Annotated in this window: 54 protein-coding genes and 1 pseudogene (2 of these 55 running past the window's edge); 27 read left to right on the top strand and 28 right to left on the bottom strand. The window is 39.8% G+C overall.

Annotated features, from left to right (window positions below; all coding sequences use genetic code 11):
* A protein-coding gene (gene argF / locus FTV27_RS10850) for an ornithine carbamoyltransferase (protein ID WP_180078465.1) crosses the window boundary here: on the top strand, window positions 1–909 show its 3' portion. The gene continues 12 nt to the left of window position 1, outside the view; 909 of the gene's 921 nt are visible here — the last part of the coding sequence; its start codon lies beyond the left edge, outside the window; its stop codon occupies window positions 907–909.
* 90 nt (window positions 910–999) lie between these two features.
* Complete coding sequence (locus FTV27_RS10845) at window positions 1,000–1,476, top strand: hypothetical protein (protein WP_180078463.1); 477 nt, start codon at window positions 1,000–1,002, stop codon at window positions 1,474–1,476.
* Between the two features lie 47 nt (window positions 1,477–1,523).
* On the opposite strand, the gene FTV27_RS10840 is transcribed toward FTV27_RS10845, so the two are convergent.
* The 5 genes from FTV27_RS10840 to argC all read right to left on the bottom strand — a co-directional run bounded on the left by FTV27_RS10840 (window position 1,524) and on the right by argC (window position 6,551).
* Window positions 1,524–1,877, bottom strand: coding sequence for a YnfA family protein (locus tag FTV27_RS10840; protein WP_111883867.1), 354 nt, complete (start codon window positions 1,875–1,877; stop codon window positions 1,524–1,526).
* Window positions 1,878–1,954: 77 nt separating this feature from the next.
* Complete coding sequence (gene clpA / locus FTV27_RS10835) at window positions 1,955–4,231, bottom strand: ATP-dependent Clp protease ATP-binding subunit ClpA (protein WP_078193466.1); 2,277 nt, start codon at window positions 4,229–4,231, stop codon at window positions 1,955–1,957.
* Window positions 4,232–4,243: 12 nt separating this feature from the next.
* Window positions 4,244–4,657, bottom strand: coding sequence for an ATP-dependent Clp protease adapter ClpS (gene clpS / locus FTV27_RS10830; protein ID WP_078188641.1), 414 nt, complete (start codon window positions 4,655–4,657; stop codon window positions 4,244–4,246).
* Window positions 4,658–4,675: 18 nt separating this feature from the next.
* Window positions 4,676–5,425, bottom strand: coding sequence for a hypothetical protein (locus FTV27_RS10825; protein WP_111883706.1), 750 nt, complete (start codon window positions 5,423–5,425; stop codon window positions 4,676–4,678).
* Between the two features lie 79 nt (window positions 5,426–5,504).
* Entirely contained in the window at window positions 5,505–6,551 is a 1,047-nt protein-coding gene (gene argC, locus FTV27_RS10820; protein ID WP_180034830.1) for an N-acetyl-gamma-glutamyl-phosphate reductase, read from the bottom strand.
* Window positions 6,552–6,771: 220 nt separating this feature from the next.
* Here argC and FTV27_RS10815 point away from each other — a divergent pair, with 220 nt between their 5' ends.
* Both FTV27_RS10815 and FTV27_RS10810 read left to right on the top strand, forming a co-directional pair.
* Window positions 6,772–7,344 (top strand): hypothetical protein, encoded by a 573-nt coding sequence (locus tag FTV27_RS10815; protein WP_257230014.1) that lies wholly within the window; start codon window positions 6,772–6,774, stop codon window positions 7,342–7,344.
* Complete coding sequence (locus tag FTV27_RS10810; protein WP_180078312.1) at window positions 7,341–7,691, top strand: hypothetical protein; 351 nt, start codon at window positions 7,341–7,343, stop codon at window positions 7,689–7,691. Before FTV27_RS10815 ends, FTV27_RS10810 begins: the two co-directional genes overlap by 4 nt.
* 8 nt (window positions 7,692–7,699) lie before the next feature.
* Here FTV27_RS10810 and FTV27_RS10805 read toward each other — a convergent pair whose 3' ends face one another.
* Window positions 7,700–8,374, bottom strand: a complete 675-nt coding sequence (locus FTV27_RS10805) for a SprT family zinc-dependent metalloprotease (protein WP_180078461.1) — start codon at window positions 8,372–8,374, stop codon at window positions 7,700–7,702.
* Window positions 8,375–8,500: 126 nt separating this feature from the next.
* Window positions 8,501–9,172, bottom strand: coding sequence for a ribose-5-phosphate isomerase RpiA (gene rpiA, locus FTV27_RS10800; protein WP_078188646.1), 672 nt, complete (start codon window positions 9,170–9,172; stop codon window positions 8,501–8,503).
* Between the two features lie 107 nt (window positions 9,173–9,279).
* Here rpiA and ilvA point away from each other — a divergent pair, with 107 nt between their 5' ends.
* From ilvA to FTV27_RS10780, 4 genes are all read left to right on the top strand, one after another.
* The gene (gene ilvA / locus FTV27_RS10795) at window positions 9,280–10,818 is read left to right on the top strand and encodes a threonine ammonia-lyase, biosynthetic (RefSeq protein ID WP_180078459.1); all 1,539 of its coding nucleotides are present in this window, start codon (window positions 9,280–9,282) and stop codon (window positions 10,816–10,818) included.
* A 194-nt stretch (window positions 10,819–11,012) separates the two neighbouring features.
* Window positions 11,013–11,480 carry a hypothetical protein gene (locus FTV27_RS10790; RefSeq protein WP_180064127.1) on the top strand — a complete coding sequence of 156 codons (468 nt, stop codon included), beginning with the start codon at window positions 11,013–11,015 and terminating at the stop codon, window positions 11,478–11,480.
* A 104-nt stretch (window positions 11,481–11,584) separates the two neighbouring features.
* On the top strand, window positions 11,585–12,244 hold the full coding sequence (locus FTV27_RS10785) for a TrkA family potassium uptake protein (protein ID WP_078188649.1): 660 nt from the start codon (window positions 11,585–11,587) through the stop codon (window positions 12,242–12,244).
* Window positions 12,245–12,296: 52 nt separating this feature from the next.
* Window positions 12,297–13,634 carry a TrkH family potassium uptake protein gene (locus tag FTV27_RS10780; RefSeq protein ID WP_168378596.1) on the top strand — a complete coding sequence of 446 codons (1,338 nt, stop codon included), beginning with the start codon at window positions 12,297–12,299 and terminating at the stop codon, window positions 13,632–13,634.
* Window positions 13,635–13,698: 64 nt separating this feature from the next.
* Here the strand turns inward: FTV27_RS10780 and FTV27_RS10775 are convergent, their stop codons facing one another.
* From FTV27_RS10775 to FTV27_RS10760, 4 genes are all read right to left on the bottom strand, one after another.
* Entirely contained in the window at window positions 13,699–14,856 is a 1,158-nt protein-coding gene (locus FTV27_RS10775) for a phospholipase A (RefSeq protein WP_180078457.1), read from the bottom strand.
* Window positions 14,857–14,874: 18 nt separating this feature from the next.
* A complete protein-coding gene (locus FTV27_RS10770; protein ID WP_180078456.1) occupies window positions 14,875–17,814 on the bottom strand; it encodes an insulinase family protein in 2,940 nt (979 codons plus the stop codon).
* A gap of 141 nt (window positions 17,815–17,955) precedes the next feature.
* Entirely contained in the window at window positions 17,956–18,723 is a 768-nt protein-coding gene (locus tag FTV27_RS10765; RefSeq protein WP_180078454.1) for a hypothetical protein, read from the bottom strand.
* A 173-nt stretch (window positions 18,724–18,896) separates the two neighbouring features.
* Complete coding sequence (locus FTV27_RS10760) at window positions 18,897–19,346, bottom strand: GNAT family N-acetyltransferase (RefSeq protein ID WP_078188654.1); 450 nt, start codon at window positions 19,344–19,346, stop codon at window positions 18,897–18,899.
* 276 nt (window positions 19,347–19,622) lie between these two features.
* Here FTV27_RS10760 and FTV27_RS10755 point away from each other — a divergent pair, with 276 nt between their 5' ends.
* The 3 genes from FTV27_RS10755 to FTV27_RS10745 are packed head-to-tail and all read left to right on the top strand — an operon-like array spanning window position 19,623 to window position 21,578.
* Window positions 19,623–20,627, top strand: coding sequence for an adenosine kinase (locus FTV27_RS10755; protein WP_180078452.1), 1,005 nt, complete (start codon window positions 19,623–19,625; stop codon window positions 20,625–20,627).
* Window positions 20,627–20,953, top strand: coding sequence for a Rieske (2Fe-2S) protein (locus tag FTV27_RS10750; protein WP_078188656.1), 327 nt, complete (start codon window positions 20,627–20,629; stop codon window positions 20,951–20,953). The genes FTV27_RS10755 and FTV27_RS10750 overlap by 1 nt, the downstream gene beginning before the upstream one ends.
* A gap of 16 nt (window positions 20,954–20,969) precedes the next feature.
* Window positions 20,970–21,578: an OB-fold-containig protein gene (locus tag FTV27_RS10745; RefSeq protein ID WP_180078450.1), complete on the top strand. Its 609-nt coding sequence runs from the start codon at window positions 20,970–20,972 to the stop codon at window positions 21,576–21,578.
* Window positions 21,579–21,676: 98 nt separating this feature from the next.
* On the opposite strand, the gene FTV27_RS10740 is transcribed toward FTV27_RS10745, so the two are convergent.
* The gene (locus FTV27_RS10740) at window positions 21,677–22,303 is read right to left on the bottom strand and encodes a YidB family protein (RefSeq protein WP_180078448.1); all 627 of its coding nucleotides are present in this window, start codon (window positions 22,301–22,303) and stop codon (window positions 21,677–21,679) included.
* A gap of 111 nt (window positions 22,304–22,414) precedes the next feature.
* The gene (locus FTV27_RS10735; protein WP_078188659.1) at window positions 22,415–22,885 is read right to left on the bottom strand and encodes a DUF6231 family protein; all 471 of its coding nucleotides are present in this window, start codon (window positions 22,883–22,885) and stop codon (window positions 22,415–22,417) included.
* A 34-nt stretch (window positions 22,886–22,919) separates the two neighbouring features.
* Between FTV27_RS10735 and FTV27_RS10730 the strand changes: the two genes are divergently transcribed.
* On the top strand, window positions 22,920–23,789 hold the full coding sequence (locus FTV27_RS10730) for a DUF2797 domain-containing protein (protein ID WP_180023994.1): 870 nt from the start codon (window positions 22,920–22,922) through the stop codon (window positions 23,787–23,789).
* Between the two features lie 78 nt (window positions 23,790–23,867).
* On the opposite strand, the gene FTV27_RS10725 is transcribed toward FTV27_RS10730, so the two are convergent.
* From FTV27_RS10725 to FTV27_RS10710, 4 genes are all read right to left on the bottom strand, one after another.
* Window positions 23,868–24,794, bottom strand: a complete 927-nt coding sequence (locus tag FTV27_RS10725; protein ID WP_180078481.1) for an alpha/beta fold hydrolase — start codon at window positions 24,792–24,794, stop codon at window positions 23,868–23,870.
* 255 nt (window positions 24,795–25,049) lie between these two features.
* The gene (locus tag FTV27_RS10720) at window positions 25,050–26,915 is read right to left on the bottom strand and encodes a SurA N-terminal domain-containing protein (RefSeq protein WP_180078446.1); all 1,866 of its coding nucleotides are present in this window, start codon (window positions 26,913–26,915) and stop codon (window positions 25,050–25,052) included.
* Window positions 26,916–27,047: 132 nt separating this feature from the next.
* Window positions 27,048–27,320, bottom strand: coding sequence for an HU family DNA-binding protein (locus tag FTV27_RS10715; protein ID WP_078188662.1), 273 nt, complete (start codon window positions 27,318–27,320; stop codon window positions 27,048–27,050).
* 166 nt (window positions 27,321–27,486) lie between these two features.
* Window positions 27,487–27,957, bottom strand: coding sequence for a phasin family protein (locus tag FTV27_RS10710; protein WP_111883718.1), 471 nt, complete (start codon window positions 27,955–27,957; stop codon window positions 27,487–27,489).
* Between the two features lie 205 nt (window positions 27,958–28,162).
* Between FTV27_RS10710 and FTV27_RS10705 the strand changes: the two genes are divergently transcribed.
* From FTV27_RS10705 to fdx, 8 genes are all read left to right on the top strand, one after another.
* Entirely contained in the window at window positions 28,163–28,810 is a 648-nt protein-coding gene (locus FTV27_RS10705) for a hypothetical protein (protein WP_078188664.1), read from the top strand.
* Between the two features lie 112 nt (window positions 28,811–28,922).
* Window positions 28,923–29,396: an Rrf2 family transcriptional regulator gene (locus FTV27_RS10700; RefSeq protein ID WP_078188665.1), complete on the top strand. Its 474-nt coding sequence runs from the start codon at window positions 28,923–28,925 to the stop codon at window positions 29,394–29,396.
* Between the two features lies 1 nt (window position 29,397).
* The gene (locus FTV27_RS10695) at window positions 29,398–30,615 is read left to right on the top strand and encodes an IscS subfamily cysteine desulfurase (protein WP_078193480.1); all 1,218 of its coding nucleotides are present in this window, start codon (window positions 29,398–29,400) and stop codon (window positions 30,613–30,615) included.
* Between the two features lie 104 nt (window positions 30,616–30,719).
* Window positions 30,720–31,106, top strand: coding sequence for a Fe-S cluster assembly scaffold IscU (gene iscU, locus FTV27_RS10690; protein WP_078188667.1), 387 nt, complete (start codon window positions 30,720–30,722; stop codon window positions 31,104–31,106).
* 37 nt (window positions 31,107–31,143) lie between these two features.
* Complete coding sequence (gene iscA, locus FTV27_RS10685) at window positions 31,144–31,464, top strand: iron-sulfur cluster assembly protein IscA (RefSeq protein ID WP_078188668.1); 321 nt, start codon at window positions 31,144–31,146, stop codon at window positions 31,462–31,464.
* 103 nt (window positions 31,465–31,567) lie between these two features.
* Entirely contained in the window at window positions 31,568–32,083 is a 516-nt protein-coding gene (gene hscB / locus FTV27_RS10680) for a Fe-S protein assembly co-chaperone HscB (RefSeq protein ID WP_180034816.1), read from the top strand.
* A 39-nt stretch (window positions 32,084–32,122) separates the two neighbouring features.
* On the top strand, window positions 32,123–33,982 hold the full coding sequence (hscA, locus tag FTV27_RS10675) for a Fe-S protein assembly chaperone HscA (RefSeq protein WP_180078444.1): 1,860 nt from the start codon (window positions 32,123–32,125) through the stop codon (window positions 33,980–33,982).
* 16 nt (window positions 33,983–33,998) lie between these two features.
* Window positions 33,999–34,337 carry an ISC system 2Fe-2S type ferredoxin gene (gene fdx, locus FTV27_RS10670; protein ID WP_078193483.1) on the top strand — a complete coding sequence of 113 codons (339 nt, stop codon included), beginning with the start codon at window positions 33,999–34,001 and terminating at the stop codon, window positions 34,335–34,337.
* A gap of 173 nt (window positions 34,338–34,510) precedes the next feature.
* On the opposite strand, the gene FTV27_RS10665 is transcribed toward fdx, so the two are convergent.
* The 5 genes from FTV27_RS10665 to aspA all read right to left on the bottom strand — a co-directional run bounded on the left by FTV27_RS10665 (window position 34,511) and on the right by aspA (window position 42,483).
* Window positions 34,511–35,977: an adenylate/guanylate cyclase domain-containing protein gene (locus FTV27_RS10665; RefSeq protein WP_180078442.1), complete on the bottom strand. Its 1,467-nt coding sequence runs from the start codon at window positions 35,975–35,977 to the stop codon at window positions 34,511–34,513.
* A gap of 61 nt (window positions 35,978–36,038) precedes the next feature.
* Window positions 36,039–36,473 (bottom strand): HIT domain-containing protein, encoded by a 435-nt coding sequence (locus FTV27_RS10660; protein WP_067762788.1) that lies wholly within the window; start codon window positions 36,471–36,473, stop codon window positions 36,039–36,041.
* A 222-nt stretch (window positions 36,474–36,695) separates the two neighbouring features.
* Window positions 36,696–40,163, bottom strand: a complete 3,468-nt coding sequence (gene mfd, locus FTV27_RS10655; RefSeq protein ID WP_180078479.1) for a transcription-repair coupling factor — start codon at window positions 40,161–40,163, stop codon at window positions 36,696–36,698.
* A 179-nt stretch (window positions 40,164–40,342) separates the two neighbouring features.
* Entirely contained in the window at window positions 40,343–40,699 is a 357-nt protein-coding gene (locus FTV27_RS10650) for a hypothetical protein (RefSeq protein WP_078193486.1), read from the bottom strand.
* A gap of 335 nt (window positions 40,700–41,034) precedes the next feature.
* Entirely contained in the window at window positions 41,035–42,483 is a 1,449-nt protein-coding gene (gene aspA / locus FTV27_RS10645) for an aspartate ammonia-lyase (RefSeq protein ID WP_373687150.1), read from the bottom strand.
* Window positions 42,484–42,906: 423 nt separating this feature from the next.
* Here aspA and putP point away from each other — a divergent pair, with 423 nt between their 5' ends.
* Window positions 42,907–44,409 (top strand): sodium/proline symporter PutP, encoded by a 1,503-nt coding sequence (gene putP / locus FTV27_RS10640; RefSeq protein ID WP_180078440.1) that lies wholly within the window; start codon window positions 42,907–42,909, stop codon window positions 44,407–44,409.
* A gap of 61 nt (window positions 44,410–44,470) precedes the next feature.
* Here putP and FTV27_RS10635 read toward each other — a convergent pair whose 3' ends face one another.
* Window positions 44,471–44,965, bottom strand: coding sequence for an Lrp/AsnC ligand binding domain-containing protein (locus tag FTV27_RS10635; protein ID WP_180078438.1), 495 nt, complete (start codon window positions 44,963–44,965; stop codon window positions 44,471–44,473).
* Window positions 44,966–45,098: 133 nt separating this feature from the next.
* Between FTV27_RS10635 and putA the strand changes: the two genes are divergently transcribed.
* From putA to FTV27_RS10615, 4 genes are all read left to right on the top strand, one after another.
* Window positions 45,099–48,830 (top strand): trifunctional transcriptional regulator/proline dehydrogenase/L-glutamate gamma-semialdehyde dehydrogenase, encoded by a 3,732-nt coding sequence (gene putA / locus FTV27_RS10630; RefSeq protein ID WP_180078436.1) that lies wholly within the window; start codon window positions 45,099–45,101, stop codon window positions 48,828–48,830.
* Window positions 48,831–49,059: 229 nt separating this feature from the next.
* Entirely contained in the window at window positions 49,060–50,142 is a 1,083-nt protein-coding gene (trmA, locus tag FTV27_RS10625; protein WP_180078434.1) for a tRNA (uridine(54)-C5)-methyltransferase TrmA, read from the top strand.
* Between the two features lie 252 nt (window positions 50,143–50,394).
* Window positions 50,395–50,619, top strand: coding sequence for a hypothetical protein (locus FTV27_RS10620; protein ID WP_180078432.1), 225 nt, complete (start codon window positions 50,395–50,397; stop codon window positions 50,617–50,619).
* 263 nt (window positions 50,620–50,882) lie between these two features.
* Window positions 50,883–51,131, top strand: coding sequence for a hypothetical protein (locus FTV27_RS10615; RefSeq protein WP_180010125.1), 249 nt, complete (start codon window positions 50,883–50,885; stop codon window positions 51,129–51,131).
* 56 nt (window positions 51,132–51,187) lie between these two features.
* Here FTV27_RS10615 and FTV27_RS10610 read toward each other — a convergent pair whose 3' ends face one another.
* Window positions 51,188–51,964: a phosphodiester glycosidase family protein gene (locus FTV27_RS10610; protein WP_257230013.1), complete on the bottom strand. Its 777-nt coding sequence runs from the start codon at window positions 51,962–51,964 to the stop codon at window positions 51,188–51,190.
* Between the two features lie 135 nt (window positions 51,965–52,099).
* Between FTV27_RS10610 and FTV27_RS10605 the strand changes: the two genes are divergently transcribed.
* Window positions 52,100–52,636, top strand: a complete 537-nt coding sequence (locus tag FTV27_RS10605; RefSeq protein ID WP_078193494.1) for a lecithin retinol acyltransferase family protein — start codon at window positions 52,100–52,102, stop codon at window positions 52,634–52,636.
* 113 nt (window positions 52,637–52,749) lie between these two features.
* On the opposite strand, the gene FTV27_RS10600 is transcribed toward FTV27_RS10605, so the two are convergent.
* Complete coding sequence (locus tag FTV27_RS10600) at window positions 52,750–53,217, bottom strand: SRPBCC domain-containing protein (RefSeq protein WP_373687149.1); 468 nt, start codon at window positions 53,215–53,217, stop codon at window positions 52,750–52,752.
* 80 nt (window positions 53,218–53,297) lie between these two features.
* A pseudogene (locus FTV27_RS10595) lies at window positions 53,298–54,364 on the bottom strand (aldo/keto reductase).
* A gap of 96 nt (window positions 54,365–54,460) precedes the next feature.
* Between FTV27_RS10595 and FTV27_RS10590 the strand changes: the two are divergent.
* A complete protein-coding gene (locus tag FTV27_RS10590; RefSeq protein WP_180078428.1) occupies window positions 54,461–55,384 on the top strand; it encodes a LysR family transcriptional regulator in 924 nt (307 codons plus the stop codon).
* A 9-nt stretch (window positions 55,385–55,393) separates the two neighbouring features.
* Here the strand turns inward: FTV27_RS10590 and FTV27_RS10585 are convergent, their stop codons facing one another.
* Together FTV27_RS10585 and FTV27_RS10580 are read right to left on the bottom strand one after the other, a co-directional pair.
* Window positions 55,394–56,305, bottom strand: coding sequence for a bestrophin family protein (locus FTV27_RS10585; protein ID WP_180078426.1), 912 nt, complete (start codon window positions 56,303–56,305; stop codon window positions 55,394–55,396).
* 135 nt (window positions 56,306–56,440) lie between these two features.
* Window positions 56,441–57,671: the 3' portion of a glutamine--tRNA ligase/YqeY domain fusion protein gene (locus FTV27_RS10580; protein WP_078193499.1), read on the bottom strand. Its footprint extends 497 nt past the window's final position; 1,231 of the gene's 1,728 nt are visible here — the last part of the coding sequence; its start codon lies beyond the right edge, outside the window; its stop codon occupies window positions 56,441–56,443.

Raw genomic sequence — 57,671 nt, 5'->3', positions numbered from 1 at the left:
CACTTTCTAACTTTACGCGATTTATCGACTTTAGAACTTAATCAAATTGTACAGCGCGGTATCGAACTCAAGCGCAAACAGCATAACAATGAAGTTTTCCAACCTTTCGTTGGTAAAGTCATGGGCATGATTTTTGAGAAATCGAGCACCCGTACACGTGTATCGTTTGAAGCAGGAATGAGCCAATTTGGTGGTAGTGCAATTTTCCTTTCATCTCGCGACTCTCAATTAGGGCGTGGCGAGCCAGTAGAAGATTCTGCACGCGTGATTTCAAGCATGCTTGATATTGTAATGATTCGTACTTTTGGTCATGACATTGTTGAACGTTTTGCTTCTTATTCAAAAGTTCCTGTCATCAATGCATTAACAGATGATCACCACCCTTGCCAATTACTTGCCGATGTTCAAACATTTGTTGAACACCGTGGTTCTATTGAAGGTAAAACGGTTGCTTGGATTGGTGATGGCAACAATATGTGTAACTCATATATTGAAGCTGCTCATATGTGGAGCTTTAAATTAAAAATCGCTGCACCTAAGGGCTATGAACCTAAAGCAGAATTTTTATCTGAATTTGCACACTGTGTGGAACTTGTTGATTCTGCCGAAGATGCTGCAGTTAATGCAGATTTAATCGTGACAGATGTTTGGGCAAGTATGGGCCAAGAAGAAGAGCAAAAAATTCGTGAAAAAGCGTTTGCAGATTATCAAGTGAATGAACGCCTGATGGATCTTGCTCACGCTGACTGCTTATTTATGCACTGTTTGCCTGCGCATCGTGGTGAAGAAATTTCTGAAAATATGCTTGACCACAAAAATGCTGTGGTTTGGGATGAAGCTGAAAATCGCTTACATGCACAAAAAGCACTTGTTGAATTCTTAATTAACGAAAATCTTAAAAAAGACTAAGGTTTTACTTAGATAAAAAAGCACCTTCGGGTGCTTTTTTTGTTTTTGCATGCTTTAATAAAACCATAACTTTTATAAGTGATTAAGATTATGCGTTTAAGAAATATTTGCTTATTGGCTCTTGGATTGAGCTTATCTACTTTTAGCTTTGCTGGTGAACCAAGTGAATTAGATCAATACTTGGTGAAAAATCAGATTTTAGATAGCAATTTTAAAATTAAAAATAAAACAGGTTTAAACGAAATACTGGCTGCCATTAGTGATGAATATTCACGCACTCTTCCCTATCAAGTTGATCAGAATATGTTGATGGAAAAAATGGAAGTTTCAGCAGATAAAATAGAAATTGATGGTATTATCACCACCCCTGATTTTGCGCAATTTGAACAATCAGTCGGTGAACATAAGGTGAAGCAACTCATCAAGCATAATTCACTCCAAAACTGTGAATTACTATTCGAGCATCAATTTCAACGTGTTAATCCATATAAAATTGAAATGGATCTAAGCTCGGGTAGCAATCAATACGAAATTATCATTAAAAATACAGAGTGCAAATTTAAATAAATATCTAATTTCTTACAGCTCTTGGTTTAACTTTTGCATTGTTTAACTTAACGAATTAAACCTTGAGGCTGTAATACAATCACAGCTGCGCCCACCAACACAATGACGCCACCTAGCATATCCCAACGTGTTAGAACTACGTGATCGACAAAACGCAACCACAGCAATGCAGAGAAAATGTAGATTCCGCCATAGGCTGCATAGATACGACCCGAAGCTGCTGGATGCAACGTCAATAACCAAACAAATGCAGCCAATGCAAGCGCTGTTGGAATCCATAACCACTGCGATTTTTGCTGATTTAAAATCAAATATGGGAAGTAACAGCCTAAAATTTCCATCAGTGCTGTCAGTGCAAATAAACCAAATGTGGTCAGCACTTTTGTTAATGGTATGTCCATCATTGAGAAACCCAAATCTAGCGTCGAATAAATATAAAAAACCCGTGCAAGCACGGGTTTTTCGTTAATTAAATTACTTAAGCAGGTTCAGCTGTTTGGTCTTCAAACACTTCGAGTTTCAAGCCCACAGCTTTGCCATTTTCTTTCTTCACTGAAACACCAACATTACCGCCATGTTCCGCAAGCTCGCCAAACAAAATCATTTCAGCAAGCGGTTTCTTCAAATGCTCTTGAATTAAACGCTGCATTGGACGAGCGCCCATCAAGCGATCATATCCTTGCTCGGCCATCCATTCGCGTGCATCTTGATCAACTTCAAGAACCACTTTCTTATCATCTAACTGTGCCTGAAGCTCTGTTAAGAACTTATCAACCACACTTTCAATAACGGTTGTTGGCAATGCTTTAAATTGAATGACACCATCTAAACGGTTACGGAACTCTGGAGAGAAGGCTTTTTTCATCGCGTCTTGGTTGTCATTACTGTTATCTTGATCCATGAAACCAATGCTCACACGTGAAATTGATTCCGCACCAATATTGGTAGTCAGCACTAACACGACGTTACGGAAGTCAGACTTACGACCATTGTTATCCGTTAATGAACCATGATCCATAATTTGTAATAACAAATTAAAGACATCTGGATGCGCTTTCTCAATTTCGTCTAGTAAAAGTACGCAATGCGGATTTTTATGAATCGCGTCGGTCAACAAACCACCTTGATCAAAACCTACATAACCCGGAGGCGCACCAATTAAACGAGATACTGCATGACGTTCCATGTATTCAGACATATCGAAACGCACAAGTTCAACGCCTAACAATTTTGCCAATTGCTTAGTGACTTCAGTTTTACCCACACCTGTAGGACCAGCAAAGACAAAATTACCCACTGGCTTATCTGGTGCTTTAAGACCTGCACGAGATAATTTAATCGCCGATGCAAGCGCTTCAATCGCCTCATCCTGACCGAACACCACACGTTTCAGATCACGCTCAAGATTTTCAAGAACGCTCTTGTCATCTTTAGAGACAGTTTTCGGTGGAATACGCGCAATTTTCGAAACGATATCTTCAATGTTTTCAACTGAAATGACTGTATCATCTTGCTCAGCTTTTAAACGACGCTGTGCACCCGCCTCATCAATCACATCAATGGCTTTATCAGGCAAGAAACGATCATTGATAAATTTCGCAGATAGTTCTACCGCAGAAACCAACGCTTGATCTTCGTATTTCACATGATGGAATTCTTCAAATTTGCCTTTTAAGCCACGCAGAATATCAATCGTTTCTGAAATAGATGGTTCATTGACATCAATTTTTTGGAAACGACGAGATAATGCATGATCTTTTTCAAAAACTTGACGGTATTCTTGGAAAGTCGTTGAACCGATACAACGTAAAGTACCATTCGCCAAAGCTGGCTTGATGAGGTTCGATGCATCCATCGTGCTACCCATACTTGAGCCTGCACCGATGATCATGTGAATTTCATCAATAAATAAAATAGCTTCGGGCTTTTTCTTCAAGGCATTTAGCAGTTGTTTTAAACGCTTTTCAAAATCACCACGGTATTTAGTTCCTGCAACTAAAGCACCAATGTCTAAACTAAACACTTCTGCATTTTCAAGCGGTTTAGGTGCTTTACCATTTACAATGAGCCAAGCCAATCCTTCAGCAATCGAAGTTTTACCTACACCCGGATCACCCACCAAAAGTGGGTTGTTTTTACGGCGACGGCATAGAATTTGAGCTGTACGTTCAATCTCTTTTTCACGACCAATCAGTGGATCTGTTTTGCCTTTTTGAGCTTCAACATTGAGATTGGTCGTATAAAGCTCTAATGGGCCAGAATTTGAAGACGTAGTGCTTTCACCATCGAGCTCTTCGATTTCCTCTTCGGCTTGGACTTCATCTTTACGTGTGCCATGTGACAAATACTGCGTTAATGTCAAACGGTTGATTTGATGGCGTTTAAGTAAATACACCGCAAATGAATCACGCTCTGAATACATCGCAACTAAAATGTCTGCACCTTCTACAGTGCGGTCATTTCCACTCGATTGCACATGGAAAATTGCACGCTGCAAAATACGATCAAAACTTTCTGTAGGATGTGGTGCTTGATCGCTATTTTCGCCAAGCTTTGGGGTATGTTGTTCTACGTATTCTTCAAGTTCTTTGCGAAGCACAATAATGTCTGCGCCACATGCTTTCAATGCATTAACAGCGGAATCATTATCCAGTAAAGCCAATAATAAATGTTCTACCGTCAAAAATTCATGTCTCTTTTGACGAGCCATGCTGACAGCCAAACGTAGTGATACTTCTAATTGACGACTGAGCATGTAATCCCCTTATTAATCTTTTGGCTCAATCTGACAAAGTAATGGATGACTTTGCGACCGAGCGTAATTATTGACCTGATTTGCTTTAGTCTCTGCGATGTCTCGCGGATAAACCCCTGCAACACCCTTTCCTTCATAATGTACAGTTAGCATTACTTGAGTGGCTTGGTCAAGATTCAAAGCAAAGTATTGTTGTAAAATTTCAATTACAAAGTCCATTGGGGTGTAATCATCGTTCATTAAAACGACAGCATACATAGGAGGACGCTTTAACTCAGGTGGCGCAGTCAATACTTGAATGTCTGAATCACCATCATCCTGCGTACCTTGGCTGAGAGTCGGGTTTAGATGCCAGTCCACTAAACCAGATTGGTAAAATGAATTTTTAATGTCAGATAAACACGTTTGACGCTTATTGGTTCGCATAGGATTTAGGTTTCACACTTAGTTTGCACTTGCTTCAGTTTGAGGAATTTCTGAAAGGAAGGCAGATTGATTTTCAACAGGCTGACCTTTCGACCAGCTAAAACGGCGAATAACGGGTTTAGAACCGCTTAAACGCACTTCAATAAAGTCTGGACTAAAGCCTTTTGGCATGGTCCAACGTCCAGTGAGTCGCTCACTTTCGCTAAAGTTAAAGTTTTTGTCTTCTAAAGGCACTACAAGTACTTCTGTACCCTTAATTAGACGCAGCTCAACACTTCCAGATACATTACTTTTTGACGGACTTACTTGAACGAGATCAAGTTGGTATTCATACGCATTTTCAGGTAATGGTTTAATCGCTAAATGTTGTACTGCAAGCGGCATACCACCACGTTGGCGCAATACTTCACGATACAAAACACCCAAATTACCTGTTAACTCTTGATCATCACGTGCTTTTTTAACAGCCAAATATAAATCATTTGAATTACTTACAGCGACATCACGCTCTTGGATTGCCGCATTCAAACTTTTATTCAGGCCTGCTAATTCAGTTTTTTGCTTTTGCACTACATCAACAAGTTGCTCTGCATCTGCATCATATCCGACCACAGTTAAGCCCTGACGATGACCGATACTATATCCGAGAAAACCGCTGCTCAATGCAAGTACAACTGCACCAATCGCCAGTGGCATATTCGTCTTCATAAAAGGCGTTTTTTCACTGTTTTCAGGTTCTGACTTGAAATTAGATTCTGTATTCGACATCGTCATCTCTTATTTTTAGTTCACTCAAGGCACACATTTAAATCCAGTTTTAAATGTGTGTGAAGTTTTAAATCGTTTCTTATGGTAATAAACCAATGCCTTGAAGTCCTGCATTTTCAGCAAAACTAAACATCAAGTTCATATTTTGTACGGCTTGACCTGCTGCACCTTTCACCAAGTTGTCTTGAGCCACCAAAATCACTAATTTTTTCGGCTGAGGTTTGCAAATCGCAATACGTAATTGGTTCGCACCACGCACAGTACGTGTTTCAGGTGAGCTTCCTGCAGGCATAACATCTACAAACTGCTCATTGGCATAGAACTGTTCATATATGCTTTGTAAATCCGCAGAAGCACCTGCGTCAGTCAAATCAATATAGATAGTGCTGAGCATGCCACGAATCATCGGCACCAAATGCGGTACGAATAAAATTTCGTTAAACACACCTTTTTGACCTGAAATATTTTCTAAGGCTTCTACAATTTCAGGATGATGACGGTGACCCGCTACACCATAAGCTTTAAAGTTATCTGCATTTTCAGAATAGATCATACCCAGGCTGGCTTTACGACCTGCACCAGACACACCTGATTTTGCATCAATAATAATGCTTTCAGGTTTCACTAATCCTTCGGCTTTTAATACTGGCGCTAAACCGAGCTGAACAGTTGTTGGGTAACAACCTGGGTTACCAATCACTGAAGCCTTTTGAATTTTTTCACGGTTTAATTCAGACAAACCATAAACTGAATCTTTTAATAGCTCTGGACAGGCATGGTCTAGGCCATACCATTTTTCAAATTGAGCTAAGTCTTGCAAACGGAAATCAGCAGCAAGGTCAATCACTTTAGTATTTGCAGCAACTAACTCTTCTGCGTGTTTCATTGCTACACCATGCGGCGTCGCAAAAAATACAACGTCACATTGTTTTAGTTCTTCAATATTTAGATCTGAATAGCAAAGGTCTGTATGTCCACGCAAGCTTGGGAACATATCATCCACACGGCGGCCATTTTCAGTACGCGAAGTTAAAACTTTCACTTCTGCATTTGGGTGTCGCAGTAAAATACGCAGTAATTCAACACCTGTGTAACCTGTACCGCCGACAATACCTACTGAAATCACGCTCTTTACCTCTATTCAAAGTATCCATTTGATTACTGCGTAGTATGACAGGAAGTTGGGGATTTCTGAACTGTTTTGGAGGGTATTTGACTGAATTTTGTTTTAGTAATAAAAATATTAAAATCAAATAGAAACAATCAAAAAATTCAATAAAACAGATCTATTTAAAAATAATCTTTTTCTTTTATACTCTTAATATAATTTTATAACCGCTTAAATCATGACAAAAAACATACATCAACAACCCCAACTAGCACCGCAAACTAATAATGATTGTTTCATCATTATGCCTATTGCTGACCACCCTGATTATAAAAATGGTCACTTCAAGCGAGTATATGAAGATATATTCGCACCTGCTTGTATAGCAGCTGGTTATAAACCTGTTCGTGCAGATGATGTTACCCAAGCAAATCTAATTCATTTAGATATTTTGCAAAAACTACTAGAATCTCCTATGGCAATATGTGATTTAAGCACTCGCAATCCCAATGTACTGTTTGAACTAGGCTTAAGGCAAACGTTTGATAAACCAACCATATTAGTTCAGGAAATTGGTACTCCTAAAATTTTTGACATTAATATGTTCCGTTACACAGAATATCGAAACGGTTTAGATTATCGTGATGTTCTGTCCGACCAAAAATCAATTCAAAAAGTCTTAGAGGAAACTACATCTGCTGTAAATGAAGGTAAAAGTGTTAATTCAATAATAAAACTTTTATCAATTACAAGTCCTGCAACACTTCAAGACTCGTCCACTTTTGAAGAAAAAGAGTTTTTAATATATTGAGGTCAGACATCAATAGTTTAAAAGAAGCTATTTTTAGCAAACAGCCTAACTCTTTCAGGGCACATAACTCTCGCACACAAAACAAAAATCTGAAAAATGAGATAAATAAATTATCTTTCCATAAATTTATTACTTTAGGAAAAGACACATTTGGACATAATCTTGATAAATTTATTCAAATGATAACAATTACCTTCGATGTTAAAGACATTCATATTTCAAAAGATAAACTTGATAGACCTTATATAGCAATTACGACATATCAAGATATTTCAGATGAATTACTTTTTGAAATTTCACAACACGCAGATGTAAAAATAGAGGATATCGACGATTTACCATTTTAAAATATTTATTAAATCCACCACCAAGGCATTGGCGTCGTTTTTAGTATTTTCCGATGCTGCTGAAAATTAACATCATGTTTTTGAACTTCAGCCCAAAAATTTGAACTATGGTCAAAATGTTTAGTATGTGCCAACTCATGTACAGCCACATATCGTGCAACTTGCTCTGGAAACAGCACCAATGCGCTATTCAGCATAATATCATGGCGCGCTGAACAGCTTCCCCAGCGCGTTTTGGGCTGACGAATCGAGCACTCACCATATTTCAAGCCTGTTTCACTGCTCACTTGCTTTAAATAAATTGGTAAATACTCTTTGGCATAAGCAATCACAAAGCTTTTTAAATATTGCTCAGGCTGTCGATCACTGATGAATAGTTGATGGCTTTCGTCATCCAAGATAAATGAATGTTTTTGCGTTTGATAAACAACCATTAACGGTTGTTCTAAATTAAATAACTTTAATTTTATTGGCAGACTTCGATCCTGCAGCCCTGCTTTTTCCTGCTGCTTCTGCCATGTCTCAATCATCCATTGTTCTGATTGTTTCAGAAAATCTTGCACTTGGCGCTGTGTACAAAATTGCGGCACTGTTAATTTAATTTGAGTTGGTTCTACACGGAGTCTTAGGCGTGTTGCACGTAATTTTCGAGTGATTTGAATTTCAGGAAGGTTGGGTGTCATATTTTTTATTAATTTTAAATCCTCCCTAACCCTCCTTTTACAAAGGAGGGAAAATCACCTAAATAAATTCAGGTGAAAAGTCCCCCTTTATCAAAGGGGGATTTAGGGGGATTCTAATAGAACAGATTAAACCGCAGTACGCTCTTCAATACCGTTATCAGTGGCTACAACAGCAATATCCGCCTTGTTTAGAGCAAAGATACCGTTACACACTACACCCGGAATGTCATTCAAAGTCTTTTCAAGCTCTAAAGCATTTAAGATATTTAAGTTGTGTACGTCTAAAATTACATTACCGTTATCAGTTACTACGCCTTCACGGTACACAGGGTCACCGCCTAAAGAGACAATTTTACGCGCAACAGCAGAACGTGCCATTGGAATCACTTCTACAGGAAGCGGAAATTCACGTGCCAACTGATCAACCCATTTAGAATCATCTACGATACAAACGAATTTTTTCGCAATAGACGCCACGATTTTTTCACGAGTCAACGCAGCGCCGCCACCTTTAATCATGTGCATATGACGGTCGATTTCATCTGCACCATCCACATAGGCATCTAAACCGCCAACGTGGTTCATATCAACCACTTCAATGCCTAATTTTTTCAAACGTTGTGCAGTTGCTTCAGAACTTGCAACAGCAGCTTCGAGTTGAAGCTCTGGCAATAATTCGATGAGGAAGTTCACAGTACTTCCTGTACCAACACCCAAAATACCGCCCTTTGGCAAATGCTTTAACGCAGCTTTTGCGGCAGCTTGTTTCTTTTCATCTTGGGTTGCATACAGACTCATAACTTGGCTCAACTATTTTTTGACATTAGACGCTGATTTTTCAGCCCAAATGTACAGGGGTTTGTTACAATAAACCCCTATTTTAAACTGTTAGATGGAAAATTAACATGCTGTCTCGTTTGGTTCGACAAATATTACAGGCAACGGTCTATGACGTTGCAATCGAAACCCCACTCGAAGCAGCGCCACGAATTAGTGAAAAACTAAACAATAACATTCGCTTTAAACGCGAAGATTTACAACCTGTCTTTTCTTTCAAGCTACGCGGTGCCTACAACCGTATTAGTCAATTACCGAAATCTCAGTTGGAACGTGGCGTTATTACTGCTTCTGCAGGTAACCATGCTCAAGGCGTGGCGTTATCTGGTAAAAAGTTGGGTATTCGCGCCATTATCGTTATGCCTAAAACCACACCAGACATTAAAGTACAAGCGGTTAAACGCTTAGGCGGTGAAGTGGTTCTGCATGGCGATTCTTTTGACGTAGCCAATAAATACGCAATCCAATGTGCAAAAGATGAAGGTATGACCTTTATTCCACCTTATGACGACGAACTCGTTATGGCCGGTCAAGGAACCATTGCCAACGAAATTTTGCGTCAATGGCGTGATGTGGATTATGTCTTCGTTGCTGTGGGCGGTGGCGGTCTCATTGCCGGTGTAGCCGCTTACTTAGGTGATGTGGCACCTCACGTTAAAGTCATTCCTGTTGAATATGATGAATCAGCATGTTTAAAAGCAGCATTTGAAGCCAATGAACGTGTCATTCTGCCATCTGTAGGTTTATTTGCCGACGGTACAGCCGTTGCTCAAATTGGTGAAAAACCATTTGAAGTGATTCAGCTACAAAAATCAGATAACTCAGGCCCTATTGTTGAGCGTGAAGTTGTACTGGTAAATACCGATGAAATCTGTGCAGCCATTAAGGATACCTTTGATGAATGCCGTAGCATTGTTGAACCATCTGGTGCAATGGCGCTTGCAGGTATCAAGAAGTATGTTGCAGAGCATGGTCTAGAAGGCAAAAATATGGTGTCGATTGTATGCGGCGCCAATATGAACTTTGACCGTCTGCGCTACATTGCAGAACGTACTGAACTGGGTGAACGCAAAGAAGCGATCTTTGCTGTGACCATTCCAGAAGAAAAAGGTTCATTCCTCCAATTCTGCCGCGCGCTACAAGGCCGTAACATCACTGAGTTTAACTACCGCGCAAGCAACTCAAGTGCCGCTCAAGTATTTGTGGGTATCAGTCTCAAAAATGGCGAAAAAGAACGTCAGGAAATTTTTGAAACATTAAAATTCCAATACGATGTAGACGATCTTTCTGATGATGAGGTGGCTAAACTGCATATCCGTTATTTAATTGGCGGTCATGCCGATATTGAAAATGAACGCCTATTCCGCGTGGAATTCCCTGAACGTCCGGGCGCACTACTGACTTTCTTAGAACGTCTTGGACCTACACATAACATCACCCTATTCCACTACCGTAACCACGGTGCTGCGGAAGGTCGTGTATTGGTGGGTATGGAAGCAACGGATGCGAAACAAAACCCAGATGGTTTAATTGAAACATTGGAAAATATTACCTATCCATATGCTGAGATTACCAATAACCTTGGTTATCAACGTTTCTTGAAATAAATAAAACTTCTATAAAAAAGCTGGGATCTAGATTCCAGCTTTTTTATTTGCATCAACTCTTTCCTGAATCAAAATAAATAAATTCATCAAATTAATTCATCAACGCTGTCATTGTTGTTAATTTAACCATACCCTATAATCCATTGAAAATAAAACAAAATGGATATTTAAAATTGAATTTTTATGCCTTATTTATGATCGCTATAGTGGGTTTAGGTGGATATTTTTATGCATATCCGGCTTATCAACTTAAGCAAGAGGAAGATAAGATTCGTCAAAGTATGAAACAAATTCCAAATCAGTCCCGTACGCAAAATCTAGAAAATATTTACGGCTATACCGCGCAAGCTGAAATGCTGAATCAATATCCAAATTACATTGTATATATTCGCTTTGATGAGCTAAGTGATCAAACCGCTCCCGAATCTGTTCAAGCCATTATCCGTGAATTTTCATGCGATGGCTTAAACCGTTTAAAGAACAATTCCGAGCTCGTTCGTAAAGCTACCCTAAATGTCATTAAAGAAGATCAGCATCAATTTCAATACATTCTAAAAAACAAATTAGGTTATGAAATTTTTAAATATCAACAAGTTATGGATAATTGCCCCAATATTGCTGAACTTTATGCCTATCAAAACACTGAAGAAATTAAAAATTAGAGCTTTTCGGTTTAGATGGATTATGTAAATTTTCATAGCCGCTCTAGGCTGAACAAGCTAACATCAACATATTCAATAACTTTAGAATAATTTAGGAATACGGCATGGCTCAATTCGCTGTGATTGGCTTAGGAAGTTTTGGCGCAACTGTTGCCACTGAACTCATGGGTTTAAAACACGATGTCATTGGAATCGATAGCAACAAAAAGTTTGTTGAAAGTATTTCGGACCAACTGACCCATGCAGTGATTGCTGATGCAACAGATGAGCACGTTTTACAAGAACTCAATATTCAAAATTGTGAAGCCGTCGTTGTCGCAATTGGTGAAGATATTGAGGCCAGCATCTTATGTGTGCTCCATCTTAAAAACATGGGGATCAACAAAATTTGGGCCAAAGCCAAGTCCAAAGCGCATCACATGATTTTAACCCATTTAGGCATCAGCAAAATCATCCATCCTGAAGAAGACATGGGTGTCCGTGTTGCCCAGTCACTGAGTTATCCAATGGTGAGCCGCTACATGGTGCTCGAAGATGATCATTATTTGGTGAAAGTTGAAATTAAAGAATCACAACAAGGCACGCGTTTAAATCAAATAATGGATCATGTCCCTGAAGTGAAGACGATTCTGCATAAACGTGGCACCGAGCTTCAATATAGTTTAGATCCGAACCTGATTTTACAAACAGGCGATATTTTAGTGGTTGAAGGTTTACTCGAACATTTACGTCGACTGGCTAAACACTTTAAAGCAACTTTGTAATCAGCGTCGAACACCTTTTGCACATAATCACGCAAGATGACAGTAGAAAAACATGAAACTGCACAATAAACAGCGTAATACCATTAATCTCAGCCCACCCAGTATTTTGGCATTGGGTTTTCTTGGGCTTATTATCATTGGCACCTTGCTGTTAAAACTCCCTTATTCACATCATGGGGATTTAAGTTGGATCAATGCCCTCTTTACAGCGACCTCTGCCGTGACCATTACAGGACTTTCAGTTGTGAATGTCGGCGAAGCCTATACGGTGTTTGGTAAAGTCGTGATTATGGGGTTACTACAATGCGGTGGTCTCGGTTTTATGACCTTTGCGATATTGGCCGCTATGAGTTTGTCTCCTAAAATTGGGCTAAAACAACAAATTATGGCTCAAGAAACCATTGGACAAACCAGCCTTGCCAAAGTGACCATGACCATCAAAGGCGTACTGCTGTATTCGCTATTTTTTGAAATGGTGGGAACGGTTATTTTGACCATCGCTTGGATGCAAGAATACAATTTTAACCAGGCCCTGTTCTATGCTGCCTTTTATAGTGTTTCAGCATTTAATAATGGTGGATTTTCATTATTTCCCAATAGTTTAATGAGCTTTGCTGACCGTTATTTCATTACGTTTACCATCAGTATGCTTTACATCATTGGGGGTATCGGCTTTTTGGTACTGATGGACATTAAGCGCAATAAAAGTTGGAAAAAACTCAGTACCAATAGCAAGTTGATTTTATCTACCATTGCAGGACTAAATGTCTTCGCCTTCATCACCATATGGTTATTAGAAGCCAATAATGCTGCGACCTTAGCCACGATGTCACTTGGTGACCAAGCCCTCAACGCGTGGTTCCATGCAACGGTTCCACGCTCTTCGGGTTTTAACAGCTTACCTATGGAAAGCATGAGCGATGCATCATCACTCGTAACGATGTTACTGATGTTTATTGGTGGTGGTTCTCTCAGTACAGCTGGTGGCATCAAAGTCGGGACGTTTATTATTGTTGTACTCAGTGTGGTCAGTTTTTTAAGACGTGAAGATGAACTGCGTGTGTTTAACCACTCTGTTTCAGAAAAAACGACCTTCAAAGCATTAGCAGTGATTTTCATTACAGTGACGTTGATTTTCATTGGTTTTTTCAGTCTATTGCTACTCGAACCTGACAAACGCTTTTTAGACTTACTCTTTGAAGCAGTGTCCGCTGCCTGTACAGTAGGCCTATCTCGTGGCATTACCAGTGACTTACAACCCGCCAGTTTAGTCGCCCTGATGTTGTTGATGTTCGCAGGCCGTCTTGGCCCCTTAACACTGGCTTATCTGATTGCTACACCAAAGAAGAGTCGTTTAAAACACCCGCCTTCTGAGATCCAAATCGGTTGATTTATACATTTTCTCTCAGTCATAAAAAACCACGCCGTAGCGTGGTTTTTTTATTTGCGAATCTTTAGAACCAATTCATTAATGACACACCGACACCGACATAGGTTGCCCGATGGTTATAGTCAATCAGGCTTTCACCATAGCCATCAAACAATTGAACTGTGCCGCGCAATTTACCATTGATTGGGAAAGTCCAATCAAACTGCACAGCACCATGTGAATCATCACCACCTTTCAGTGAATGACGTAACATCAAACTAAAATCATGATCTTTATGACGATAAAATGCTGTTAAATCCCCACGTCCCATATAATCGGTAATGTCAGGGTTGTTATCATCTTTGGTATCTTCTTCGAAACGATACCAAGGTCGTAACATCAGTGCAAAATTGTCACGTTCAAATCCAAGATTTAACATGACACGATTCCAACTCCGCGATAAAGGATCAGAACGCCCATTAGACTGATGGTTAAAAGTTAAGCCCAGCATACGCCAGTTCAAACCCAAGAGTTCATAGTTGGTACGAAAAACCAGACTGGCTTCAGGTTCATAGTTAGTTTCACGGAATGGTCGTGATTCGTCTTCATTGTAGACTTGCCAACGAGAAGACTGGGTATAGCCCAACCAGATATCACCATTATCACCAAATAAGTTTTCAACAGCTTTGGTTTTTAATGACAATTGGAATTTGGCTTCCATCGATTTCAGGTTTTGTTCCTGATCGGCTTGTACCGTGTTGTTTTCATTCGGGCTTGATGGACGTTCATTTTTATCCGAAGTCCAATATCCCGGCATTAAATACACAGGTTGATAGCCACGAATATTCCACGTCCCCAATTTACTTTCTGGAGAAAGCTCCCAACGACTATCCAATAGTGAAAGATTTGGATTGAGGTTCGGTGCTTCTACAGCAAATAAACGGTCCGTAAACGCATGACTGACTTTTTCTTTCAAAGTCAGCTTTTCAGTCGGCTCAGGTTTAATTTCTTGGGCAGCTTGACGCTCAGAGACCAACATTTCTTTTTCAGCAGGTTGCACTTTAAACAAAGCGTCATAACACGATAATCGCTCTGCATTTGACTCAAGTGCCACACATGCTTCTGCGGTAGCTGGTTTAACAGCCACTTCCGCATTTTGTGCATTTACAGTACTGACATACATTGAACTGAGCGCAATGAGGCTCATTTGCAATGTCGTACGCTCAAGAGATTTGAACGCCATAAAAACCCCTTTTTTGTTTTAATTCACTTGTTTTATTTCGAAACCAAGCTCAACCAAAGCATCTCGCTTAGCCACCGGTGCAACCACAGCTTTTGTCGGTTGTTGTTCAACCAAATACGCCACAGCAACACGTTTTAGATCTTCCAAAGTCACATTCAACAGACGTTCACGTAACATTTGACGGAAAGCTGGCGTGCGTTTATGCAATAAAGCATAACAAGCTGTAATGGCTTCACCCGCTGGTGACCCCGGTTTATCCATGCTGGCAATTAGACCCAAAATCGCTTCTTCTAGCTGATGAGGTTGTTGTTCAGCATTCAGTAGCCACTGCACACTTGCGTCAAAATCTTTAAACGTTTCAGCTAAACGTGGGTCACGGTAGCTATAGAAACGGAATGAACATGCATTGCCGTCATAGCTTGCTCCGCCACCATAAGCACCACCTTTTTCACGAATCGCGCTATGCAAGAAGCCATTACGTAGATAAGCCGCCAAAATCATTAAAGGTGCTGCATCTGGATGTGACACTTCCACCGCAGGATATGCTGAAGCACAGAACTGAACATTGGCTTGAATGAGCCAAGCTTCGTCATTATTGCTATCTGCAAAATTCACTTGAGTTAAATCATGTGGGTTATCGTCAATCGCCACTTTATCCCAAATGGTTTGAACCTCCTCAACCAATCGGTCTGAATGATGTTCTTCACACACCACCAAGAATTGTTTTGGTGCTTTAAGCAAACGGTTATGAATTAACTTAAGCTCATCAATCAAGGCATTATAAGCCGTGTCGTCTTGCTCAATTTTGCTGACAAGTTCTGACAACCAGTTCAGCGCGCCTAGGCCTGTATTATGATAATCACGTAACGCCAATGCACTATGTTGACGACCTGCAATTTGCATTGCATAGCTATGACCAGAGCCAGAAACACGTGACTGCCAACGTGCTTTACGTTGTTGCAATAACTCTACGATACGGTTTTTCTCATCAAAACGTAGCTGTTCAAAAGCCAATTTCAATAAGCGAATTGCTTCAAGATTATTCACCAATGATTTAGTGGTCAACGTTAGCCAAGCACTAATTTGACCTTTATCGTCCACTTTTGAACGCAGGGATGCACCCATACCTAAACCGCCACTCACAGCTGTTTGCAACTGTTGTAGCTCTAAGTAGTCGTATTCACCTGCACCAACTTCACCCATCAAAATCGATAAGAGATTGAAATACGGCGATTGCACCACTTCATCAGGAATCTGAATCAAAACTTGTTGGTAATAAAGACCATTGGTGCCTGCGTGGTAAAGATTTAACGGTGTATCTAATCCATTACTGATAATTTCGCGTAATTGACCTTGTACAATCTGTAATTGTGCAGGAACGTCTTCTAAACCTACTTTAGGCAATAGGTTTAAATCATCTGGGGTATCTTGACGAATGTTCAGTGCTTCAGTCTGCGCAATAATCTCTGCTTTTTGCGCTTCAGTTAAGTTCGCAACAATTTCTTTTAAACGTGCTTTTTCTGCTGCCGCTTCCAACGCATTTTTTTCAGCATCTGGAACCAAAGTTAATTGCACACGATGTTGATTATCAAGCAAGTAAGTTTTGATTAAGTTAGATAACCACATTGGGTCTTTCAACTCTTCCTTCACTTGTTCAATGGCCGTATCCACATCCCAAACATCCACAGGGTCTGAATGGTGAATCGCACTGCTTAAACCATTCAGAATTAAGCTTAGGCCATATGGTGTACCATCACCATTGATTTCACGCTGATGCAATTCAATTTGATGCAAAATCGCCTCAACTAAAGTCGGATCAACAGGCTTGGCCGCAACGTCTTCTAATACTTTAAACACGCCATTTTTAAATTGTTCTGCATGCTCAGGGTTTGAACCTTGAATTGCACAGTAGAACGTCATTTCATAGTTTGAGTCATCTACGCCCATGAATGGACCAGTCGACTGTGCATAACCACAGGTTTCTAAGTAATGACGTAATGGTGAAGCAGAATCTTCAAGCAATACCCCCTCAACCAAACGCATACCTAAACGTAATTTGATATTACTTGCTTCTGGCAATAACCAAGAAAGCACATGATAGGTTTTGTCTTTGAGGTCTTCAGCATCAACTGCATACGTTTCAGTTACAGTTACAGGCGCAGTTAAACGACGTTCAGGTTTTGAATACAGCGTTTGACCTTTTTCAAATTTAGACAAAGCAAGCGTTTCAAACTGTTCTTGTAAATTATATGCAGGCTCATTACCAAAGGTCATGAACACCGCATTACTTGGGTGATAATGTGATTTGTAGAAACTGACCAACTCTTCATAGCTTAAGTCAGGAATGTCTTTCGGATCACCGCCTGAGTTGTAATGATAAGTTGTTTCTGGGAATAAATGATGGGCAAGTTGGTGATACAATTGATCTGAAGGTGAACTCATTGCACCTTTCATTTCATTAAATACCACGCCTTTATATACAGCTTCGCCATTTTCTAGCTCAATACGAATCCCTTCTTGTGCAAAATCAAGCGGGTTCAAATTCGCAGCAAAAGCAGCATCCATATAAACTTCTAACAAGTTTTGGAAATCTTTTTTGTTTTGCGTTGCAAATGGATAAGCCGTCCAGTCCGCTGCGGTAAACGCGTTCATAAACGTATTGAGGGAACGACGGATCATTAAAAAGAATGGGTCACGTACAGGGAACTTTTCTGAGCCACAGAGTGCTGTGTGCTCAAGAATATGCGCCTCACCTTTTGAATCCATCGGCTGTGTACGGAAGGCAACTAAAAATACATTTTCATCATGGTTTGTGGCTAAGTGATAATGCACTGCGCCAGTCACTTTGTGTTTATATTCAGACACTAAAATGTCTAAAGCTTCAACATGATGTTGACGAATCAACTGAAACGCGGGATGTACAGTTTGAGAAATGGTTTCAGTGACATCTACAGTCATGTGTGCTCCTAATCTATTCATTTAAATTAGGCAAAGTATACCTTAAAAAATCACAACTAGATTCACCGAAACAACATTTCCAACTGTTTTAATCAACTTGAACTTTAATTTTAAAAATCACTTGTTTTCGCACTAAAACATTTAGACTGGTTTTATGGATTGCCTATCATTTCGTGTTGACCAATAGACACAAATCACAATCGCCAACAACAATACAAAAGAAGCCATAAAGCGACTTAGATCCAATCCACCTGAACTGATTGGCTTGTCTAAAAAATCACCGACAACAGCGCCCAATGGACGTGTCAAAACAAAAGTGGCCCAAAATATAAACGTCTTTGAGACCCGACTAAAAAAGTACAACAACGCCATCAATAGAATTAAACCACCAAATAGCCAAATGCCACCGCTATAGCCTAATCCTGCACTATCGGAAGTCCAGTCCCCCAAAGCCGTACCTAATGTTTGAGTAAATGTAATCGTCAACCAATAAAAGATCTGTGTTCGCGGCAAATTCACTACACTTGGATTGATCGATCCTTCGACTCGATACCAACTAAAAAGCGATATGAGCACCAAACTCAGCAACAGCAAACTACCACCCAAGTAGCAAATCCCTAAAGAACGATCTACAAAATCCGCTAAAGTCGTACCTACCGTGGTACTGGCAATAATCGTGGCCCAATATAAATAAGGTTTATAGGCTTTGGACTTTATTTGAAAATACAGCAAACTGATAAATATGCTTGCGAAAATAAAGGTACTGAGTAGATAGCCCAAATTTAAGGACATGGACAATGCATCACCACTGGTTTCACCAAAGGTGGTCGCAAAAATTTTGGTCAACCAAAACAGTGCGGTAATCTCAGGGACTTTTTTAACATAGTTTTGTAGCTCATGCACTTGCATATACTTCACTCTATGCAGTTATTTTGATGCTTATATCTTCGATAACTAAAATGAATTTTTGCTTAAAACTTTGCTTAAAATAAGGCGCTCTTTTTTAGAATTATCACAAGAAAAAAGCATCCGATATCGGATGCTTCATTTACAGTATTTAGAGTCTATTTTGGTATTTAAAACTAAACCAGATATTTAAAATAATTATAATTTGGATGACTTTCGACATAGACATAATTCTGTTTTTGATAGAATTTGGCAGCATTTTTAAGCTCAGTATTTAAGCACAGTGCAGAAAAGTGTTTTTTTGCACCCTTTTCCAATTCCACCAATAGCTGCTTACCCACGCCATGCTGACGGTACTGCGGATGCACATAGAAACGGCGAACTCGTCCAATCCGTTCTTCTACACCAGTATCACCCCATTGCTGATTTAAACCGCCACAAGCAATCAATTTATCGCCATCATAAGCAAGCAATAATTGCTCACCCGTTTGGTCAAAACGATTTTTACCACTTTGATATTCTTCAATTAAACGGTGTATAAATGTATAGCCTTCATGCTGCGCCAAAGCAGCAATATTTTCGATTTGAGCAGGAAGTTGCTCTGCTGGACGAATCGTAATTTCCATATATTCACACTTTTAATCTGTTATCTATTTATGATGACCAAATCATCTTGATTCAGTCTGAACACCCTATAGCTCTATAAAAGTAAAATTTTTCGATTTGCACAATAGCAAAGCTGATTAAAACGGCAACTAATTCAAAAAAAATGTAAAAATATAATGGATTTGCCCGATTTTTACACACACCTGTCCTTTAATTGAATTTTCTTCAACAAACTACAGCAATCCTGAGCATTCGTGTAAACTTAGCACTTTCATTTTTTGATGTGATTATACAACATGGCAACTGTTGACCTTTTTGCAATTGGTAATGCACTTATTGACCAAGAATTTAAAGTCTCTGACGAATTCCTAATTCAACACAATCTGCAAAAAGGTACGATGCAACTGACTGATGGTGATACTCAAGCAGCCCTTTATAACAATCTAAAAGCGACTCAAGAATATAAAGGTCAAGCTTCTGGTGGTTCTGCAGCAAATACTACGGTTGCTTTTAGTGCTTTAGGCGGAACTGCATTTTATGGTTGTCGTGTCGGCAATGATGACTTAGGTCAAATTTACCTAAATGGTTTAAACGACGCTGGCATCCAAACTGCAACTCAATCAATCAGTGAAGGTGTAACTGGCACATGTATGGTATTGGTCAGCCCTGATTCTGAACGTACGATGCATACTTACCTCGGTATTACTGCTGAATTAACTGATAGCCAAATTGATTTTAGCAACTTAAATACTGCGAAATGGTTATATATCGAAGGTTATCTTTCTACATCAGACAGCGCACGCCTAGCGGTTAAACAAGCACGTCAAATCGCCAAAGCCAATGGTGTACAAATTGCATTGACTTTATCTGATCCAGCAATGGTGCAATATGCACGTCAAGGTTTAGATGAGTTACTCGATGATGGCGTGGACTTATTGTTCTGTAATGAACAAGAAGCGCTGATGTACACAGAAACAGATCATTTAGATGCTGCACTTGCTAAATTGCAATCACTAAGCAAACACATTGTCATTACATTAAGTGCCAAAGGTGCCTTAATCCATAAAGAAGCAGCAACATTTACCGTGCCAGGTCGTAAAGTTACCGCAGTAGATACCAATGGTGCAGGTGATGCATTTGCTGGTGCTTTCCTATATGCACTGAATGCAGGTCATGACTATCAAACGGCTGCTGAACTTGCCATCTTGATTTCAAGTGAAGTTGTGGCTCAGTTTGGTCCACGCCTAGCAGTGGAAGACTATGCTCAGCTTTTACAATCATTTCAAAAGGAATGTGCTTAATGTTTAAAATTTGCATGACGGATGATGTGCCAGAACGTGAAGCACGATCATTCGAAACGCCTGAAGGTGAAACGATTTTTATCACCCAACGTGATGGCATGTTTTACGCTTATCAAAATAACTGCCCACACTTGCACGTAGAACTTGAGTTTCTAGAAAATCAGTTTCTAGATCGTGACCAAGAATTTATTGAGTGCTCAACACATGGCGCCCTGTTTATGGTCGAATCTGGGGAATGTATTTCTGGTCCATGCCAGGGTCAAGCCCTTGAAAAAGTGAACATTAACGTGCATTCTGATGGTGGAATCTACCTCACAGAAGAATAAACACTGGAATACAACCATGTCCGCATTTATAACAGACTATAACTTAATACCCTTTCATTTAAGTTTATTAGCCGTACTGTTATTGGGCATGGTTGAAACCATTGGCTACTATATCAATATTAGTCCTAGCCAAGTTTTAAAAAGAATTGCCCCTCAGCGCATACAAGAATTGGCATTATTGAATGTCAAATTTTCCAAGTCTCTGATTTTGTTCTTTTTACTGATGAATTTTAGCTTTGCAGGCTATGTACTTCAGTTTTGCATCCATGCCAAAGAAGGTCAATTCGTTCCCGCTTATTATCTGATTTTACCTGCGTTGATTATTGCCATATTCTTTACGGTATTTATGATTCATTGTTTGGATCAGGTTATCCCACCCAAATATAAAAAACAAACCGTTAACCTACTGGGTCGTCTAGCCACCATTTCAAGTGGAAATGCCCGTCCCGGCTTTTCAGCTCAAGCGCGGGTGCGTGATGAGTTTGGTCAACTACATTATGTGCAAGTTGAGCCAGAATTTGGTGAGTTAGAGTTTCAGTCGAAAATCATTTTGATTCGTCAAAAAAAATCACACTATATTGGCAAAAAAATCAGTGTGTCGAACCGTCTATTTAATCCATCCTAGTGACAATCTAAGCGTCACATTGTTATCATTTTTCAAATCATAAAAAAGCCAGTGTTCACTGGCTTGTATTCAATCAAATACCTAAATCGATATTTTGATTAACGCTTCAGGAAACCTGAGACCAAATTCATCACTTGTTGAATATCAGCATTCGCTTCTTGCTGATTGGTTTGTCCAGCTTGTGGCGTCAATGAGTCAATAATTTGCGGCAATACCGTTGAAATTGCGCTATATACATCTTGTTTCTGAGTTTGTGTTTCTTGTGCAACTTGCTCCACTTCGGCATCATCAAATAAATTTTGTACTTGTTGATTAGTCACAGCAGCATTATCACCAGGGCCTGTAGATACCCAATCATCAACCTGACTGCTCAAGCCCTGTCCACGTAATTTATCCAAAGCACCTTGTAGGCCACCTTGTTTTTGAATCCAAGCCAGCACCAGAGGTAACACTGCTACTAAAATGGTTGATGCATTACCACCGCTACTACGTTGCTGCGGCTGCGCTGCACCACCCAGTTGGCCCAACACAGAGCCTAAAATTCCACCTAAACCACCTGCTTGGTTTTGAGCATTAGTTTGGGTATTTTGAGTGCCTGCATTTGCGCCCAATTGACCCAGCACCGAACCTAAAATACCACCCAGACCACCTTGTTGATTTTGATTGTTTGCACCACCAAGGGCCTGCTTTGCTAAAATCTCAACAATATTATATAAATTTGTCATTTTATTTTTCCCAGTGAAACCTAGATAAATTCATTACAGCATACGTGGGAAAACACTGATTTATCATAAATGTTTGTTAATTTTTGCAATTTCTCGCAGGCTAAGTATTTGTTACCAACGGAATTTATCCCAGTTTTCAGGATTTGCCCAAAATTTAGAGTTAAACCAATCTGGAATATGTTTATAAGTCAAAATATTAAACTGCCATAAAGCAAAATCACTTTCATGCGTGGTTTTATCAATGAGCTGAGTAAAGCCTAAAGCACGTAATAATTGTTCATCGTGTAACTTACTCACCACCACGATGCGTTTGGCAAATAGGTCACGCAATTTTACCAACATCTGCGTTTTCTGCTGCTGATCCAAACTCAACATGGTTTCAGTATCAAGAATCACAAATCCAAGGTCAAAACGCTGGGTAAAAGGCAGATTTAAAAACTCAGTTACGTTAAAATGTTGCCATTGAATTGGATGAAATTGATTGTATTGCTCAAGATCCTGACCAATACAGATTGCGGTTGAAATGGGCTGCTCTTTTGACAAATCGTCTAGCATAGAAGTGATGACATTTTGTTCAGCCATTGACCGCATCCTTAACAATGAAGTGAGTATTCGTATGGAACTACAAGGCATTTGCCATAAAATGCATGCAGGTCTTAAAGACCTTAGTGTAACTGATCAACATACACACAAGGCAAATGTTGAGTATAAATTTATTCTAGATCGCTCAGAAGTTGATCTACCGTTTAGCCTTGGCCAAGAAATTGAAATCGAAGCCACGGGAAATATTTACTGTATTTCTTGCGGTGCAAAAACACCTAAATCTTATTCACAAGGTCATTGCTTCAAATGCATGAAGACTAAGGCTTCTTGTGATATGTGCATTATGAAGCCCGAAACCTGTCATTATCATCTCGGGACTTGCCGTGAAGATGATTTTGCCCATGAAGTTTGCTTTCAACCGCATATTGTCTATTTAGCCAATTCGAGTGCCTTAAAAGTGGGGATTACTCGACTTGGTCAAATGCCTACACGTTGGCTGGACCAAGGTGCGACGCAAGCTTTGCCTATTATGAAAGTTGGTTCACGTCGTCTATCTGGTCAGCTTGAAGTCATGTTTGGAACGCAAGTGGCCGATAAAACTGATTGGCGTAAATTGCTCAAAGGTGAAGCAGAACCCATCAACCTGATCGAAATTCGCGACCAATTGGTGGAAGAATTTGCACCAAAAATTCAGACCATTCGTGAAGAATTTAGCCAAAATTTAGAGTTTAATGAAACTGTTGAACTGTTAGAAGATGAGTTGCCACGCCAATTTATCTACCCGGTAGAGGAATATCCTGAAAAAATCAAATCGCATAATTTGGACAAAACACCGATTATTCGAGGAAAATTACAAGGGATTAAAGGTCAGTATCTGATTTTGGATACCGGTGTGATCAATATTCGTAAATACACGGGCTATGAAATTAAAGTACGTACTTAAATCGACTTAACGTGTCTAATTAAGTTTAAAAAAGCGAGATATTTCTCGCTTTTTTTTCACACACTTTACCGATTTGATTCATTGAACAGTTGAAAGAAACTTTAAATATGGCAACGCCATTAACTGCTCCGCTTCTAAGATAGGCATATGACCAACATGGTCTAAAATCAGAGGCTTTTCGGCTTTTTTAAATAAGCGTCTCAGTTCTTCTGCCACTTCAACATTGATAATCTGATCTTGCTTCCCCCAGATAATAAACACAGGTGCATCAATGCCTCGTGCAGCCAAAGCAAAGGACTCCGGCGTATACAAGGTCGCCATTTTTTGCAGTTGCTCCACCATTTTATTGGTTTGATTAGACTGAACTATCATTAACTTTTCTTGCCCAATTTTTAATTCTTGTGGAATAAAAGGCGGGGATTGCATCACGATCTTCATCACGCGATCAAAATCACCAGTTTTTCTGACCACTAGCTCTGTAAGCTTTGCCGTATCTTTTAAATACACTGTATTACTCGACTTAAAGACACCTGCCGAATCCACCAACAATAAAGATTTCACTTCTAAGGGATACTGAGCGCTATAGAGCATGGCAATTGCACCACCCATCGAATGCCCTGCGATATGTAAATTTGGATCTAACTTTGTAGCATCAATAAATCGTCGTAATTTTTCAGTTAAATTTGGAATCGATAGATCAAATTGATCTGCGACAATAGTTTCTCCATGTGCTGGCAGATCAGGAATAATGACATGATAGTTGGCCGTTAAATAACGGGCAACGCGGTTCCAATTATCACGCGTGCCTGACAAACCATGCAGCAACAACAGCGTCGGTTTTCGTGGATCTCCTCCTTCACTGTATGTCCATTCGATTTCATTATTTTTGACTTTTTTACTGGTCAAGCCCGCCCAAGCTCTTTCCTGCTCTAGAACATTTTGAAAGTTTCGTTCTGCAGCTTGAATACTACTTGCAACGCAAATCGTTAATAGCATTAATATCATGTGCTTAAAATAATGATCTATCCATCGCAATAACGGGTTCTTTAAACGTTTAAATTGAGGCATATACAGAGATGTCATCCGCTTAATCCTTTGTCGTGATGAGTTATTTCTTCTTCATATTATTTTTTTGAGAACACCAATCTACGATGCTAGAGTCGATATTTCATTTGCCAAATCTTTAAAATAAAAATTATATCTGTCAATTTAAGCCAAAAAAAACCAGCTCGAAAGCTGGTTTTTTTAAAGCTACCTTAATTATTTAATTTTGGCATGATCTTTTAGATAACGTGTGTAGTCATCAAATTCTTGCTGACCACGAAGCTGTTGATAAAGTTTTTTTAACTCATCTAACTGCTCACCCGTTAATGCCTCATCAGATTGTTTGTTCACTGCAGTCACAGCAACCACAACCAACTCATTTGGTAGATTTGTAGTCGTAACAGACCAATGACCTGCTTTCGGCGCTTTTACACTAAATGCAGCACGTTGAATTTCGCGTTTCAACAAACCATCAGCACGAGTGAAGGTACCCGCATTTTCAAAGTTTAAATTGCCTTTCGCGACTGAAGCAGCAGGTTTTGCAGCAAACTCTTTCAATGTCGCTTGAATCTGGGCTTTTGCAGCATCAGACGCTTTCTTTTCAATCAGCTGAGTTTTCACATGCGCTTTCGCTTCAGCTAAGGTTTGAACACCTGCAGCATGGTAGTTACGCACTTTCACCCAAACTACATCACCGTTTTTCAACTGAATGCTCGATGAAACATTACGTTCACCATTTTTAACATCATCGTTAAACAATTTAACTTTGACGTTTGCATCACTTAAAACTGGATGTTGCGATGCTAATGTTAAGCCATTCAATGATTGTACTTTTACGCCTTTCACTTCTTGACCCACGACATCAAGGGCATCACTGCTCACAACCATATCATTGAGGCTGTTTACAGTGTCAGAAAAAACATTGGCTTTTTTCGAAGCAGCGACTTCTGCTTGTAGACGTGCCTTTTCCTGTTCAAATGAAGCCACTTTTACAGCTGGCGCCACTTTTTCGATCAAGTGATAACCACTGTCTGTTTTCACTGGAGCAGTCACTTGACCAGCTTGAGCACCTTCAACTGCTGCATCAAATGCATCACCAAATACACCTTTTTCATAAGCAACCAGTTCACCACCTTTCGCTTTAGATTCAGGATCTTCAGAGAATTGCGCAGCAGCTTGGTTAAAGCTTAAACCCGCTTTAATTTTAGCTTGAACACTTTCAGCCAGTTTTTTAGCTTCGGCATCTGAACGATTGTCCGCAGTGATCATGATGTGCTTAACGATAGGTTTAACTGACTTCTGTGCATTCTCAACAAAGCTGTTATACGCTTCTTTCAATTCAGCATCAGTTACAGCTTCTACAGGTGCAGTAATATTGGCAGGTGTTAATACGACAAAATCTGCATCAACACTAGTTGCTTGCTTAAATTTGTTTTTATGCTGCTCATAATAAGCGGCAATTTCAGCATCAGATACTTTTACATTTTTCTTGTAATTTTCAAGATTAATGCTCGCCAACTGAATACTACGTTGTTCCGTTTGTAAGTTCGCAATTTGCAAGATATCAAGCTTACTCACCAATGCATATTCCATAAATGTTGTTGACAACATTTTTAAAGCATGGTCTTTACGTAAATTATCAATGAATGTGCGATTCGTCATACCAATCGATTCAAGGTATCGCCCAAACGCTTCATCAGAAAATTGACCATTGACTTGAAAGCTTGGCTGCTGATGAATCATTTGCACAATTTGTGCATCACTTAAGCTAATGCCTAATTTATCAGCTTGTTGCAATAGCAATTGGCGTGAAACCAAAGTATCCATCGCTTTATTGCTAATGAAATTTTGATTCAATAATGTTTCATCACCCTGAGCATATGCCAGATATTGTTCTTTTAATGAGTTCGTCAGTGCTTCGAGTTCTTTTTGAGAAATTTCAGTACCGTTTACAGTCTTTGCTGCATCTTTAGATCCACCACTAAAATATCCTTCAATACCTACAAGTGCTAAAGGGGTCAAAAACAAAACGAGCAAGACCTTGCCCAGCCAACCCTTAATGACTTTACGAAACGATTCCATAAGTATTCCAATATTTTATTTGCGGTGAATTTTAACCGAAAACCCGAGATGAATGAATGCGATATATCAATTAATCACATTTACCAATAAAAAACGCGCCAATTTATGGCGCGTCTCATGTGCTTAATAAGATTAAGCTACAGAATCTTTCAAGCCTTTACCCGCTTTGAAGCTAGGAACTTTGCTTGCTTTGATTTCTAAAGTCGCACCAGTTTGTGGGTTACGACCAGTACGTGCAGCGCGTTCTTTTACGCTGAAAGTACCGAAACCAACTAAAGTAACTGTATCACCAGCTTTTAATGCATTGGTAACTGCAGCAATTGTAGCATCTAAAGCTTTACCGGCATCGGCCTTAGATAATCCCCCATTTTCGGCAATTGCATCAATTAATTCTGATTTATTCATGAAAATTACGTCCTCTTAATATCGTTTATTTAAGGTTCAAGAATTTGTATAAAACGCCATAACGCCTTTATAGCAATGCTTTAGGGTTAAACGCAATACTCCTCAACCTCTTTTTATAGAATTTTTTGACGAAAAAAACCTTGAAAATTCGATAATATTAAAAAAGTTAGTGTTTTTTTAATATTTCGGCCCTCAGTTGGGCATTTTCTTCGGCCAATTGGTCAACTTTAGTATGTAATTGAAGTATAAGCCTTTCTAAGTGCTGTAAATCCTTTACAGTCACCAATCCTAAACGGTTTAAAGAATGATTAACACCATTATCTAAAATTTTTTCTACCTTATCTTTCGTATCGGTTACAGATTCCTTGGCTTTTTCTGAAACTTTTTCGACAGTTTGATCTGCAATATCAATCGTTTTGGACTCAAGCTCCTCTCCAACTTTGACTAAAGAGTCAAAAAGCTTATTTCCCTCTCCCTCAGCACGTGAAAAAGCACCTAATCCAGCCAACCAAATCTGTTTGGTATATTTACGAAAATCCATTTTAGAGCGACGATCAGAATGACTACGTACCCGAGGTTTAGCCAGCTTTTCTGATGTTTCCTGTGCATCGTCAATTATGCTTTCTGTATTTTCCATAATCCGCACTTCTCCTGATTATTTTATGTGCACATCAACATGTGATTATTCATTTTAACAACATAATAGCAAACATATAACTTGATAGATTGATTAAACTGTTCTACAAAGCTAGTGAATTACCAACTTTTTGGTATATTCTAAGTTCCTCTAGAGCAGGACGCTCAGTTTCCAGTGCTTTCAGATTTTAACAAGGACATTTTTTATGAGCGATACGCAACAAACACAAGCTCAACCACATTTGTTGCTTACTATGACCCTGATTGTTTTAGAAACGATTTTTACCTTCATTTTAAAACATGACCGTGTTGTAGCATTACAAGCTAAAAAATTTGTTGATCAAAAAGTCGCACTAAAAATAAATAGCTACATCCCTTATTTTGACTTTTATGTTCAGTTTACTGAGCACGGCATTCTGTTCGACACTAAATCTCCAGATAAAGCCATCGACCTTGATGTCCGTACGACATTAATGGATTTGGTGAAAATTTTTGTATTTGGTAATCGTAAAAGCATCAAAACCATGCGTATCGATGGCGATGTGGTTTTAAAAGATGAATTTCGTGATTTGGTTTCTTTATTTAGTGTGCCGAAAATTTTATCTGACTGGAAACACTGGTTGTCTGAACCTGTCGAAGAAAACGATATCGTTGCGTCTAAAAAACGTATTGCCCCACTTTTAGAAAAAATCGAACAGCAACGCTCTAAAATAAACACGCTACAAGTTGAAGTTAAACAATACAAAAACCGTATTAAGCGTATCGAACGTCGTCAAAAGCGGATTAATATCGCTTTTAGTCTAATATCTGTTCTTTTAATAACGTTATTAGTGTATAATGTGTGGTTCAAATAAATACATAATTTTTCAGACAAAATAAAACAAATAAACAATCTCAAAAAAACTTGACTATTTTAGTCAGGATTCATAAAATCTGCACATCTAGACTTAACATGTGTATCGAATCATGCGCTTAACAACTCGCGGTCGCTACGCAGTGACTGCTCTACTTGATCTAGCTTTGCAGCCAACTGAACAAACGATCACTCTTGCAGAAATTGCAGCTCGTCAAACCATTTCAGTGGCCTATCTTGAGCAGTTATTTGCAAAATTAAAGCGTCACGGCTTAGTTTCCAGCATCCGTGGAGCTAACGGTGGTTATCACCTTGCTCGTAGTGCTGAAGACATCACTGTTTTGGAAATTATTGAAGCTGTAAATGAAACAGTTGATGCAACCCGTTGTGACCACAAAGGCAACTGCCAAAATGGTGCAATGTGCTTGACTCACGATTTATGGCAGGAACTCTCCCACCACATTGCCGATTATCTTGCAAAAATCACCCTTGCTGACCTTGTAGCACGCGATAACGTTCAAACCGTATCAATTCGTCAAAATTCAGCAAACTTTGATTCAGCCCTTTTATCGGTTACAGGTATTTGACATGAAGCGTCCTATTTATCTTGACTATGCAGCAACTACACCTGTAGACCCTCAAGTCGCAGAACGTATGATGGAATGTCTAACGTTTGACGGTACTTTTGGTAATGCAGCTTCTCGTTCTCATGCTTACGGCTGGCAGGCAGAAGAAAAAGTAGAATATGCACGTGAACAAGTTGCTAATCTAGTAAAAGCTGATCCACGCGAAATCGTTTGGACTTCTGGTGCAACTGAATCTGACAACCTTGCGCTTAAAGGTATTGCTCAGTTCTATGCATCTAAAGGCAAGCACATTATTACAAGTAAAATTGAACATAAAGCAATTCTTGATACTTGCCGCGAGCTTGAAGAAGAAGGCTTCGAAATTACTTATCTTGAGCCAGAAGCAAAAACAGGTTTAATCACACCTGAAATGGTTCAAGCTGCCCTTCGTCCAGATACAATTCTTGTATCTTTGATGATGGTGAACAATGAAATCGGTACAACTACAGATGTAGCTGCAATCGGTGAATTGACTCGTGCAAACAAAACTTATTTCCACGTAGATGCTGCGCAAGCTGCTGGTAAAGTAGAAATTGATCTTTCAACAATGAAAGTTGATTTGATGAGTTTCTCTGGCCACAAAATCTATGGTCCTAAAGGTATTGGTGCTCTTTATGTACGTCGTCAACCACGTGTACGTATTAAAGCGCAAATGCACGGTGGCGGTCATGAACGTGGTATGCGTTCAGGTACGCTAGCGACTCACCAAATCGTGGGTATGGGCGAAGCGTTCGAACTTGCCGGCAAAAACCTGCATGCTGAACAAACTCGTATTCGTGTACTTCGTGACAAACTTTGGAATGGCTTGCAAGATCTTGAACAAGTCTTTCTGAACGGTCACCCAGAATACAACGTTGCAAACTATCTAAACGTCAGCTTTAACTTTGTTGAAGGTGAATCGTTAATGATGGCACTTAAAGATTGTGCAGTATCTTCTGGTTCTGCATGTACATCAGCAACTTTAGAACCATCTTATGTACTTCGTGCATTGGGTCTATCAGACGAATTGGCTCACAGCTCGATTCGTTTCAGCTTTGGTAAATACACCACTGAAGCCGATATTGACCACGTACTTGAAATTACCAAAGCAGCAGTTGAAAAACTACGTGATCTTTCACCGCTTTGGGACATGTACAAAGAAGGTATCGACCTTAATTCTGTAGAATGGGCTGAACACTAATTCATCCCGGTGAGATAGCTTTTATTTTAAGGCTATCTCATTGATTAACGTAATTTCACCCCCATATTAATCTTAAGGCTGACCCCGAGGTTTGGAGAAGCATCATGGCTTATAGCGAAAAAGTAATTGATCATTACGAAAACCCTCGTAATGTTGGTGTTTTAGACAAAAATGCAGAAAACGTTGGTACAGGTATGGTCGGTGCACCAGCTTGTGGCGATGTTATGCGTCTACAGATCCAAGTTGATGACAACGGCGTAATTGAAGAAGCTCGCTTCAAAACTTACGGTTGTGGTTCAGCAATTGCATCTAGCTCATTAGTAACAGAGTGGCTAAAAGGCAAAACTCTTGATGAAGCTCAAGCAATTAAGAACATTGATATTGCAACTGAACTTGCACTTCCACCAGTAAAAGTACACTGCTCTGTACTTGCTGAAGATGCAATCAAAGCTGCTGTAGAAGACTACCGTAGCAAGAAAGTAAAAGCTTAATTGTTTACGTGTTTTAAAAAAGATTAACGGAGTTTTCATGATTCATTTAACTGAAAATGCTGCAACTCATATCAGCAATTACATCAAGAATCGCGGTAAGGGTGAAGGTATTCGCGTTGGCGTGAAAACTTCTGGCTGTTCGGGTTTAGCTTATGTACTTGAGTTTGTCGATGATATTGACACGCATGACCAAGTATTCGATCAGTTTGGCGTAAAAGTATTCGTTGATCCAAAAAGCTTAGTTTATCTTGAAGGTATGGAGATGGACTATGTGAAAAATGGTTTAAACGAAGGTTTTGAATTTAATAACCCAAATAAAAAAGGCGAATGTGGCTGCGGCGAATCGTTTACGGTTTAAGCCATTACCACGCTCCTTTTTGCATTAAAACAGTGTAAAATTCACTGTTTTAATTGCATTTAAAGCAACACTTTTTGCACCTCTATTGCGGACACCATCTCCCATGAATCATTTTGAGTTGTTTAACTTACCTGTAGCACTCGATATTGATTTAGCAGTTTTAAAAGCTGAATTTTTAAAGTTGCAGCAACAATATCATCCAGATAAAGCCGAAGATAAAGATCTAGCCCTGATAAAATCTAGTGAGATTAATCAAGCATTTAAAGCTTTATCCAATGTTGATAGCCGCGCTGCATATCTTTTAAGTCTCAAAAAACAAGATTATCACCTTGATCAATCGATTAGTGATTTTGAGTTCCTACAAGATGCCTTAGAAATTCGTGAACAGTTAGATGAGGCAGGCTCTGCTGATGACCTCACTTCACTTAAAACTGAAGTTCAGCAATGGATTGACGGTTTGGTTCGTGAATTCAAGATTGATTATGACGACGAAGACTGGGCTGAAGCACGTGATACCGTACGTAAATTACGCTTCTTCCAAAAAGTAATGGCTGACATCGATAAAGCTGAAGATCGCTTCTTAGACGACGATAGCTTTGATTTAGACGATGATTTTTAATTTATTTTTTATATTTGACGTTCAAAGGATGTAACACACATGGCTCTCTTGCAAATTGCAGAACCTGGTCAATCAAGTGCGCCGCATGAACACCGCATCGCAATTGGTATCGATCTTGGGACTACACACTCTTTAGTAGCCACGGTACTTTCTGGTAAAGCGAAAGTGCTTAACGATGAACATGGTCGTGTGTTACTCCCTTCTATTGCACACTACGGCGAATCCACTACGCAATATGGTGACGACGCAAAGGCATTCTTAACGACTGATCCTAAAAATACTATCGTTTCTGTAAAACGCTTTATGGGTCGCTCTAAGGCAGATATTAAATTCCAACACCCGTACAACTTAGTCGGTGAAGCGAATGAAATGCCTGCTTTTGAAACTGCACAAGGTCGTAAAACACCCGTTGAAATTTCTGCTGAAATTTTAAAACAATTAAAAGACCGTGCAGAAAGCAGCTTAAACAATCCAGTAAATGGTGCTGTCATTACTGTGCCTGCCTATTTTGATGAAGCACAGCGTCAAGCAACGCGTGATGCAGCTCAGCTTGCAGGCTTAAATGTACTGCGTCTTTTAAATGAACCGACTGCTGCTGCAGTGGCTTATGGCTTAGACCAAGACACCAATCTTGCACATGATCAAAACTATGTGATCTATGATTTAGGTGGCGGTACTTTTGACGTTTCAATTTTACGTTTCTCTCAAGGTGTTTTTGAAGTTCTAGCAACGGGTGGCCACACGGCGCTTGGTGGTGATGACTTAGACCGTCTGATTGTAAAATGGGCAAAAAAACAACTGAATATTGAAACTTTAGATGATGCTGAATATGCACATTTCATCGTTTCTGCTCGTAAAGCAAAAGAAGCTCTAACCGAGGCTGAATCTGTAGAGCTTAAAGTTCTTGATCAATCATTGACTTTAGACCGCCCTACTTTTGAATCCATCATCAAAGTTGCTTTAGATAAAACCATCAGCGTTTGTAAACGTGTCATGCGTGATGCCAAGCTTGAACTCAGCGATATTCAAAATGTGGTATTAGTCGGTGGTTCTACCCGTTCATATGCTGTGCAAAAAGCTGTTCAAGATGTCTTCAATCAAGAACCACTTTGCACCATTAACCCTGATGAAGTTGTGGCCATTGGCGCCTCGATTACAGCGAACCAGCTTATTGGTAACTCTAAAGATGGTTCATTGCTTTTAGACGTCACGCCGCTTTCTTTAGGTTTAGAAACCATGGGCGGTTTGGTTGAGCGCCTTATTTCGCGTAATACAGCCATTCCAGTGGCGCGTCGCCAAGAATTCACAACCTATCAAGATGGTCAAACAGCGATGTTGATTCATGTTGTACAAGGTGAACGTGATCTAGTTGAACATTGCCGTAGTCTAGGTCGTTTTGTGCTTCGTGGTATTCCACCGATGACTGCGGGTCAAGCGCGTATTGAAGTGACTTTCCAGGTCGACGCTGATGGTTTACTAACTGTGTCAGCCAAAGAAACCACTTCTGGTGTGCATGCTCAAATTGACATCAAACCATCTTATGGTTTATCTGATGCCGATACTGAACGCTTACTGATTGATGGTTATAAGTTTGCTGAAGAAGATAAAAACTTACGTCATCTTCAAGAAACCAAGGTTGAAGCAAAACGTGAACTTGAAGCACTTGATCAAGCACTTAAAGTGGATGCTCAACTCCTAAACCAAGAGCAACATAGTTCCCTCACTGCTGCACGCACTGTTTTAGATGCTGCACTTGAAACGACAGATATCAAAGCTATTGAACATGCTGTAGAACAGCTTAAAATACATAGCGATGCATTTGCTGCAGCTCGTATGAATCAGCACATTGATGCCGCATTGAAAGGCACAAAACTCGATGACTGGTCAAACTCAAATTAATTTATAGGTCAAGATTATGCCACGTATTAAAGTACTGCCTCACGCAACAATCTGCCCAAACGGCGCTGAGTTTGAAGTCGAATCAAATGCTAACCTTTGCGAAAGCATGTTAAAAAACGGCATCAAAATTGAGCATGCATGTGATATGTCTAAAGCGTGCACCACTTGCCATGTGGTTGTACGTAAAGGTTTTGATGGTCTAGATGAAATGGATGATGTCGAAGCAGATCTTCTCGATCGTGCTTGGGGATTAGAACCAGACTCTCGCCTGTCATGCCAAGTAAAAATTGAAGATGAAGATTTGGAAATCGAAATTCCTAAATACACCATCAACCATGCTTCAGAAAATCATTAATTTATAGATAATTTTCTATAATCAAAAAGCCAGTTCATCGTCACTGGCTTTTTTATGCATAAATAAATTCAACATTTCAAAAAATATGCCGCTTTGATATAAGAATGAATTGAGTTATTTTTAAAATTTTACGCGATACGATTAGATCTAATTTATATAATGTATATGTGAAATTAAGAGTGCGATTCAGTTTTTTTGACTTCTTCGATCACTTCATCTTCTAAATTCAGTTTTACGATACCAGCAGAGTTGGTCATTCTTTGCTGAGTTTGTAAGCGTTGAATCATACGTTCTAAAACATGTATTAGTTCAGGATATTCAAAGTTTTGCACTTCATCTAAGTTCAATAATAGATTAAAGCCTTTATATTCGTAATCGAACCAACGTTGATAATCTGTTTTCTGAGAGGTGTATTTTTCCATCACTTGCCAAGTACGTACTGGGCCTTTGATGCCTTTTAAGAAGATCGGTGCTTTAGGTGCACATAAATAGTCATTTTTCACTAAATGATGCGTATCGTCTGAAATCAAAATTTCATCGACTTCGGCCGCACTTTGTAATCTTGCAGCCAAGTTTGCATCACGTCCAACGATGGTATAAGCCATACGGTGAGCCGCACCATAGTTCCCAACGTGACAATACCCTGTAGAAATACCCATACGAATGTGTAGCGGCGGATAACCCATTTTAATCCAGCGTTCACGCAGTAACTTCATTTGCTGACGCATAACCATTGCCATCTCTAAACAGGTTTTTGCATCTTGCTCTACACCTTGGCTATGTGGATCACCAAAGAAGATTAGAATTGCATCACCCATAAATTTATCGACAGTCGCTTCATACTGTTTGGCAATCTCAGTCATATGACTCAAATAGTCATTGAGTAGAAATGCTAAATCGTCTGGGATTAATGTTTCAGAAAGTTCTGTGAACCCTTGGATATCTGAAAAGAAAATCGTGAGTTTTTTACGTTTATATTCGATTTTAGCTTCAGACTCACCTTTCATAATCGATTGCCAAAGCTGCATTGGCGCATAACGACTCAATTGATTAGCGAATTCCATATAACGATTCATCTGATCATAATAGTGGTTCTTTTTATTGCTCAAAGACTGAACTTGGGTGTGTTGATAAAATGTCCCTACACTGAAATATGTAATAAGACACAAAAAACCTAGAACGGTTAACTCACTGCTGGTTGACTCAAAATATTCTTGAAAACCAAAGATATAAATATTACATAAATAAAATACAGTGACACCAACAATCCCAGCTAAGGACATCATTAAGAAATTAATTTTGTTATAAATGGTTGTATATAGCAGCGCAAAGACCGCAAGAAAGGTTAAAACGAGGCTTAAATGTACTGCAGACATTAGTACAGCAATTACTATGATATCGATCAGAAAAAGCACATTGCGCTTAACTTGATTGCTATATCGATAAATTAACCAATGAGAAAACTTAGGAACGACTAAAATCAGAAAAAATAAAAATACAGGAATATAGATTTGATATTGCGTATCTGGCTGAGTGTAATGATAGACAACAATCACCAAAGACAGCATGATATATCCCATCAAACGATGAAAATATTCAAACTGTTTAGGCTCTTTGCTGATTAAATTGTCTAACGGCACTCGATCGCCCCCATACGGACACTCATTCTTCTACTATCCTGATATTGTCCGTAAATCGGGATTAGTCCATACGCCAATCAAAAGGCATATCACCTTGACCACGTAGTGCAAGCATCAGTGTTTGGCGCATGTGTGCCAAGACATCATTGTTATAAGGAACTGCTGGCGTACCCCAAACTGGTTTCGGCCAAGCCACATCATTTTGATAACGAACAACATGATGAAAATGTAATTGTGGAACCATATTACCCAATGCAGCTACATTCATTTTGTCTGCACGGAATACACGTGACAATTGGCTTGATAACCAGCTTGATTCACGTAAAAACTGCTCTTGGTCTGCCTGACTTAATTCATAAAGCTCTGTAATTCCCGGAACACGTGGAATCAAAATAAGCCACGGGAATTGCATATCATTCATCAAACGACATGTTGACAGAGGAAAGTCGCCTACATAAAACGTATCTTGAGCAAGTTGTGGATGTAAACTAAACATATCTTTATAAATGATGCAAAATTAGAATGATGGCTAATACTATCACATCCTTATGGGTGTGAATATTCTGTACAGAACGTTTCATTACAAATAAACCGCATTTGAATAAAACGTTGCTTGCTTATGACTCTAATAAATTTTTCAAAAAAATCAAGCGTTTCTTCTATATAAAAAACACGCATAAAATCTACTCATTCTAAACAAGCAATTTATACGCCAAATCTAGTGATTTGGAGTTAATTCCTTCAGTAAACTGTCTAATAAGTCATTTATAAATAGAATTCGTTTGTCATATTCTTCGAGCATGACCATCACTTTTAAACGTTGTCCACCGTCCATTCGGAAGAAAGTCGGATGCTTTTGCATCATTTGGATGATGGATATGGCTTGAACTGGTGTATCTGGTGAGAACTCAATACTGCCACCATGTGAGCTGATATCAATTTTAGTAATACCCAATTGCTCCGCTTTTAAACGCAACTGATGGACAGAGAATAACTGTTTGACTGCTTGCGGTGGTAAGCCAAAACGATCAATCAACTCCATACGAATGTTATCAAGTTTCTCTTGAGTGTCCGTATTACTAATGCGTTTGTAGAACAATAACCGTTGATGTACATCGCCCAAATAATCATCTGGAATTAGGGCTGGCATATGCATGCTAATTTCAGCCGTTAATGACAATGGAGAGTCAAAATTAGGCGTTTTACCTTTTTGAATAGCTTTGGTGGCTTTTTCAAGCATTTCCATATACAGGCTATAACCGATAGTTTGCATTGAGCCACTTTGCTGTTCACCTAGCAACTCACCTGCGCCACGAATTTCTAAGTCTTCTGTTGCCAACATGAAACCCGCACCCAAAGTCGATGCACGAGAAATGGCATCCAGGCGTTTTTCAGCATCACCTTTTAAGCCTTTAAGCGAAGGCACAAGTAAATAGGCATAGGCTTGATGGTGCGATCGACCAACACGACCACGTAGTTGGTGCAACTGCGCTAGTCCAAGTTTATCTGCACGCTCAATCAAAATGGTATTAGCGTTTGGCACGTCAATCCCAGTTTCAATAATGGTTGAACACACCAGTACGTTATATTCTTTGTGATAGAACTGTTGCATGATTTGCTCTAGTTCACGCTCACGCATTTGACCATGAGCAACCGCAACACGTGCTTCAGGGACCAATTCCCGTAAGGTTTCTGCCGTACGTTCAATGGTCTCGACTTCATTGTGTAAGAAATACACTTGCCCGCCACGTAATAGTTCACGCAAGATGGCTTCTTTGATCGAATCTCCAGTGTGTTCTTGCACAAAGGTTTTCACAGCAAGACGACGTGCAGGCGGCGTTGCAATAATAGATAGATCACGCATACCACTAAAAGCCATATTCAGCGTACGTGGGATAGGCGTTGCAGTTAGCGTCAGCATATCTACATCGGCACGTAAGGCTTTAATTCTCTCCTTATCACGTACACCAAAACGATGCTCTTCATCCACGATCATGAGGCCGAGATTTTTAAATTGCACACTTTCCTGCAAGATTTTATGTGTGCCAATCACGATATCCACTTTGCCTTCTGCGAGGTCTTCAATGGTTTTGGTATGTGATTTTGATGAACCAAAGCGTGAAAGGACTTCAATACGTACAGGCCAATCCGCGAAGCGATCTTTGAAAGACTCGTAGTGCTGCTGCGCCAACAACGTGGTTGGAACAAGTACAGCCACTTGTTTGTTATTTTGTACTGCCACAAATGCAGCACGCATGGCCACTTCTGTTTTACCAAAACCGACATCACCACAAACCAAGCGATCCATCGGCTTCGCTTGTTGCATGTCATAGAGTGTCGCTTCAATAGCATTGGCTTGATCTAAAGTTTCCTCATAGGCGAAGCCACTGGCAAACTGCATATAGAGACTTTGATCCAGTTCAAAGCCATAACCGGGCTTCGAATGACGACGGGCTTGAATATGTAAAAGTTCTGCCGCCACATCATGGATCTGCTCTAAAGCTTTGCGTTTCGCTTTAGACCATGCATCTGTACCCAATTTATGTAATGGTGCTAGATCTGGGTCACCACCACTGTATCGGCTAATTAAATGCAGGTTTGTTACAGGGACATACACCTTGGCTGCATCGGCATAGTCTAACTGCAAAAATTCATGGTCTTGGTCATCGATACTCAAGGTAATTAAACCTGCGTACCGTCCCACGCCATAATCAATATGAACCACAGGTGCGCCAATACTTAGCTCGGTTAAACTACGAACAAGAAATTCTTCTGATACTTCCTGTTGGCGTTTACGACGACGTTGAACCACACGGTGTTCATAAAGCTGATTTTCAGAAATTACACTAAGCTTGTCAGTTAGCAATAAACCACGATCTAAGGGCGCATTGGTGATCGCAATCGCATGCATAGAATGCATAAAATCATCAAAACTTTCGACCGTCGGGATATCACCCAAACTCGGACGCAATGCATCTTTTAAGGTTTCACGTCGACCTGCACTTTCAGCCACCAAAAGTACTGGATAATTTGCCGCATCGATATATTGCTTAACCGCAGAAAATGGCTTTTCACGTTTAGGATCGACAGGTAAACGGGGTGGAATCTCAGCAGCAAGATTGATTACGCCATTGCGTTCATCAAAAGCCTCAGGCGAAGCCACGATACGACGGCAAAGATTTAATTGTTCTAACACTTGATTTGGTTGTAGGAAAATCTGCTCTGGCGGCAAAATCGGTTGGTCGACATTATGACGGCGGTCTTCATAACGACGCACAATATCCGACCAAAACTGAATCAATGTGTCATCAATAGCTTTATCTGTAATGACAATGCCATTCTCTGGTAAGTACGAAAATAGCGTACTTTGCTCTCTCATGGCTTGTTCAGAGAAGAACAACGGAAAATAAAACTCAATACCCGGTGAAGCTATGCCATCTTGTACATCCTGATAAATTGGATTTTTCTTTGGATTTGCCGTCGGAAAATTTTCCGCATATCGATCACGAAACAGTGAGCGCGCTTCTTTTAATGGAAATTCTTTTGCAGGTAAAACCGTAAAATGATCTAAGTTTTGGGTGGTTCGCTGAGTTTCAGGATCAAAGAATTTGAGGGTATCGATTTCATCATCAAATAAGTCAATACGAATCGGTGAACTTTGCCCCGAAGCGTAAATATCCATGATGCTGCCGCGTACTGCAAATTCACCATGATCATAAACGGTATCCACCAAGTGATAGCCCGCTTGTACTAATCTTAATTTTTGTTGTTCTATATCAAATTTTTGACCTACTTTAATATCAAAGTGTTCACCTAATACCCAAGATGCAGGCACAACTCGCTGCGCTAAAGTTGTTGCTGAAACCAACAACACACCTTGCTGTGGCATATTGGACAAAATCGCCAAGCGCTCAGAAACGATGTCTTGATGTGGCGACAGCCGGTCATAAGGTAAAATTTCCCAATCTGGGAAAATAGTCGGCTTAATTCCGTAAAATTCCAGCTCACTTTCTAACTGCCCGAGATGCTGATTATTACGTGCTACAATCACAAACAACTGTTTCGATTGTTTGCTAATTTCTTTAAATAATAATGCAGCAGATGAGCCTTGTAAGTTTCCGACCCACCGCTTTTCGCCAGCTTTGAGCTGTTTAAGATTGAGTTGTGAAATTTCTTGCTGGAACATGATGTAAATAGCTTTTAATGTTTTAATCACTTAGTGATCATATTAACACGATGCTTTTTACATTCCGAGATTTAAGCAACTATATACAGTGTTTTAACCAATATGGATTTGCGATTGAATTTTCTATTGATGAGTACCATTAACGCACCCATCAAACTCAAACACTGCAGTCCATTCACTTACTTACGATCACGGATGAATTGACGATAATAATCATTCAATAGTTTGACATAGAGTTTAAACTGCAACAGATTTTCTTCAGTATTGCCTAATCGTGCAACAAAGCGTTGACTTGCAATTTCCAAGTCTATTTTTTCATTGATAATCATTGCAGTGGCATAGAGCTGTTTTAAATCATCGAAATTTGTCATTTTTCTATTCGACAAATATTCCATACGTTCAGACAAAGTATTTAAAACTACGCCTTCAATGATATAGCCCTGAGTTTCATCATATTGAATGTGGTGTTGTTCTAAGTAAAGTTGCTCAGGCGACTCTTTAGCGCCTTTGAATAAATCGACTAACTTATTAAACATCTGACTATCTACAACATGATAAAAAACCTATTGTACTTCGATTACGTCCTTATTTGGGCAAGTTAAAGCTGTTCTGACTTGATCTACAAGCTAAATTTTTCATCCAAACCTTCATGACTATATATAGAACTATAATTACGATCTTAAGCAAATATAGCATTTTATTTTCAACCCAATACTTTCTTTTAGAAATTAAGTTACTTTTATAAACCTAAAACATCACTGCCATCAGATTAGTTTTCTAGATTTACCACTAATTTCTTCAAATAAAAAACGAAGGATTAACCTTCGTCATTTACCCACCATTTAGCTATTTAAAAGTCCTAAATAAGCATTTAACTCACTTGAGCGAGTGGCATACTAAATGGTGTCACTTCAGAAACTAGATTTTCAATCGAGAAAATTTCATCCAATTGACTTACAGTTAACAGCTCTTGCTCTAAAACCACTTGGCGAATGGTTTTATTTTCGGCAATACATTGCTTACCGATTTCATCACATTTTGCATGACCTAAATATGGATCGAGTAAGGTCACAATTCCTACACTACGCATCACAGCATCAAAACATGCTTGCTCATTTGCCTGAATTCCTTGGATACATTTGCTATCTAATGTTTTTACGGCATTCACCAAAAGCTCAATCGATTCATTCATGGACAATGCAATGACCGGCTCCATGACATTTAATTGTAATTGCCCTGCTTCTGCGGCTAAAGTTATGGTTAAATCATTGCCCATCACTCGAAATGCAATTTGGTTGACCACTTCAGGGATCACAGGATTGACCTTTGCAGGCATAATGGACGAACCTGCTTGTAACTCAGGTAAACGAATTTCCGCTAAACCTGTTCGTGGCCCCGAACTTAAAAGACGTAAGTCATTACAGATTTTAGAAAGTTTGACAGCTAAACGTTTTAAGCAACTTGATAATAAAATAAATACGCCACAATCGCTGGTTGCTTCGACATAGTCTTCTGCACCTTGCAATTTTAGACCGGTCAAATGAGCTAGATTTTCAACGGCCTTCGCTGCATAACCCGCAGGAGAATTCACGCCAGTGCCAATTGCCGTCGCACCTAAATTAATTTCCAATAGAAGCTGTCGATTTTGCTCAATCAACTTCAAATCTTCTTTTAATAATGTTGCAAATGCTCGGAACTCTTGCCCCAAAGTCATCGGAACAGCATCTTGTAACTGTGTACGCCCCATTTTGATGACATGTTTAAACTCATCGGCTTTAATATGTAAGCTTCCAATTAGCTGATTTAAAACCACAAATAAAGCATCAAAAGCGCTAAATGTTGCTAGACGCAGCGCTGTTGGATAGACATCATTGGTGGATTGTGACTTATTAACATGATCGTTTGGATGAATCCGTTGATAACTGCCTTTAGCATCTCCGAGCAACTCAAGGGCAAAATTGGCAATGACTTCATTGGCATTCATGTTAATAGAAGTGCCTGCTCCACCTTGATAAATATCAATTGGAAATGAATCTGCCCATTGTTCAGGATGATCAATTAATGCATCACACGCCTGCTGAATCGCTTGGCGAATATCATCTTGTATTAAGTTAAATTGATAATTTGTTTCTGCTGACGCTTTTTTTACCTGAGCAATAGCACGTACAAAGTTTAAATTTTGTCCGACATGCTGCTTTGATATTTGAAAGTTTTCGATGGCACGCAATGTATGTATGCCATAATAACATGACTGCGGGACTGCTTTATCCCCCAATAAATCATGCTCTATTCTCGTTTTTTCCATTTGAACCGTTGTCACTGCGCATTCCCTCTAATTACGCACCAAGACTGTGCATACCTCATATTCGACCTGTTCAAATCATCTCACTACAGATGATGTGATGCACATTTGCAACCAAATATTTCAAATGCACATTTATTGTTCACCATGTAACATTGTGTAATTTTTACCTAATTTCATTAGTTCTCTTTTTGTGATGAAAAGTCTTAAGTAGATTTACATTTCAAAATTTAAATTCCCTTCTGTACAACATTTCAGCAGTACAATAAAAAATTCGATTTGTAATAAGAAAAAATATCATTTACGCAAAACATACATAAAATATGCTTAAAGGTTACAGAGTGTAATTTTTAAATCGTGCTTGAATCTGCGACTTACGACAGAAGTACAAATTTTCATCTAGGACAGAGATGATTTGCTTTCATTAAGGATGAACCGCCTATGAGCCATTTAAACCCGACATTAGTCACCTTTATTTTTTATATTCTTGCAATGCTTGCCATTGGTTTGTATGCCTACAAAGCTACGCATAACTTTGACGAATACATTTTAGGTGGACGAAGTTTAGGAAGTGTTGTGACTGCACTTTCAGCAGGTGCATCCGATATGAGTGGTTGGCTACTCATGGGTCTCCCTGGTGCAATTTATCTATCTGGTCTTTCCGAAGCTTGGATTGCAATCGGCTTAATTATCGGTGCTTGGTTGAACTGGTTGATCGTTGCTGGTCGCTTGCGTGTTCATACCGAATATCAAAATAATGCCCTGACCCTGCCCGATTATTTCACGAGCCGTTTTGCAGACCGTAAAAAGATTTTACGTATCATTTCAGCTGTAGTGATTTTAGTGTTCTTTGCGATTTACTGTGCTTCTGGCATGGTGGCTGGCGCACGACTTTTCGAAAGTTTATTCGGTTGGAACTACACAACAGCACTGTGGATTGGTGCAATTGCAACCATCAGCTATGTCTGTATTGGTGGATTCTTAGCGATCAGTTGGACCGATACTTTCCAAGCGGGTCTGATGATCTTTGCACTGCTGATCACACCGATCATCGCCTACCTTGCTTTAGGTGATAACAGTCAAAATCTTGCTGCTGTTTTGGAAACAGCTCGCCCACAAGCTTCTAATTTATTTGAAGGTTTAAGTACAGTTGCGATTTTATCCAGCATGGCATGGGGCTTAGGCTATTTTGGTCAGCCGCATATTTTGGTTCGCTTTATGGCAGCCGATTCTGTTAAATCCATTCCGAATGCTCGACGCATTGGTATGACATGGATGATCCTGTGTCTAGGCGGTGCTGTAGCAGTGGGTTATATCGGTATTGCTTACTTCCAAGTCCACCCAGAACTGGCAAGTGTCGTTAATGCCAACCCTGAAACGGTATTTATGGAGTTGACTAAAATTCTATTCAATCCGTGGATTGCTGGGATTATTTTAGCCGCAATTTTAGCTGCGGTGATGAGCACACTTAGCTGTCAGTTATTGGTGTGTTCAACAACATTGACGGAAGATTTGTACAAAGGATTTATTCGTAAAAATGCATCGCAAAAAGAATTGGTTTGGATTGGACGTGCGATGGTCTTGGCAATTGCCGTATTTGCAATCACCTTTGCAATGAACCCTGCAAGTAAAGTTTTAGGCTTAGTGGCTTATGCATGGGCAGGTTTTGGTGCTGCATTTGGCCCGCTGATTATTCTTTCATTGCTGTGGAAACGTATGACGCTTAACGGAGCTATCATTGGCATGATCGTGGGTGCTGTGACTGTCATCGTGTGGAAAAACTACTTAGGCCACCTTGGTTTATACGAAATCATTCCAGGCTTTATTTTCTCTGCGATCAGTATCGTTGTCGTGAGCTTATTGGGCAAAGCACCAGAAGCGGATGTGGTTGAACGCTTTGAAAAAGCCGAAGCGCAATATCAAAAAGAAATGTCTGAAATCTAAAATTTTTGACACTAAAAAGGGGCTAAATGCCCCTTTTTAGTACTCAATTATTGATGATTAGCTACTTCGGCCGAGCTGCAGGTTTCAGCTTAATTTGCATACTTTCTTTGATCACTTCCATCACAGGATAACTACGCGTTTCCTTGATACCAGGTAATTGCCAAAGCACCTGCCCTGAAATTTTTCTAAATTCTTCCATATTTGCGCAGCGTATTTTCACCACAAAATCAAAACCACCGCTGATCATGTGACATTCTACGATTTCTGGAATTTGACGCACTGCATCCGAAAAATCTTCCAATACATTGGGCGTAGTTTTATCTAGTAAAATCTCCACAAAAACCACAAATCCATTGTTGAGTAAGACCGGATTTAAACGTGCTTCATAGCCTAAAATAAAGCCATCTTTCGATAATTTTTGCACACGTGCCAACGCCGCAGTGGGTGATAAATTCACCATTTCCGCAAGCTTAATATTGGACAATTTTCCGTCTTCTTGCAGCAGCTCTAAAATTCGAATATCTATACGGTCTAAGCTCAAATATGGGCTAGTCATCTGAATTTTTCTCTAAATATTATTAAAACTATAGTGAGTTATTCGCTAAATATTCTGTGATGATAAATTAAATAAAGGATCAAGCTCAAGATTTATTTGCTCGTCATAGAACTTTGACACGGAAAATTGAAACATGAATGGAAAAGTATTTGAAGTCACGGGAAGCGATGACTACATCACTGAATTTAAAGACAAGAATAGCTTTGAACAATCGATTAATACAGCATGGCGTCGTGCTGAAACTGAGTGCATTGAAAACTTATTAGCACACAGTGAAATCCCTTCCCCGATCAGCGATCAAATTCAACAATTGGCTTTTGACTTAGCCCATTCATTACGTGAACGTAAAAGCGGTACAGGTAAAGCAGGCATTGTACAAGGCTTGCTACAAGAGTTTTCATTGTCTTCTCAGGAAGGCATCGCGCTCATGTGTTTAGCTGAAGCGCTACTCCGTATTCCAGACAAAGCAACACGTGATTTACTGATCAAAGATAAAATCAACCAAGGTAACTGGAAAGATCATGTTGGCCAAAGTAGCCTCATGTTCGTTAATGCTGCTGCTTGGGGATTAATGCTGACGGGCAAACTAATGGAAACCCCTCAACAAAAAAGTCTGTCTACCCTACTCACCGGTATTTTAGCACGCAGTGGTCGTGGCATTATCCGTAAAGCTGTCGACGTGGCTATGCGTATGATGGGCGAACAGTTTGTTACAGGTGAAACCATCAATGAAGCGATTAAACATGCAGAAATTTTAGAAGACAAAGGCTTCCGCTATTCATATGACATGTTGGGTGAAGCAGCATTAACTGAACCTGATGCAGAATGTTATTATCAAGACTATACCGATGCGATCCACGCGATTGGTCAAGCCTCTGAAGGTAAGGATGTTTATAACGGCGCAGGTATTTCGATCAAATTGTCTGCCCTACACCCGCGCTATCAACGTTCACAGATCGACCGTGTGCATAACGAACTTTATGGCAAAGTGCTTGAACTTGCAGTATTAGCAAAGCATTACAATATTGGTCTAAACATTGATGCTGAAGAAACTGACCGCCTAGAAATTTCTTTGGAACTACTTGAGCGCCTGTGTTTTGAGCCTAAATTAGCAGACTGGAAAGGTATTGGATTTGTGATTCAAGCCTACCAAAAACGCTGTTTCTATGTGGTCGACCATATTATTGACCTCGCTAAGCGTAGCCAAAAACGTTTAATGATCCGCTTAGTGAAAGGTGCATACTGGGACAGCGAAATTAAGAAAGCGCAAATTGAAGGTATGAGTGACTATCCTGTATTTACGCGCAAAGTTCATACCGACCTGTCTTATATTGCATGTGCTAAAAAACTTTTAGCAGCGCCTGAGCAAATTTATCCTCAGTTTGCAACACACAATGCGCAAACCGTTGCTACGATCTACCAATTAGCACAGCCAGAGCTTTACTATCCAGGCCAGTATGAATTTCAGTGCCTTCACGGCATGGGTGAACCCCTCTATGAACAAGTGGTGGGTTCGAAGTCTGATAACAAACTGGGTGTGCCGTGTCGTATTTATGCACCAGTGGGTAACCATGAAACCTTATTGGCCTATTTGGTTCGACGTTTACTGGAAAATGGTGCGAATACCTCTTTCGTCAACCGTATTGCAGATAAAAATTTAAAAATTGAAGATTTAATTGAAAATCCAAGACAGACGATATTAGCGACGGCTGAAAAAGAAGGTATCACTGGAGCTAAGCATCCTTCTATCCCATTTCCGCAAGATTTGTATGGCACAGAACGTCGCAACTCAAAAGGACTCGATTTAGCCAATGATCGCGACTTATCTCAGCTCAATACCACGGCAGTACAGCATGCGCATACCCAATGGCATGCCAGTGCAATGGGTGCTAATTTAGATGAAATTCACACTGCACCCATCAACATTACGAACCCTGCAAACCGTAGTGATGTAATCGGCACTGTCAGCGAAGCCAGTTTAGAACAAGCGGAAATCGCTCTCAATAATGCGGTAAATGCCCAAGCTTCATGGAAAACTTTAGCCAAAGACCAGCGTGCAGCATGCTTAAACCGTGCGGCGGATTTGATGGAAGCACAATTGCAATCTCTCATGGTGTTGTTGTCACGTGAAAGCGGTAAAACCTATGCCAATGCTATTGCTGAAGTCCGTGAAGCTGTAGATTTCCTACGTTATTATGCAGCTCAAATGATTGATCTAGCTAAAAATACGCAAATTGAACCTCTTGGCACTGTGCTATGCATTAGCCCGTGGAACTTCCCGCTTGCTATTTTCACAGGTCAAATTGCTGCAGCCTTGGTTGCAGGTAATACCGTGATTGCCAAGCCTGCTGAACAAACGCCACTGATTGCTGCTCAAGCTGTACATATTTTATGGGAAGCAGGTGTTCCCTTCGATGTATTGCAACTCCTTCCTGGCCGTGGCGAAACCATTGGTGCCAAACTCAGCGCGGACTCACGTGTCCAAGGCATCATGTTTACTGGCTCAACGGAAGTCGCACGTATCTTGCAAAAAACCGTGGCAAAGCGCTTAAACCAATTTGGCGAAAGCGTGGTATTGATTGCTGAAACTGGCGGTCAAAATGCCATGATTGTTGACTCATCTGCATTGACAGAACAAGTGGTATTGGATGTCGTTAACTCTGCCTATGACAGTGCAGGTCAACGCTGTTCTGCCCTACGTATTCTCTGTGTACAAGAAGATAATGTGGACGTTGTCCGTACCATGTTACAAGGTGCGATGAAGCAACTTCGTGTCGGAAATCCTGCACTTTTAGCAACTGACATTGGCCCAGTGATCGACCTTGAAGCACAGCAAAATATTGAAAAACATATTGAGAAGATGCGTAGCAAAGGCTATCCAGTACATCAAATCATGTTTAATGCTGATAGCAATGCCTTAAGTACGGGAACTTTCGTTGCACCAACTTTGATTGAACTGCCAAATTTAAATGATTTAGAACGCGAAGTTTTTGGGCCAGTATTGCATTTAATTACCTACAAATATGGTGAGATTGAAAACCTATTAACACAAATTAATGCCAAAGGTTATGGTTTAACCATGGGCTTGCATACACGTATTGATGACACGATTCAAAAAGTCATCAGTCATGCAGAAGTCGGCAACCTGTACATTAACCGTAATATTGTAGGTGCTGTGGTTGGTGTACAACCCTTTGGCGGCGAAGGCTTATCAGGTACAGGTCCAAAAGCTGGCGGTCCTTTATATCTTTACCGTTTAATGCATCAAATTTCTGAGAAAAAACTGGCTACACCTTATGCGGCTCAGGCAGAAACGCGAGCTGCACACTTCCCTGCATATGAAGCTTTTAACACTTGGGCGAAGCAGCATTTTGCAGGCATTGCTATTCAAGCACCGCAGGCCATAGCTGCAGGACAAAGTTTTGAACTGCAAGGCCCAACTGGTGAAAACAACCAATATGCCATTTTGGCACGTAAAGGTGTGCTTTCATTGGCTAATAATGATGCAGATCAACTGAATCAAATTGCTGCGATTTTATCGGTGGGTAGTCAGCCTGTTGTACTTGCAGACAATACTTTTGTGTTGAAACACTTAAATAGCATGCCAAAAATCCTCGTAGACCAATTTAAAGTGATCACGGATCTTTATCATGGCAATTTTGATGCAGTTTTACATCATGGTGAAAAAGCCGAGTTGTTGAAAATTCAACAAGTCATCGCGTCTCGTGAAGGTGCAATTATTGGTATTACGCATTTAGCTTCAGGCCAATATGACATCCCTGTAGAACGTTTTGTGATTGAGCGTGCAATCAGTGTCAATACTGCGGCAGCCGGTGGTAATGCCAGCTTAATGACGATGAATTAAACATTCAAATGAACTCCAACTAATCAGTTCCTCACTTAGCTCAATCTTTATGAATGTTCCATAAAGATTGAGCGTTTTTTTAACTACCCCTAGATAAATATTCTGTTTAGCGCATTCAGACTCATTTTCTCGACAGATAAATACAGCCAAAAGTGGAATTAATTTAGTCTTATAAGGTGAATTTTGCTAACATGACTTTTTTTAATATGTTTGCGATTTTTTACTGCATATGACTTCAACTTATCAGCAACAACTTGATGCCAAAGTTGCCCGCATTACGGCTCAATTTTCAGAATACAACCCTCCCTCTTTAGAAGTTTTTCCTTCTGCTGAACAAAACTTTCGTATGCGAGCGGAATTCCGAATTTGGCATACTGAAAATGATATGTTCTATGCAATGTTTGAACGCAATGCAGACAATGAAAAACAAGTTGTCGAAATTAAAGATTTCCCGATTGCAGATAAAAGCATTAATGATTTAATGCCCGTATTATTAAATGAACTCAAGGCACAAGAGATCTTATCTAGCCGATTATTTGAAGTTCATTTCTTAGCGACGCTGAAAGGTGAAATGCTGGTTTCATTGGTTTACCGCTGCCCGCTAAATGCTGAATGGGAAGTTGCTGCCAAAGCGCTGTCTGAAAAGCTCAATATCAAGATTTATGGTCGTAGTCGTGGTCAACGCGTGATTTTGACTGATGACTATGTGATTGAAGAACTCCAAGTATTTGACCGTAAATATCAGTACAAACAAATCGAAAGTAGCTTCACGCAGCCCAATGCCGGCGTATGTCAAAAAATGCTGGAATGGGCGTGTCAGGCTGCCGATCATTCAGACAAAGACTTACTTGAGCTCTACTGTGGTAATGGTAATTTCACGCTGCCTCTTTCAACACGCTTTAATCGCGTTTTGGCAACAGAATTAGCCAAGTCTTCAGTCTATGCAGCACAGTGGAATATTGAGCAAAATGGCATTAATAATATCCAAGTGGCTCGTCTATCAGCTGAAGAGTTTACCCAAGCCTACAATGCTGAACGTACATTCCGCCGCCTTGAAGAAGCTGAAATTGAAATTTCAAGCTATAACTTCGATACGGTATTTGTCGATCCACCGCGTGCAGGCATCGATGATGAAACACTAAAACTGTTGCAACGTTTTGAACGCATTATCTATATTTCATGCAACCCAGATACTTTACATGACAATCTTAAACTGCTTTCACAAACGCATAAAATCAGTAAATTTGCCTTGTTTGATCAATTCCCTTATACACACCATGTAGAGTCTGGTGTGTTTCTTGAGAAGATTTAAACAAATTATTTCAAGTCATGTTGTTGTCATAAAAGGAGCTTTCTAAAAGCTCCTTTTTTATATGCTAAAAAAGCTTTATTTTCTCGCCACATGCAGTGCAATGGATGCCTTTTTATATCAATTAGGCAAAGATTCTAAAAGTCCAATCGAAAAAATGATCATTCAACTGGCTAAAATATCACTTTAGTAGTCTTGCTTTATTTATTGGATTGGTTATATTTCGTCCTATGTTAGGTCGCAAATGAAGGCTCTATGAGTTTTTGGCATAAGTTGTTCGCTACAGAACATCAAAACGGGCATAAGAATCAAATTGCCTGTGTTGAAAATGATTGCTCTTGTAAAACCAATGAACAGCTTATTGCTGCTCTTACAAAGGCAACGGATGAAGATGTTATCCTCGGTATCAAAAAAGTACTCGCTTCGCGCGGTTATAGCCGTAAGGAATTAAATGAAATCCAGCATCTACCTCTACAGTAGAGTCTGAACATTCAATGTTCAAACAAGGCATTCTGTTTTACAGAGTGCCTTTTTCATTTTTTAGTCTAATCAAAAGTATGCCGCTTATTTACAGATCAGGTTTTGTGGATTGGCCACATCGCTATTTACAGCTTTTATGCTATGCTCCAAGGCAACTCAGTGATGTCTAATTTTTAAACACACGACAATAAAACCTAATATTGCACTAAATTAGAGGCAGATGACCTCTAAACAGCATTGATATAAAAACTAAAGGAATGCACATGAATAAATTAACAAATTGCCTTGTTACCTGCTGTATACTTAGTCTAAGTGCTTGTAGCCAAATCCCCAAAGAATGCGAAGAATCCTGGGATAAACTCGAAGCCTTGTCGAAACAAATGGGCTTAAACGAAGAACAAATCAAAGAACAGAAAAAACAGTTTGAAGAAAGTATTAAAAAACAATCTAAAGAACAAGCCATTCAAATGTGCCAAACCCAAAGTACCTTTTTAGGTTTAGTCGGCAAATAAACAGTAGTTTCTATCAATCTAAACACTGTACAGATGAAACCCGATTATTCGGGCTTTTATTGTTTGCATTGAGATGCTGTTGTATACGCTACAATTGGCCCTAAAGGTTTCAAACTTGAATCATGTCTATTCAATGCTTGAATATCTGCACTAGACACAGATCCATCTAAATACAAGGCATTGTTAATCGATAATTGCTGCTTAAAATATTGTGCAAATGCATAAAACGACACGCCTTCACGACTGATCACAAAATACAACTTCCCGTTCTTGATCCCCACGCCATTGCGGATTTTCAATGAATCTGACTGTGGGATAAAGTTTGGATTGATTTTTCCATCTACCACCAGCATTGGACCTGACTGCGTTGCATAACGTGCCTTAAAATCTGTGGAAGCATATTTTTGTGTAGTTAATATCACCGCTTGCTTGTCATTCCATGCTAGAACACCATTCGGCTGAATTAAAAAATTACCAAAGCCTCGTGTTGCACGATTCAAGGCTTTTTTCTGCAGCCCATTTTCAACGTAAAGACCAACAGGCGCTAAATCTGCATGATACATCCCTGCATTCATTGCGAAGTTCATCGTATTACATTTACGCGCTAATGACTGCTTTAAACGCTGTAGGTCTCGATATGGCTGCTGCTCTGCATCATATAAATAGAGCTCTAGTTTACTCAAATCCGAAATTTCAACCACATCCACTGCAATGGGCTGACTGACACGTTTCGCTTGAATATTGGCATAGGAAATAGTCGGTGAGAAAATCAGACCGAGCAGCATCATAAAGCGCATTTTTTTAAACATTGAGGTTAAATGAAGACTAAGCATGACCCTATCCATAGCGCGCGTTAAAAATCGAACAAATTTTAGCTAAATCATCGCTAAAATAGTCGATTAATTCACAGATTAAAAGTAGACTAATCTTTAAAAATAATTCGGATTTAAAGTAGGACTGGTAAATTCATGCATGTGCAGAAAGATGGTTTTCCTCTTGGAACACATCTGATTGTTAAACACTTCGGTTATAGCCATCATGGTATATATGCCGGCCGCGGTAGAGTCATTCACTACTCTGGTTTTGCACACCTTTTCAAAAAACATCCAATTGAAATGACTTCGATCGAAAAATTCAGCCACGGCAAAAAAATTATCGTTCAGTCATATAGCAATCCAAAATTTAAAGGGCGTAAAGTGGTGCGTCGTATGCGCTCTCGCATGCATGAAAACAACTATCATCTGATTATTAATAACTGTGAACACTTATGCACATGGGCTATTACCGGCGTTGAAAGTAGTCCTCAAGTGTTCCGTATGATGAACCGACTCACCACGATTGGTTATGTCAGTTCTCTGATGAGCTTTATGAGCAGTATGATGCTAACCGTGACCACCACTTGCTTTGCACTGGTGTTCTATATTAAAAAGAAACTGCGCGAAAAAGCCAAAATGCAAATGCCGGTTTATACCTATTTAAAGCGTGAAGAACATAAAAATCGTTAATTCACTGCAGCAGCATTGAACCGTGGCTTTATCAAATTTCAATACATCAGACATTACTTAGAGATCCTGTGCCAATACACAAGATTTTGCTTACGGCGTATCAGATGTAATGCTTAATTTTGGTCACTCTTCACATTGCTAAAAGGTGGAAATTTATCTTCAACCAAATTGCTTTGCAGGCCATGTTCTAAATAAATTTTGGCTGCATCCAAAACCGTTGTAAAACCCCCTGTACTATCAATAATAAAATCAATCAATGCCTGACCTTGCAGAGGAATCTGTGAGTTTTTGATACGAACGTAGGTTTCCATCGGGCTAATTTGCTCAAAAATAAAATCGACCTGAGTTTTTGGTTCTCCCCACTGTATTTGAATTAATTTGTTTTCCTTAATACTCAGCACGTCTACATCGGCGACTGCATTATATTTTTGCCAAGTCCATTGCACGGTTTTACCTTCTTCTAGATAGCCACTCGATGCACTAAACCAAAAATGCTGTGTTATTAAAGGATCAACAAAAGCATTAAATACGATATTGATGGACTTACGAATTAACATCTGGGTTTCAATCACGACACTCATCAGCATTCCTACAGTATTTTAATTTTATTCAGTGATAGCACAGAGAACTGATCATTGCCTACCACTGAATTGTTATTGCCCTATTCTGCTGTATGTTCTGAAATAAAGGCTGATGTCACTAGCGTGGGATTCTTCTCTGTAAATTGCCCACATTCCAATAGGGATAGTATGGATAAGGTGGATACACTGCACTGACTGCGTCTAATCGGGCTAACTGCTCTACGCTTAACGACCATTCCTTCGCCGCAAGGTTATCCAACAGTTGCTGTTCATTACGTGCGCCTATCAAAATACTAGACACAGTCGGTCTGGTTTTCAGCCAATTCAATGCAATCTGCGGGATAGAGTGCCCTGTTTCCATGGCAATTTCTTGCATTACATCTAACACTGCAAATAACTTTTCATGTCGAACTGGCGGTGCGAATTGTGCTGTTTCATGCAGCCGACTTTGCTTTGGAATCGCATGCTCACGATCAAATTTTCCTGTTAATCTCCCCCAGCCCAGCGGACTCCAAACCACTGCACCAATCTGTTGATCATGCTGCGCAGGCACCAACTCCCATTCATAGTCACGTCCAATCAAAGAATAATAGACTTGATGCACACTTAGCTTTTCATAGCCATGCTGTTGGGCAATCGACTGTGCTTTCATAAGCTGCCAGCCTGAAAAATTCGATGCACCGATATAGCGAACTTTTCCACTACGTACCAAGTCATCTAAACTGCGCATCAGCTGCTCAAGTGGCGTCGTGCTATCAAACTGATGCAGCTGCAGCACATCAATATAATCTGTGCCTAACCGCTTTAAACTCGCCTCCACGGCTTGAATTAAATAGCTTCTAGAATATCCACCTTGATTGATTCCATCATTCAATCGGATACCCACTTTGCTGGAAATAATCACCTCTTGGCGTTTTGATTGAAGTAATGCACCGAGCATCTGCTCAGAGGCACCATTTGAATAAGCATCTGCGGTATCGAAATAATTCACGCCTTGATCAATACAGAGATCAATCATGCGCTGAGCATCATTTAAGCTCGCTTGCCCCCATGCAGAGAAAATTGGGCCTTGCCCGCCAAATGTACCTGCTCCAAAACCAAACTCTGAAACTTGTAGGCCAGATTGCCCTAGATTGTGATAGTTCATGGTGATTTCCTGTGTTTTATTTATACACAGAATAGGTACAGATATTTATCAGAAAAACCCTGAATATCGAGAAAGACTTTATTGATTATATTGATAATGCTAACTGAAGATTTCGACTTATTTACACGAATGGCGGCACTGGGTTCAATCAGTCAAGCCGCTAAAGAAGCCAATCTCTCTGTTTCTGTCGCTAGTAGCCGTCTACACAGACTTGAACATAGTTTAGGGCTGCGCTTATTTCATCGCACTACACGGCAGCTACATTTAACACAGGAAGGTGCTGTTTTATTGCAGCAAGGTTTTCCCTTATTCGAACAATTTAATTCTCTCCTGAGCCAATTTCAGCCTGAACCACAACAACTCAGCGGCGTATTAAAAATCACATGTTCAGAAGTTTTTGGAAATCGTATTTTAGGGCCAGTATTTGCAGCCTTTGCCAAGTTGCATCCAACATTGACTTTGGATATTGAACAGACCGATCAAAATTTAGATTTGGTCTCCGCAGGTTTAGATGTTGCGATACGTATTGGACAGTTAGAAGACTCATCACTGATTGCTAAACCGCTCAGCTTAAACCGTCGTATTTTGTGTGCCTCGCCTAGCTATATCGAACAACATGGCGAACCTCACTCCCTAGAAGAGCTCTCCATGCACCAATGCATTTTGCAGAAATACCCTAAGGGTGTTTCGCAGCATTGGACATTTTTCCAAGATCAACACAGCATAAAAATACCCGTTTCAGGGCAATTTCATATCAACTCAGGCGAAGGCATACGCCAAGCAGCACTTGCAGGTTTAGGCATTTCGAACCACTCTATCTGGCATGTGGATGAAGATTTACAATCTGGCCAGCTCATCCAAGTTCTACCCAAGATCCCTATTCAAAGTACTGCAATCTATGTGGTAATTCCGCATCGACATTTTGTTCCGCCTAAAGTACAGGCTTTTATGCGACACTTGGACGATTATTTTCAGCATCAATATGCTTGGTACGTATCGCCGAATTTATCTGAAAATTAGGCCAAGAATTTATCTTAAATTACTGTTAAAAGTCTTAATCAGCGGCGGAAGTTCAACTTCTAAGCTGCTATACATTTCACGCTCAATGTTTCGTACAATTGAGTCCAACGGTAAATCATTTTCCTGCAAGCCAAAAGGCTCTTCCAGTTCTGCACTTAACGCATCCAAACCTAAAAATAAATATGCAATCAAAGCCACAATGACAGGTGTCCATATCCCTAAACTGGCCTCTAGGCTAAATGGCAAAATCAGACAAAATGAATACACTGCACGATGTAAAAGCACCGAATAGGAAAATGGTAATGGCGTGGTCATGATACGGTCACAGCCTGCATGGATATCACCCATCGCTACGGTATGACGTGTAAGCGTGCTGTAAATAATGTCTGTAATCTGACCTTGTTTATAGGTTTTGACTAAATCTTTTTGAATAATTTCAAGTAAATACTGTGGTGCATTGATATTGTCTCGGCATTGCTGCCATTGCTGATCCGTCAAAGCTACGCCGTCTTTAAAATGTGCAATATCTTGTGATTCATAGCGTAAGCGATCACGTAACAAATTGCAAAACAGCATGATGCGGTACATCAACACGGTTCTTTGCTCATCTTCAAGTACATGGCTATCACGAATCATGTGGCGTGTATTGGCAATCAATGAGCCCCAAAGCTTGCGCCCTTCCCACCAACGGTCATAACAGGCAGTATTTCGAAAGCTCAAAAAAATCGACAGAATCACCCCAAAGATGGTAAATCCGATGGCTGGAACTTCAGGCGTATTCAGGTAGTGTGCAGCGCTTAGATACACCAAAATCGCCGACAAACTCACGACGACAGCCAACGCAGGCATGACTTTTGGGAGTATCGTGCCATGCCATGCAAATAAAAGTTTAAAGCTATTATTTTTATTTCGAATGATCACTTATTTCCCCTCTGTACTGCCTTAATGAACCATCTCAAGCATGAAAAAAGCCCAACCGAAGTTGAGCTTAATCTTAACCTACTTGATCTTAACTTATTTAGGGTTCAAAGATGAATCCATTTAAAAGCTAAGATTTTATTTACCCGGTTTAAAACTGTCTTTCAAATCTAAGATGCGGTTAAACACTGGTTTTTCAGCTGTATGATCAAACTGATCTGCAACAAAGTAACCTTCACGTTCAAATTGGAAACGATCTTCAGGTTTTGCTTCTGCCAATGCAGGCTCAATGACCGCTTGAACCACTTTAAGTGATTCTGGATTTAAGTTTGCAAGGAAGTCATCACCCACTTCAGGGTCTGATTCAGTGAATAAACGGTCGTAGATACGAACTTCCGCAGCAATACCCTTGCTTGCAGAAACCCAATGTACAACACCTTTCACTTTACGGCCTTCAGGGTTTTTACCTAAAGTTTCAGGGTCGATTGAACATTTCAATTCAACCACTTCACCGTTCTCGTCTTTAATTACTTCATCACACTTAATCACATACGCATGACGTAAACGCACTTCACCGCCCGGAATCAAACGTTTAAAGCCTTTAGGCGCAACTTCTTCAAAGTCTTTACGATCAATGTAAATGTCTTGAGTCAACGGAATGATACGGTCACCCATGTCTACATTTGGATGACGTGCATGTACCAAATCCATTGCTTCAGGCAAGTTAGTTAAAGTCACTTTGAGTGGATTCAACACAGCCATGCCACGCGAAGCAGTATTTTCTAAAGACTGACGGATGCAGTATTCAAGCATTGCAACATCTACGATACTGCCATCAACTTTCGTTACACCTACACGTTTACAGAAGTCACGTAGACCTTCTGGAGTAAAGCCGCGACGGCGCATACCCACAACGGTAGGCATACGTGGGTCATCCCAACCATTCACAAAACCACCTTCAACCAATTTACGTAATTTACGTTTAGAGGTAATGGTGTAATCTACATTTAGGCGGCTTGATTCATACTGATGTGGTACAGATGGTGATTTAACTTTCTCGACAACCCAGTCATAGAATGGACGGTGATCAACAAACTCTAGTGTACACAGTGAATGCGTAACCCCTTCAATGGCATCTGATAATGGATGCGCATAGTCGTACATTGGGTACATTTTCCATTTATCACCAGTTTGGTGATGTTCAGAATGCAAAATACGATACAAAATAGGATCACGCATATGGATGTTAGGTGAAGTCATATCAATTTTGGCTCGTAGTACTGCCTGACCTTCTCCCAACTCACCATTACGCATTTGTTCAAAACGCGCTAAGTTTTCTTCTACGCTAGCATCACGTTGCGGCGAATTT

It is taken from the genome of Acinetobacter sp. YH12251, from assembly GCF_013417465.1.
Taxonomy (GTDB): domain Bacteria; phylum Pseudomonadota; class Gammaproteobacteria; order Pseudomonadales; family Moraxellaceae; genus Acinetobacter; species Acinetobacter amyesii.
Note: the sequence above shows the minus strand (reverse complement) of the source record. Positions and strands in the feature narration are given on the sequence as shown.

Excerpts from the sequence above, each read along its gene's own strand:
- FTV27_RS10725 (WP_180078481.1), bottom strand. The coding sequence starts at position 24,794 with ATGATATTAATGCTATTAACGATTTGCGTTGCAAGTAGTATTCAAGCT.
- ilvA (WP_180078459.1), top strand. The coding sequence starts at position 9,280 with ATGCTGTCTCGTTTGGTTCGACAAATATTACAGGCAACGGTCTATGAC.
- FTV27_RS10745 (WP_180078450.1), top strand. The coding sequence starts at position 20,970 with ATGTCCGCATTTATAACAGACTATAACTTAATACCCTTTCATTTAAGT.
- FTV27_RS10775 (WP_180078457.1), bottom strand. The coding sequence starts at position 14,856 with ATGGCGTTCAAATCTCTTGAGCGTACGACATTGCAAATGAGCCTCATT.
- hscA (WP_180078444.1), top strand. The coding sequence starts at position 32,123 with ATGGCTCTCTTGCAAATTGCAGAACCTGGTCAATCAAGTGCGCCGCAT.
- FTV27_RS10615 (WP_180010125.1), top strand. The coding sequence starts at position 50,883 with ATGAATAAATTAACAAATTGCCTTGTTACCTGCTGTATACTTAGTCTA.
- trmA (WP_180078434.1), top strand. The coding sequence starts at position 49,060 with ATGACTTCAACTTATCAGCAACAACTTGATGCCAAAGTTGCCCGCATT.
- FTV27_RS10755 (WP_180078452.1), top strand. The coding sequence starts at position 19,623 with ATGGCAACTGTTGACCTTTTTGCAATTGGTAATGCACTTATTGACCAA.
- FTV27_RS10705 (WP_078188664.1), top strand. The coding sequence starts at position 28,163 with ATGAGCGATACGCAACAAACACAAGCTCAACCACATTTGTTGCTTACT.
- FTV27_RS10590 (WP_180078428.1), top strand. The coding sequence starts at position 54,461 with ATGCTAACTGAAGATTTCGACTTATTTACACGAATGGCGGCACTGGGT.
- FTV27_RS10600 (WP_373687149.1), bottom strand. The coding sequence starts at position 53,217 with ATGAGTGTCGTGATTGAAACCCAGATGTTAATTCGTAAGTCCATCAAT.
- FTV27_RS10635 (WP_180078438.1), bottom strand. The coding sequence starts at position 44,965 with ATGACTAGCCCATATTTGAGCTTAGACCGTATAGATATTCGAATTTTA.
- FTV27_RS10760 (WP_078188654.1), bottom strand. The coding sequence starts at position 19,346 with ATGGAAATTACGATTCGTCCAGCAGAGCAACTTCCTGCTCAAATCGAA.
- putA (WP_180078436.1), top strand. The coding sequence starts at position 45,099 with ATGAATGGAAAAGTATTTGAAGTCACGGGAAGCGATGACTACATCACT.
- FTV27_RS10720 (WP_180078446.1), bottom strand. The coding sequence starts at position 26,915 with ATGGAATCGTTTCGTAAAGTCATTAAGGGTTGGCTGGGCAAGGTCTTG.
- FTV27_RS10805 (WP_180078461.1), bottom strand. The coding sequence starts at position 8,374 with ATGACACCCAACCTTCCTGAAATTCAAATCACTCGAAAATTACGTGCA.
- FTV27_RS10740 (WP_180078448.1), bottom strand. The coding sequence starts at position 22,303 with ATGACAAATTTATATAATATTGTTGAGATTTTAGCAAAGCAGGCCCTT.
- FTV27_RS10770 (WP_180078456.1), bottom strand. The coding sequence starts at position 17,814 with ATGACTGTAGATGTCACTGAAACCATTTCTCAAACTGTACATCCCGCG.
- FTV27_RS10715 (WP_078188662.1), bottom strand. The coding sequence starts at position 27,320 with ATGAATAAATCAGAATTAATTGATGCAATTGCCGAAAATGGGGGATTA.
- hscB (WP_180034816.1), top strand. The coding sequence starts at position 31,568 with ATGAATCATTTTGAGTTGTTTAACTTACCTGTAGCACTCGATATTGAT.
- FTV27_RS10650 (WP_078193486.1), bottom strand. The coding sequence starts at position 40,699 with ATGTTTAATAAGTTAGTCGATTTATTCAAAGGCGCTAAAGAGTCGCCT.
- FTV27_RS10785 (WP_078188649.1), top strand. The coding sequence starts at position 11,585 with ATGGCTCAATTCGCTGTGATTGGCTTAGGAAGTTTTGGCGCAACTGTT.
- iscA (WP_078188668.1), top strand. The coding sequence starts at position 31,144 with ATGATTCATTTAACTGAAAATGCTGCAACTCATATCAGCAATTACATC.
- FTV27_RS10780 (WP_168378596.1), top strand. The coding sequence starts at position 12,297 with ATGAAACTGCACAATAAACAGCGTAATACCATTAATCTCAGCCCACCC.
- FTV27_RS10790 (WP_180064127.1), top strand. The coding sequence starts at position 11,013 with ATGATCGCTATAGTGGGTTTAGGTGGATATTTTTATGCATATCCGGCT.
- fdx (WP_078193483.1), top strand. The coding sequence starts at position 33,999 with ATGCCACGTATTAAAGTACTGCCTCACGCAACAATCTGCCCAAACGGC.
- FTV27_RS10765 (WP_180078454.1), bottom strand. The coding sequence starts at position 18,723 with ATGCAAGTGCATGAGCTACAAAACTATGTTAAAAAAGTCCCTGAGATT.
- putP (WP_180078440.1), top strand. The coding sequence starts at position 42,907 with ATGAGCCATTTAAACCCGACATTAGTCACCTTTATTTTTTATATTCTT.
- iscU (WP_078188667.1), top strand. The coding sequence starts at position 30,720 with ATGGCTTATAGCGAAAAAGTAATTGATCATTACGAAAACCCTCGTAAT.
- FTV27_RS10735 (WP_078188659.1), bottom strand. The coding sequence starts at position 22,885 with ATGGCTGAACAAAATGTCATCACTTCTATGCTAGACGATTTGTCAAAA.
- FTV27_RS10845 (WP_180078463.1), top strand. The coding sequence starts at position 1,000 with ATGCGTTTAAGAAATATTTGCTTATTGGCTCTTGGATTGAGCTTATCT.
- clpS (WP_078188641.1), bottom strand. The coding sequence starts at position 4,657 with ATGCGAACCAATAAGCGTCAAACGTGTTTATCTGACATTAAAAATTCA.
- FTV27_RS10750 (WP_078188656.1), top strand. The coding sequence starts at position 20,627 with ATGTTTAAAATTTGCATGACGGATGATGTGCCAGAACGTGAAGCACGA.
- FTV27_RS10610 (WP_257230013.1), bottom strand. The coding sequence starts at position 51,964 with ATGCTTAGTCTTCATTTAACCTCAATGTTTAAAAAAATGCGCTTTATG.
- FTV27_RS10605 (WP_078193494.1), top strand. The coding sequence starts at position 52,100 with ATGCATGTGCAGAAAGATGGTTTTCCTCTTGGAACACATCTGATTGTT.
- rpiA (WP_078188646.1), bottom strand. The coding sequence starts at position 9,172 with ATGAGTCTGTATGCAACCCAAGATGAAAAGAAACAAGCTGCCGCAAAA.
- FTV27_RS10730 (WP_180023994.1), top strand. The coding sequence starts at position 22,920 with ATGGAACTACAAGGCATTTGCCATAAAATGCATGCAGGTCTTAAAGAC.
- FTV27_RS10815 (WP_257230014.1), top strand. The coding sequence starts at position 6,772 with ATGACAAAAAACATACATCAACAACCCCAACTAGCACCGCAAACTAAT.
- mfd (WP_180078479.1), bottom strand. The coding sequence starts at position 40,163 with ATGTTCCAGCAAGAAATTTCACAACTCAATCTTAAACAGCTCAAAGCT.
- FTV27_RS10660 (WP_067762788.1), bottom strand. The coding sequence starts at position 36,473 with ATGTTTAGTTTACATCCACAACTTGCTCAAGATACGTTTTATGTAGGC.
- clpA (WP_078193466.1), bottom strand. The coding sequence starts at position 4,231 with ATGCTCAGTCGTCAATTAGAAGTATCACTACGTTTGGCTGTCAGCATG.
- FTV27_RS10695 (WP_078193480.1), top strand. The coding sequence starts at position 29,398 with ATGAAGCGTCCTATTTATCTTGACTATGCAGCAACTACACCTGTAGAC.
- FTV27_RS10700 (WP_078188665.1), top strand. The coding sequence starts at position 28,923 with ATGCGCTTAACAACTCGCGGTCGCTACGCAGTGACTGCTCTACTTGAT.
- FTV27_RS10825 (WP_111883706.1), bottom strand. The coding sequence starts at position 5,425 with ATGTCGAATACAGAATCTAATTTCAAGTCAGAACCTGAAAACAGTGAA.
- FTV27_RS10840 (WP_111883867.1), bottom strand. The coding sequence starts at position 1,877 with ATGGACATACCATTAACAAAAGTGCTGACCACATTTGGTTTATTTGCA.
- FTV27_RS10710 (WP_111883718.1), bottom strand. The coding sequence starts at position 27,957 with ATGGAAAATACAGAAAGCATAATTGACGATGCACAGGAAACATCAGAA.
- FTV27_RS10620 (WP_180078432.1), top strand. The coding sequence starts at position 50,395 with ATGAGTTTTTGGCATAAGTTGTTCGCTACAGAACATCAAAACGGGCAT.